The sequence below is a fragment of the Kosakonia sp. CFBP8986 genome, assembly GCF_034044935.1.
GTDB lineage: Bacteria > Pseudomonadota > Gammaproteobacteria > Enterobacterales > Enterobacteriaceae > Kosakonia > Kosakonia cowanii.
In genome coordinates, this window is sequence record NZ_JAXCXB010000008.1 from 1 (window position 1) to 56,616 (window position 56,616).

At 57.4% G+C, this 56,616-nt stretch carries 57 protein-coding genes, 5 tRNA genes and 1 riboswitch (1 of these 63 only partly in view); of the genes, 21 read left to right on the plus strand and 41 right to left on the minus strand.

The window, feature by feature from the left end:
* Positions 1–101 precede the first annotated feature (101 nt).
* From SOM48_RS17530 to moaA, 8 genes are all read right to left on the minus strand, one after another.
* Positions 102–260: a hypothetical protein gene (locus SOM48_RS17530; RefSeq protein ID WP_320512655.1), complete on the minus strand. Its 159-nt coding sequence runs from the start codon at positions 258–260 to the stop codon at positions 102–104.
* A 60-nt stretch (positions 261–320) separates the two neighbouring features.
* Positions 321–1,031: a Bax inhibitor-1 family protein gene (locus tag SOM48_RS17535; RefSeq protein WP_289746907.1), complete on the minus strand. Its 711-nt coding sequence runs from the start codon at positions 1,029–1,031 to the stop codon at positions 321–323.
* A gap of 61 nt (positions 1,032–1,092) precedes the next feature.
* Positions 1,093–1,800, minus strand: coding sequence for a Bax inhibitor-1/YccA family protein (locus tag SOM48_RS17540; RefSeq protein WP_023479511.1), 708 nt, complete (start codon positions 1,798–1,800; stop codon positions 1,093–1,095).
* A gap of 64 nt (positions 1,801–1,864) precedes the next feature.
* On the minus strand, positions 1,865–2,317 hold the full coding sequence (moaE, locus tag SOM48_RS17545) for a molybdopterin synthase catalytic subunit MoaE (protein WP_054803702.1): 453 nt from the start codon (positions 2,315–2,317) through the stop codon (positions 1,865–1,867).
* Between the two features lies 1 nt (position 2,318).
* The gene (gene moaD, locus SOM48_RS17550; RefSeq protein ID WP_054803703.1) at positions 2,319–2,564 is read right to left on the minus strand and encodes a molybdopterin synthase sulfur carrier subunit; all 246 of its coding nucleotides are present in this window, start codon (positions 2,562–2,564) and stop codon (positions 2,319–2,321) included.
* Positions 2,557–3,042, minus strand: coding sequence for a cyclic pyranopterin monophosphate synthase MoaC (gene moaC, locus SOM48_RS17555; protein WP_023479526.1), 486 nt, complete (start codon positions 3,040–3,042; stop codon positions 2,557–2,559). Before moaC ends, moaD begins: the two co-directional genes overlap by 8 nt.
* Before the next feature lie 3 nt (positions 3,043–3,045).
* Positions 3,046–3,558 carry a molybdenum cofactor biosynthesis protein B gene (gene moaB, locus SOM48_RS17560; RefSeq protein WP_023479509.1) on the minus strand — a complete coding sequence of 171 codons (513 nt, stop codon included), beginning with the start codon at positions 3,556–3,558 and terminating at the stop codon, positions 3,046–3,048.
* Between the two features lie 18 nt (positions 3,559–3,576).
* Complete coding sequence (gene moaA / locus SOM48_RS17565) at positions 3,577–4,566, minus strand: GTP 3',8-cyclase MoaA (RefSeq protein WP_023479507.1); 990 nt, start codon at positions 4,564–4,566, stop codon at positions 3,577–3,579.
* Positions 4,554–4,712, minus strand: a riboswitch (molybdenum cofactor riboswitch). (Overlaps the previous gene by 13 nt.)
* 292 nt (positions 4,713–5,004) lie before the next feature.
* Here moaA and yvcK point away from each other — a divergent pair.
* The 4 genes from yvcK (at position 5,005) to pmrB (ending at position 9,448) form a co-directional block, all read left to right on the plus strand.
* A complete protein-coding gene (yvcK, locus tag SOM48_RS17570; RefSeq protein WP_320512657.1) occupies positions 5,005–5,913 on the plus strand; it encodes a uridine diphosphate-N-acetylglucosamine-binding protein YvcK in 909 nt (302 codons plus the stop codon).
* Positions 5,914–6,021: 108 nt separating this feature from the next.
* The gene (gene eptA / locus SOM48_RS17575) at positions 6,022–7,665 is read left to right on the plus strand and encodes a phosphoethanolamine transferase EptA (RefSeq protein ID WP_320512658.1); all 1,644 of its coding nucleotides are present in this window, start codon (positions 6,022–6,024) and stop codon (positions 7,663–7,665) included.
* Positions 7,662–8,336, plus strand: a complete 675-nt coding sequence (pmrA, locus tag SOM48_RS17580) for a two-component system response regulator PmrA (protein WP_076769582.1) — start codon at positions 7,662–7,664, stop codon at positions 8,334–8,336. Before eptA ends, pmrA begins: the two co-directional genes overlap by 4 nt.
* A complete protein-coding gene (gene pmrB, locus SOM48_RS17585) occupies positions 8,336–9,448 on the plus strand; it encodes a two-component system sensor histidine kinase PmrB (RefSeq protein WP_076769581.1) in 1,113 nt (370 codons plus the stop codon). The genes pmrA and pmrB overlap by 1 nt, the downstream gene beginning before the upstream one ends.
* 120 nt (positions 9,449–9,568) lie before the next feature.
* Here the strand turns inward: pmrB and uvrB are convergent, their stop codons facing one another.
* Complete coding sequence (gene uvrB / locus SOM48_RS17590) at positions 9,569–11,590, minus strand: excinuclease ABC subunit UvrB (RefSeq protein ID WP_076769580.1); 2,022 nt, start codon at positions 11,588–11,590, stop codon at positions 9,569–9,571.
* A 757-nt stretch (positions 11,591–12,347) separates the two neighbouring features.
* Between uvrB and SOM48_RS17595 the strand changes: the two genes are divergently transcribed.
* Positions 12,348–13,070, plus strand: a complete 723-nt coding sequence (locus SOM48_RS17595) for an ABC transporter ATP-binding protein (protein WP_023479498.1) — start codon at positions 12,348–12,350, stop codon at positions 13,068–13,070.
* Here the strand turns inward: SOM48_RS17595 and bioD are convergent.
* From bioD to bioB, 4 genes are read right to left on the minus strand one after another with little or no spacing between them, the layout of a single operon-like run.
* Complete coding sequence (gene bioD, locus SOM48_RS17600; protein ID WP_312481469.1) at positions 13,012–13,734, minus strand: dethiobiotin synthase; 723 nt, start codon at positions 13,732–13,734, stop codon at positions 13,012–13,014. The genes SOM48_RS17595 and bioD overlap by 59 nt on opposite strands.
* Positions 13,727–14,476, minus strand: coding sequence for a malonyl-ACP O-methyltransferase BioC (gene bioC / locus SOM48_RS17605; protein WP_139965389.1), 750 nt, complete (start codon positions 14,474–14,476; stop codon positions 13,727–13,729). Before bioC ends, bioD begins: the two co-directional genes overlap by 8 nt.
* Positions 14,463–15,617, minus strand: coding sequence for an 8-amino-7-oxononanoate synthase (gene bioF, locus SOM48_RS17610; RefSeq protein WP_320512659.1), 1,155 nt, complete (start codon positions 15,615–15,617; stop codon positions 14,463–14,465). The genes bioC and bioF overlap by 14 nt, the downstream gene beginning before the upstream one ends.
* A complete protein-coding gene (bioB, locus tag SOM48_RS17615; protein WP_076769577.1) occupies positions 15,614–16,654 on the minus strand; it encodes a biotin synthase BioB in 1,041 nt (346 codons plus the stop codon). The genes bioF and bioB overlap by 4 nt, the downstream gene beginning before the upstream one ends.
* An 85-nt stretch (positions 16,655–16,739) precedes the next feature.
* On the opposite strand from bioB, the gene bioA reads away from it, so the two are divergent.
* The 4 genes from bioA to SOM48_RS17635 all read left to right on the plus strand — a co-directional run bounded on the left by bioA (position 16,740) and on the right by SOM48_RS17635 (position 20,649).
* Positions 16,740–18,035, plus strand: a complete 1,296-nt coding sequence (bioA, locus tag SOM48_RS17620; protein ID WP_320512660.1) for an adenosylmethionine--8-amino-7-oxononanoate transaminase — start codon at positions 16,740–16,742, stop codon at positions 18,033–18,035.
* A gap of 47 nt (positions 18,036–18,082) precedes the next feature.
* A complete protein-coding gene (locus tag SOM48_RS17625) occupies positions 18,083–18,763 on the plus strand; it encodes a type 1 glutamine amidotransferase domain-containing protein (RefSeq protein ID WP_023479510.1) in 681 nt (226 codons plus the stop codon).
* A gap of 13 nt (positions 18,764–18,776) precedes the next feature.
* A complete protein-coding gene (locus tag SOM48_RS17630; RefSeq protein ID WP_139569058.1) occupies positions 18,777–19,253 on the plus strand; it encodes a kinase inhibitor in 477 nt (158 codons plus the stop codon).
* 112 nt (positions 19,254–19,365) lie between these two features.
* On the plus strand, positions 19,366–20,649 hold the full coding sequence (locus tag SOM48_RS17635; protein ID WP_320512661.1) for a putative acyl-CoA thioester hydrolase: 1,284 nt from the start codon (positions 19,366–19,368) through the stop codon (positions 20,647–20,649).
* A gap of 69 nt (positions 20,650–20,718) precedes the next feature.
* Here the strand turns inward: SOM48_RS17635 and pgl are convergent, their stop codons facing one another.
* Complete coding sequence (gene pgl, locus SOM48_RS17640; protein ID WP_076769575.1) at positions 20,719–21,714, minus strand: 6-phosphogluconolactonase; 996 nt, start codon at positions 21,712–21,714, stop codon at positions 20,719–20,721.
* A 155-nt stretch (positions 21,715–21,869) separates the two neighbouring features.
* On the opposite strand from pgl, the gene SOM48_RS17645 reads away from it, so the two are divergent.
* Positions 21,870–22,688 carry a pyridoxal phosphatase gene (locus SOM48_RS17645; protein ID WP_313277438.1) on the plus strand — a complete coding sequence of 273 codons (819 nt, stop codon included), beginning with the start codon at positions 21,870–21,872 and terminating at the stop codon, positions 22,686–22,688.
* Here the strand turns inward: SOM48_RS17645 and modC are convergent, their stop codons facing one another.
* From modC to SOM48_RS17665, 4 genes are all read right to left on the minus strand, one after another.
* Positions 22,689–23,747 (minus strand): molybdenum ABC transporter ATP-binding protein ModC, encoded by a 1,059-nt coding sequence (gene modC / locus SOM48_RS17650; protein ID WP_054803712.1) that lies wholly within the window; start codon positions 23,745–23,747, stop codon positions 22,689–22,691.
* A 3-nt stretch (positions 23,748–23,750) separates the two neighbouring features.
* The gene (gene modB, locus SOM48_RS17655) at positions 23,751–24,440 is read right to left on the minus strand and encodes a molybdate ABC transporter permease subunit (protein ID WP_076769574.1); all 690 of its coding nucleotides are present in this window, start codon (positions 24,438–24,440) and stop codon (positions 23,751–23,753) included.
* Entirely contained in the window at positions 24,437–25,213 is a 777-nt protein-coding gene (modA, locus tag SOM48_RS17660) for a molybdate ABC transporter substrate-binding protein (RefSeq protein ID WP_320512662.1), read from the minus strand. The genes modB and modA overlap by 4 nt, the downstream gene beginning before the upstream one ends.
* 177 nt (positions 25,214–25,390) lie before the next feature.
* Positions 25,391–25,552: an AcrZ family multidrug efflux pump-associated protein gene (locus SOM48_RS17665; protein ID WP_083699391.1), complete on the minus strand. Its 162-nt coding sequence runs from the start codon at positions 25,550–25,552 to the stop codon at positions 25,391–25,393.
* A 136-nt stretch (positions 25,553–25,688) separates the two neighbouring features.
* Here SOM48_RS17665 and modE point away from each other — a divergent pair, with 136 nt between their 5' ends.
* The 9 genes from modE (at position 25,689) to gpmA (ending at position 35,266) form a co-directional block, all read left to right on the plus strand.
* Entirely contained in the window at positions 25,689–26,477 is a 789-nt protein-coding gene (gene modE, locus SOM48_RS17670) for a molybdenum-dependent transcriptional regulator (protein WP_320512663.1), read from the plus strand.
* A gap of 67 nt (positions 26,478–26,544) precedes the next feature.
* Complete coding sequence (modF, locus tag SOM48_RS17675) at positions 26,545–28,014, plus strand: molybdate ABC transporter ATP-binding protein ModF (protein ID WP_320512664.1); 1,470 nt, start codon at positions 26,545–26,547, stop codon at positions 28,012–28,014.
* A gap of 179 nt (positions 28,015–28,193) precedes the next feature.
* Positions 28,194–29,132, plus strand: a complete 939-nt coding sequence (locus SOM48_RS17680; protein ID WP_042712015.1) for a DUF2167 domain-containing protein — start codon at positions 28,194–28,196, stop codon at positions 29,130–29,132.
* Between the two features lie 2 nt (positions 29,133–29,134).
* Positions 29,135–29,830 carry a site-2 protease family protein gene (locus tag SOM48_RS17685; protein WP_042712013.1) on the plus strand — a complete coding sequence of 232 codons (696 nt, stop codon included), beginning with the start codon at positions 29,135–29,137 and terminating at the stop codon, positions 29,828–29,830.
* A 216-nt stretch (positions 29,831–30,046) separates the two neighbouring features.
* Entirely contained in the window at positions 30,047–31,063 is a 1,017-nt protein-coding gene (gene galE / locus SOM48_RS17690) for a UDP-glucose 4-epimerase GalE (protein ID WP_042712011.1), read from the plus strand.
* Between the two features lie 11 nt (positions 31,064–31,074).
* Positions 31,075–32,121, plus strand: a complete 1,047-nt coding sequence (gene galT / locus SOM48_RS17695; RefSeq protein ID WP_320512665.1) for a galactose-1-phosphate uridylyltransferase — start codon at positions 31,075–31,077, stop codon at positions 32,119–32,121.
* 2 nt (positions 32,122–32,123) lie between these two features.
* Positions 32,124–33,272 (plus strand): galactokinase, encoded by a 1,149-nt coding sequence (gene galK, locus SOM48_RS17700; RefSeq protein WP_315081707.1) that lies wholly within the window; start codon positions 32,124–32,126, stop codon positions 33,270–33,272.
* Complete coding sequence (galM, locus tag SOM48_RS17705) at positions 33,266–34,306, plus strand: galactose-1-epimerase (RefSeq protein ID WP_320512666.1); 1,041 nt, start codon at positions 33,266–33,268, stop codon at positions 34,304–34,306. Before galK ends, galM begins: the two co-directional genes overlap by 7 nt.
* 207 nt (positions 34,307–34,513) lie before the next feature.
* Entirely contained in the window at positions 34,514–35,266 is a 753-nt protein-coding gene (gene gpmA / locus SOM48_RS17710; RefSeq protein WP_023479514.1) for a 2,3-diphosphoglycerate-dependent phosphoglycerate mutase, read from the plus strand.
* A 192-nt stretch (positions 35,267–35,458) separates the two neighbouring features.
* Here gpmA and aroG read toward each other — a convergent pair whose 3' ends face one another.
* Positions 35,459–36,511: a 3-deoxy-7-phosphoheptulonate synthase AroG gene (gene aroG, locus SOM48_RS17715; RefSeq protein ID WP_320512667.1), complete on the minus strand. Its 1,053-nt coding sequence runs from the start codon at positions 36,509–36,511 to the stop codon at positions 35,459–35,461.
* A gap of 318 nt (positions 36,512–36,829) precedes the next feature.
* Between aroG and SOM48_RS17720 the strand changes: the two genes are divergently transcribed.
* Positions 36,830–37,213, plus strand: a complete 384-nt coding sequence (locus SOM48_RS17720) for a YbgS-like family protein (RefSeq protein WP_042714499.1) — start codon at positions 36,830–36,832, stop codon at positions 37,211–37,213.
* Positions 37,214–37,328: 115 nt separating this feature from the next.
* Positions 37,329–38,261: a CDF family zinc transporter ZitB gene (gene zitB / locus SOM48_RS17725; protein WP_289746969.1), complete on the plus strand. Its 933-nt coding sequence runs from the start codon at positions 37,329–37,331 to the stop codon at positions 38,259–38,261.
* Here the strand turns inward: zitB and pnuC are convergent.
* The 22 genes from pnuC to sucA form a co-directional block, all read right to left on the minus strand.
* Positions 38,258–38,977, minus strand: coding sequence for a nicotinamide riboside transporter PnuC (gene pnuC, locus SOM48_RS17730; RefSeq protein ID WP_076769566.1), 720 nt, complete (start codon positions 38,975–38,977; stop codon positions 38,258–38,260). The genes zitB and pnuC overlap by 4 nt on opposite strands.
* A 45-nt stretch (positions 38,978–39,022) precedes the next feature.
* Complete coding sequence (nadA, locus tag SOM48_RS17735; RefSeq protein ID WP_076769565.1) at positions 39,023–40,066, minus strand: quinolinate synthase NadA; 1,044 nt, start codon at positions 40,064–40,066, stop codon at positions 39,023–39,025.
* A gap of 535 nt (positions 40,067–40,601) precedes the next feature.
* Positions 40,602–40,677 (minus strand) — tRNA-Lys (locus tag SOM48_RS17740).
* A 122-nt stretch (positions 40,678–40,799) separates the two neighbouring features.
* Positions 40,800–40,875, minus strand: a tRNA-Lys gene (locus SOM48_RS17745).
* Between the two features lie 142 nt (positions 40,876–41,017).
* Positions 41,018–41,093 (minus strand) — tRNA-Lys (locus tag SOM48_RS17750).
* Positions 41,094–41,095: 2 nt separating this feature from the next.
* Positions 41,096–41,171 (minus strand) — tRNA-Val (locus tag SOM48_RS17755).
* A gap of 124 nt (positions 41,172–41,295) precedes the next feature.
* A tRNA-Lys gene (locus SOM48_RS17760) sits at positions 41,296–41,371 on the minus strand.
* A 164-nt stretch (positions 41,372–41,535) separates the two neighbouring features.
* Complete coding sequence (gene cpoB / locus SOM48_RS17765) at positions 41,536–42,342, minus strand: cell division protein CpoB (protein ID WP_094420453.1); 807 nt, start codon at positions 42,340–42,342, stop codon at positions 41,536–41,538.
* A 9-nt stretch (positions 42,343–42,351) separates the two neighbouring features.
* Positions 42,352–42,867, minus strand: coding sequence for a peptidoglycan-associated lipoprotein Pal (gene pal, locus SOM48_RS17770; RefSeq protein ID WP_007373922.1), 516 nt, complete (start codon positions 42,865–42,867; stop codon positions 42,352–42,354).
* A gap of 30 nt (positions 42,868–42,897) precedes the next feature.
* The gene (tolB, locus tag SOM48_RS17775; protein ID WP_023478234.1) at positions 42,898–44,190 is read right to left on the minus strand and encodes a Tol-Pal system beta propeller repeat protein TolB; all 1,293 of its coding nucleotides are present in this window, start codon (positions 44,188–44,190) and stop codon (positions 42,898–42,900) included.
* Between the two features lie 130 nt (positions 44,191–44,320).
* Positions 44,321–45,646 carry a cell envelope integrity protein TolA gene (tolA, locus tag SOM48_RS17780; protein ID WP_320512669.1) on the minus strand — a complete coding sequence of 442 codons (1,326 nt, stop codon included), beginning with the start codon at positions 45,644–45,646 and terminating at the stop codon, positions 44,321–44,323.
* Positions 45,647–45,685: 39 nt separating this feature from the next.
* Positions 45,686–46,114, minus strand: coding sequence for a colicin uptake protein TolR (tolR, locus tag SOM48_RS17785; RefSeq protein WP_320512670.1), 429 nt, complete (start codon positions 46,112–46,114; stop codon positions 45,686–45,688).
* Between the two features lie 3 nt (positions 46,115–46,117).
* Complete coding sequence (gene tolQ, locus SOM48_RS17790) at positions 46,118–46,810, minus strand: Tol-Pal system protein TolQ (protein WP_023478229.1); 693 nt, start codon at positions 46,808–46,810, stop codon at positions 46,118–46,120.
* Positions 46,807–47,211 carry a tol-pal system-associated acyl-CoA thioesterase gene (gene ybgC / locus SOM48_RS17795; RefSeq protein ID WP_034811764.1) on the minus strand — a complete coding sequence of 135 codons (405 nt, stop codon included), beginning with the start codon at positions 47,209–47,211 and terminating at the stop codon, positions 46,807–46,809. Before ybgC ends, tolQ begins: the two co-directional genes overlap by 4 nt.
* A 148-nt stretch (positions 47,212–47,359) precedes the next feature.
* Positions 47,360–47,653, minus strand: a complete 294-nt coding sequence (ybgE, locus tag SOM48_RS17800) for a cyd operon protein YbgE (protein WP_023478215.1) — start codon at positions 47,651–47,653, stop codon at positions 47,360–47,362.
* Positions 47,653–47,766 carry a cytochrome bd-I oxidase subunit CydX gene (gene cydX, locus SOM48_RS17805; RefSeq protein WP_071789428.1) on the minus strand — a complete coding sequence of 38 codons (114 nt, stop codon included), beginning with the start codon at positions 47,764–47,766 and terminating at the stop codon, positions 47,653–47,655. Before cydX ends, ybgE begins: the two co-directional genes overlap by 1 nt.
* 14 nt (positions 47,767–47,780) lie before the next feature.
* Positions 47,781–48,920: a cytochrome d ubiquinol oxidase subunit II gene (gene cydB, locus SOM48_RS17810; protein ID WP_128483377.1), complete on the minus strand. Its 1,140-nt coding sequence runs from the start codon at positions 48,918–48,920 to the stop codon at positions 47,781–47,783.
* Positions 48,921–48,935: 15 nt separating this feature from the next.
* Positions 48,936–50,504, minus strand: a complete 1,569-nt coding sequence (gene cydA, locus SOM48_RS17815) for a cytochrome ubiquinol oxidase subunit I (RefSeq protein WP_320512731.1) — start codon at positions 50,502–50,504, stop codon at positions 48,936–48,938.
* 810 nt (positions 50,505–51,314) lie between these two features.
* Positions 51,315–52,184: a succinate--CoA ligase subunit alpha gene (gene sucD / locus SOM48_RS17820; RefSeq protein ID WP_320512671.1), complete on the minus strand. Its 870-nt coding sequence runs from the start codon at positions 52,182–52,184 to the stop codon at positions 51,315–51,317.
* Complete coding sequence (sucC, locus tag SOM48_RS17825) at positions 52,184–53,350, minus strand: ADP-forming succinate--CoA ligase subunit beta (protein WP_139965409.1); 1,167 nt, start codon at positions 53,348–53,350, stop codon at positions 52,184–52,186. The genes sucD and sucC overlap by 1 nt, the downstream gene beginning before the upstream one ends.
* Positions 53,351–53,473: 123 nt before the next feature.
* A complete protein-coding gene (gene odhB / locus SOM48_RS17830) occupies positions 53,474–54,700 on the minus strand; it encodes a 2-oxoglutarate dehydrogenase complex dihydrolipoyllysine-residue succinyltransferase (protein ID WP_076769564.1) in 1,227 nt (408 codons plus the stop codon).
* Positions 54,701–54,714: 14 nt separating this feature from the next.
* Positions 54,715–56,616 carry the 3' portion of a 2-oxoglutarate dehydrogenase E1 component gene (gene sucA, locus SOM48_RS17835; RefSeq protein WP_042712261.1) on the minus strand. It continues 906 nt past the right edge of the window, so only the last 1,902 of its 2,808 coding nucleotides appear in the window; its start codon lies beyond the right edge, outside the window — the gene reads right to left on this strand; the stop codon is at positions 54,715–54,717.

Here is a 56,616-nt window from a genome sequence, read left to right on the forward strand (position 1 = left end):
CGTACCGTTATAACCTGTTACCCATGTGCCCGGTTTAAAGTGTTACCCATGTGCCCGGTTCATACACGGTCCCCCCCTTGTCCCGTTCACCGCATAAGAGATTAATGAAACTCCCCAATCTCTGGTGAACGGAACCATTCCACCAATCCCACATGAAAACCCATTGCTGCCGTATTGCAGATAAAAACCGCACCAGTGTCGCTGAAAGCACGTTTTTGTAGGCCGGATAAGGCAAAGCCGCCATCCGGCAATTGTGCCACGGAGAGAATGCCGGATGGCGCTGGCGCTTATCCGGCCTACGCGGTTTCAGCAGCCATGCTTTAGCGCGACGCGCTGGACGATCCTGATGAAACCAGAAACATCAGCGTTTGAAGTATGTCGAGAAAGGCGGTCGCCGCGCCTAGCCAGATGCTGAGCGCACCGCGGGTCGCGCAGTGCTGCACCGTGACAAACTGCTGGCGGTAAAGCCCGCGTGCGCTGTCGAGCATCTGCGGGCTTTTGCGCGCACTCGCAAGGCTAAACAGCACCACCAGAAACAGGCTGGCGCACCACTGCGCCACGCCGCCTGCCAGCGCCAGATTAATCACCACGGCAAGCGCGCCGCCTGATGCGGCCAAAAGCCAGTAAAAACGCCCGTTGCGCAGCCGCTCACCATAAAGATGTGCAACCAGCGCGCCGAGGGCAAACATCCCGCCGGTCACGCCATAGAGCACCAGACAGAACTGCAGCGGAAAGAGGCTCGCAGCCAGCAGACCGCCAATTACACTCAGTAGCGCCAGCGCGCCGATGGCGTGCAACGTCTGCATGCGCTCAAACAGCATAGTGAGGACAAAGAGGATGATAAACCAGAGGATCACCAGCAGCACGATGATCGCGCTGTGTTCAGTAAACTGCGGCAACGCCAGCAGATCGAGCACCAGCCAGCTGAGCGCCGCGCTGAGCGCCATCCCCGCCGCCAGCCACAAACAGGCCTTTACCAGTAACTCAACGGGCGTAACCTGCACCGGGGCTATCCAGCCAAATACTCTCACCGCTCCTCCGTGAAAAAGGCAAAAAAATCCCGGCCGCAGCCGGGATGAGGTATAGCGTCGCTTAACGGCGGTTGCCGAAGATACGCAGCAGCATCAGGAACAGGTTGATAAAGTCGAGGTAGAGCGTTAACGCGCCCAGAATCGAATATCTGCGCAGCTCGGCGCTGTTGCTGACATCAATCTGCTCACCGATCCCTTTCAGCTTCTGCGTGTCATAAGCAGTGAGGCCGACGAAGACAATCACACCGATATAGGTGATGACCCACATCAGCGCTTCGCTCTTCAGCCAGAAGTTGACCAGCGAGGCGAGCACAATCCCAATCAGCCCCATAAACAGCATATTACCGAAGCCGCTGAGATCGCGTTTGGTGGTGTAGCCGTAGAGGCTCATCACGCCAAACATCCCGGCGGTGACCACAAAGGTGGCGGCAATCGACTGCGAGGTATAGACCAGCAGAATGCTGGAGAGCGTCAGGCCGGTGAGCGCCGAATAGAGCATAAACAGGCCGGTCGCCAGCGCGGGGCTCAGTTTATGGATCATGCCGGAGATGACAAACACCAGCGCCAGCTGGGCGATAATCAGCCCGAAGAAGGTAATCTGGCTGGAGAAGACGAAGCTCATGATCGCTTCGCTGCGCGCGGCATACCATGCGACAAAAGCGGTTAACAGCAGACCGCAGGTCATCCAGCCATAGACCTGCGCCATATAAGTTTGCAGCCCGCTACGGCTGCCCTGCACGATAGAATCGGAACGGGGGAAACGGTCCATAATCACTCCTGATTGATGGGTTAACAATGCAGTAAGGTTAACACATCAATCAGCACCCTGCGTGCTACCAGCGTTTCGCTGCCTGCTGATCGCTGTCGCGCGCTTCCACCCAGCGCTCGCCTTCCGGCGTCGCTTCGCGCTTCCAGAACGGCGCGCGGGTTTTCAGGTAGTCCATAATAAACTGCCCGGCCTCAAAAGCGCTGCTGCGGTGCGCGCTCCCCACGCCGACAAAGACAATCTCGTCTCCCGGCCAGAGTTCGCCGATGCGGTGATAAACGCTTACCCGCCCGAGCGGCCAGCGGCTGCGCGCCTCGTCGACGATCGCGGCCAGCGATTTTTCCGTCATCCCCGGATAGTGCTCAAGGGTTAAGGCGCTGACGCTGTCGCCCAGATTGTGGTTGCGCACTTTGCCGGTAAAGGTCACCACCGCGCCATCTTCATCGCGCGCGGCCAGCCAGCTGTACTCTTCGCCGACGTTGAACGCCGCGCGGTCGACACAAATTCGCGTTTCGCTCATCTTAGCCTCCGGTCACCGGCGGGAAAAAGGCCACTTCATCGCCGCTTGCCAGCGGATGATCAAAACTGACCAGCGTCTGGTTCACCGCTGCCAGCAGCTTGCCCTCTTCCAGCGCCAGCGCCCAGCGGTCGCCCTGCGCGGCAAGATGCTGGCGCAGCGCTTCAACGGAGGGAAAAAGCGTCTCAACGTTGAGGGTGTCGCAGCCCACCAGCTCACGCACCTGCGCGAAAAACAGTACTTTAAGCATCGCTCTCTACCCTGAAATCACCCGATTTGCCGCCGCTTTTCGCCAGCAGGCGCAGCGGGCCAATCACCATATCTTTCTGCACCGCTTTGCACATATCGTAAATCGTCAGCGCAGCGACCGAGGCAGCAGTTAACGCCTCCATCTCAACGCCGGTTTTGCCGCTCAGGCGGCAGACGGATTCGATGCGCACGCGGTTATGCTCCGGCTGCGCCTGGAGCAGCACTTCTACTTTGCTCAGCAGCAGCGGATGGCAGAGCGGGATCAGCTCCCAGGTGCGTTTTGCCGCCTGAATACCGGCGATGCGCGCGGTGGCGAAGACATCGCCTTTGTGGTGGCTGCCGTCGACAATCATCGCCAGCGTCTCTGGCAGCATGGTAACAAAGGCTTCGGCGCGCGCTTCGCGCACGGTTTCCGCTTTGGCGGAGACATCCACCATATGCGCTTCGCCATCGGCGTTAATGTGGGTCAGTTGCGACATAACTTACTTCTTCAAATGGGAGTAAAAATTACACGGGCGCGTACGCGCATCGAGCTGCGGTTCAATGACATTTTCCCACGCGGTGCGGCACGCTTTGGTCGAGCCGGGCATGGCGAAAATCAGCGTCTGGTTGGCGACGCCCGCCAGCGCGCGGGATTGCAGCGTCGAGGTGCCGATCTCTTCAAAGGACAACATGCGAAACAGCTCGCCGAAGCCCTCAATTTCGCGGTCAAACAGCGGCAGCAGCGCTTCTGGCGTCTGATCACCTTCGGTGAAGCCCGTCCCGCCGTTGATTAGCACCGCCTGTACCTCATCGCTTGCGATCCACGCCGATACCTGGGCGCGAATGGCGTAGCGGTTCTCTTTAACGATCGCTTTATCAACCACCTGATGACCGGCATCGTGCGCGGCGTCGCGCAGATAGTGACCGGAAGTGTCATCCTCTTCGCCACGACGGCTGGAGACCGTCAAAATAGCAAGCCTGACCGGGATAAACTCAGCGCTGACCTGGCTCATCTCTCTCTCCTTGCGGCGTTACCCGCCGATATATGAAAGGTTTTGCGTAATGCCCGTATTGCCCTGATGCAGGAAGTGGGTCTGCTTTTTCTGGCTGAGCGCCGTGGCGATACGATCTTCAAGCCTGCCCTGCTCCTCGTCCGCCTGCAGCAGATCGCGCAGATCGACGCCGCCATCGCCAAACAGGCAGAGGTGCAGTTTGCCGGTGGAGGAGACACGCAGGCGGTTGCAGCTGGCGCAGAAATCTTTTTCGTAGGGCATGATAAGCCCGATTTCGCCTTCGTAATCCGGGTGGCAGAAGACCTGCGCCGGGCCGTCGCTGCGCTGGCGCAGCTGGTGGATCCAGCCGCGTTTAAGCAGCTCGTCGCGCAGCACCATGCCGGAGAGGTGATGTTTGCGGAACAGATCGCTCCCCTCGCCCGTCTCCATCAGTTCAATAAAGCGTAGCTGGATTGGCCGCGTCTGGATCCAGTCGAGGAAGGTATCAAGCTGGTGATGGTTCACGTCGCGCATTAGCACGGTATTGACCTTCACCTTCGAAAATCCGGCGCTAAAGGCGGCATCGATGCCCGCCATCACCTGGCGAAACTTATCCTGCCCGGTAATGGCGTGAAACTGGCGAGCGTCGAGGCTGTCGACGCTGACGTTGATCGCCGTCAGACCGGCGTCGCGCCATTGGGCAACGTCGCGAGCCATGCGGTAACCGTTGGTGGTGACGGCAATCTGGCGAATGGCGGCATTTTCCCGCACCGCGGCGATGATGTCGGTGAAATCGCGGCGCAGGGAGGGTTCGCCGCCCGTCAGGCGCACTTTTTCCGTGCCCATTGCGCTAAAGGCGCGGGTCACGCGGCGAATTTCATCGAGGCTGAGAAAGCCGTTGTTATTGACGCCGCCGGGCTTGTAGCCATCCGGCAGGCAGTAGGTGCAACGAAAATTGCACACGTCGGTAATCGACAAACGCAAGTAATAGAACTTGCGCGCGAACGCGTCAGTCAGTTGTGAGGCCATGTACACCTTTCCAGATTCGGGAGATGCAGTCATTTCTTCCTGCACCCTGGCAGCGAGAGCTATTGCTCTGCTACGGCCAAAGCACCATATCTTTAGTTAACGATCCTTAAGACACAGGTGCAGAGGCTTGAGTGTATCCTCATCGTCTTTCGGGCTGCATCGGTGTTGACACACTTCAACGCCACTCAAAATCCATTGAGGAGGGTTATGTTAGGCACGCTAACATGCTCTGGCGATAGTAGCGCGATCGCCCGGCTTTCGCCATTGTGAATATCGCTATATAAACCACTATATAGCGACATAATCGTGCACAATGGCTACAGAGTACGTGAAAATCGCTTTTTTGCTTTGATATGTGTCATTTTACGCGGTGCGCGGCATCGTCTTTTAGTGGTATTTACGCTAACGTAGCGCGATAAAAAATCATAAGGAACAATTATGCGTAATCGCACCCTCGCCGACCTGGATCGCGTTGTCGCGCTCGGCGGCGGGCATGGTCTTGGGCGGGTGATGTCTTCGCTCGCCTCACTGGGATCGCGCCTCACCGGCATTGTCACTACTACCGACAACGGCGGATCAACAGGACGTATTCGCCGCTCCGAAGGCGGCATAGCCTGGGGCGATATGCGCAACTGCCTCAATCAGTTGATTACCGAACCAAGCGTCGCCTCGGCGATGTTTGAGTACCGTTTTAGCGGCAATGGCGAACTTTCCGGTCATAACCTCGGAAACCTGATGTTAAAGGCGCTCGATCACCTCAGCGTGCGCCCGCTGGAAGCAATTAACATCATTCGCAATTTGTTGAAGGTGGACGCCTTTTTAATCCCGATGTCCGAGCAGCCGGTCGATCTGATGGCCACGGACAGCGAAGGCAACGTGGTGTACGGCGAGGTCAATATCGACCAACTGCACGCACCGGTGCAGGAGCTGATGCTGTCGCCGAAAGTCCACGCTACCCGCGAAGCGGTGCAGGCGATTGCCGAAGCGGATCTGATCCTGATTGGCCCCGGCAGTTTTTACACCAGCCTGTTGCCGCTGCTGCTGCTTGATGAGTTAGCCCAGGCGCTGCGCCGCACCCCTGCGCCGGTGGTCTATATCGGCAACCTCGGCAAAGAGCTCAGCCCCGCCGCCGCCCGCCTGACGCTGGCGGATAAGCTCTCGATCATGGAGCAGTACATCGGCAAGCGCATTATTGACGCCGCCGTGGTGGGGCCAAAAGTGGACGCCAGCACGGTCACAGACCGGCTGATTATTCAGGAAGAGCTGGAGGCGAGCGATATCCCCTATCGCCACGACCGTGTTCTGCTGCGCAACGCGCTGGAGAAAGCGGTGCAGCAGCTTGGCTGACGCGCAGGCGGGGCAGAATCAGCCCCGCCAAACTCTTTGCTTAATTTCTTAAGGTTGTCTTAAAAAACCCCTGTCAGCATAGCGCTATTCACATTATGGAATTTGGCTATGCGCACGCTTTCGCTCTATCGGCCCTCTTTAAGCCGCCTCTCTCTGCTTACCCTTGCGGCGCTCTATATCGCGCTGGTGCTCAATATTGTCTTTTACCGCCAGGCGTTTCATCTGCTTCCGGTCGACTCGCTGCATAATGCGCTGGTGTTCCTCACCATGCCGCTGGTGGCCTTTAGCGTAATCAACATTGTGCTGATGCTGGCGTCGTTTCTGTGCCTCGACCGGCTGCTGCTGAGCCTGTTTATTCTGCTCTGCGCCGCCGCACAGTACTTTATCTCCACCTTCGGCGTGATTATTGACCGCTCGATGATCACCAATATTCTTGATACCACCGCGGCGGAGAGCTTCGCCCTGATGTCGGGCAAAATGGTGATGACGCTGGTGCTGACCGCCCTGCTGCCGGTGATTATCGCCTGGTGGATCAAGATCAAACCCACCCGCCCCCTGCTGCGTAGCATTACGCTGCGCCTGCTTAGCGTGGCGATCTCCGCGTTGATTATCGTTGCCGTGGCGGTGCCGTTTTATAAAGATTACGCCTCGCTGTTTCGCAACAACAAAGAGCTGGTGAAAACCCTCGGCCCGTCGAACGCCATTGCCGCATCGCTCTCCTGGTATGTCCATAACCGCATGGATAACCTGCCGCTGGTGCGCATCGGTGAAGATGCTCACCAACTGCCGCAGATGAAGCGCGGCCCGCGTAAAAACCTCACCATTCTGGTGCTGGGCGAAACCTCGCGCGGGGATGACTTCTCGCTTGGGGGATACGATCGCGAGACCAACCCGCTGCTGAAGCAGGATAATGTTATCTACTTCCCCAACACCGCCTCGTGCGGCACCGCGACAGCGGTCTCCGTGCCCTGCATGTTCTCCGGCATGGGCCGCGCCCACTATGACGATCAGCTGGCCCATCACCAGGAGGGGCTGCTTGATGTAGTGCAGCGCGCCGGGATTCAGGTGCTGTGGAATGAGAATGACGGCGGCTGTAAAGGGGCGTGTGATCGCGTGCCGCACCAGGATATGACGCAGCTGAACCTGGCGGATTACTGCATCAAGGGCGAGTGCCAGGATGAGATCCTGTTTCGCGATCTGGCCCGCTATATCGATCAACTGCCGGGTGACGGGCTGATTGTGTTGCACACCATTGGCAGCCACGGGCCAACCTACTACAACCGCTATCCGGCGCAGATGCGCAAATTCACCCCTACCTGCGATACCAATGAGATCCAGACCTGCTCCCGCGAGCAGCTGGTGAACACCTATGACAACACCATCGTCTATGTCGACTATATTGTTGATAAAGCGATTAAATTACTGCAATCAAAACAGGATAGGTTTACCACCAGCCTGGTTTACCTCTCCGATCATGGCGAATCACTGGGTGAAAATGGCGTTTACCTGCACGGGCTGCCCTACTCCATCGCGCCCGCCACGCAGAAACATGTGCCGCTGCTGATCTGGCTGTCGCCGGATTACCAGACGCGTTACGGCATTAACAGTCAGTGTGTCGCGAAAAATGCGCGGGAGAAGGCCTACTCGCAGGACAACCTCTTCCCGACCATGTTGGGTATACTGGGCGTCAGCACCACGGTCTACCATCCTGAAGACGATATCCTTACGCCGTGCCGGGAGCAGGTGAAATGAAAATTCTGGTGATTGAAGATGATACGCTGCTGCAACAGGGGTTAATCCTCGCGATGCAGAGTGAAGGCTACGCCTGCGATGGCGTCTCGACCGCCCATGAAGCGGCGCTCTGCCTGGCGGGTGGCCACTACAGCCTGATTGTGCTCGATCTCGGCCTGCCTGATGAAGATGGCCTGCATCTGCTCAACCGGCTGCGCAAAGAGAAATATACCCTGCCGGTGCTGATCCTCACCGCCCGCGATACCCTCGACGATCGCGTGGCGGGGCTTGATACCGGCGCGGATGATTACCTGGTAAAACCCTTTGCCCTCGACGAGCTTAACGCCCGTATCCGCGCGCTGCTACGCCGTCACCACAATCAGGGCGATAACGAGATTATCCACGGCAACCTGACGCTGAATGTCACCCGCCGCCAGGCGTGGCTGGAGGGACAACTGCTGGAGCTGACGCCAAAAGAGTACGCGCTCTTATCGCGCCTGATGCTGAAAGCCGAAAGCCCGGTGCACCGCGAAATCCTCTACAACGATATCTACAACTGGGATAACGAGCCGTCGACCAACACGCTGGAAGTGCATATTCACAATCTGCGCGACAAGATTGGCAAGTCGCGCATCCGCACCGTGCGCGGCTTCGGCTATATGCTGGTGGCACCGCAAGAGCGGCCCGAGTGATGGCAATGTTCGACTTTCGTCACTGGAGCCTGCGCCGCCGGCTGCTGCTGACCATTGGCGGCATTCTGCTCTTCTGCCAGCTGGTCAGCGTCTTCTGGCTCTGGCATGAGAGCGAAGAGCAGATTCAATTGCTGGTGCAGACGGCGATCCACAACCACAACAACCGTAAACATATTGAGCATGAAGTGCGTGAAGCGGTGGCGAGCCTGCTGGTGCCCAGCCTGCTGATTATCGGCCTCGCGCTGCTGCTCTGCATGCAGGCGGTGAAAGCGATCACCCGCCCGCTCTCCGAACTTCAGCAGGAGCTGAATAAGCGCACGCCAAACAATTTGCAGCCTATTACCCTCGATCAGAGCGTCAGCGAAGTGGAGGCGGTCACCTCGGCGATTAACGAGCTGGTCTCGCGCCTGACGTTAACTCTCGATCGTGAACGGCTCTTTACCGCCGATGTCGCCCATGAGCTGCGCACACCGCTCGCCGGGCTGCGTCTGCACCTTGAACTGATGGCAAAAAGCAGCGGTATGCAGGTCGAACCGCTGGTGCAGCGCCTCGATCAGATGACGGAAAATATCGCCCAGCTGCTGCTGTTGGCGCGCGTGGGGCAATCTTTCTCCGCCGGTACCTATCAGCAAGTGACGTTATTAAGCGATGTGGTGCTGCCGATGGAAGAGGAGCTGCGCACCATGCTGGCGGCACGCGATCAGCGCCTGGTGATGCCGGTTGAGGGCGAAGGAATGGCGGTAGCGGGCGATGCGACGCTGCTACGGCTGCTGGTGCGTAACCTGGTGGAGAATGCCCATCGCTACAGCCCCGTCGGCAGCACGATTACTGTACGGCTGGAGCAGGCGGAAACGCCGGTGCTGGCGGTAGAGGATGAGGGGCAAGGGATTGATGAGAGCCGCAGCGGCGAGCTGAGCAAAGCATTTGTCAGAATGGACAGCCGTTACGGCGGTGCCGGTCTTGGCTTAAGTATCGTTACGCGTATCGCGCAACTGCATGACGCGCAGTTTTTCCTGCACAATCGGCTGACACAAAGTGGGGTGCGGGCGTGGGTCAAATTCAGCGCGCCCGACCGGGGGACGATCAGTAGCTCAGCAGCCAAAAATGGGTAAAACCGAGCACCACCGCCAGCGCGCAGGCGACGGCAAAACATTCACGAACGGTAATTTGTTGCATCACACTCTCCTCCACCAAAACTGAGGAGAGTGTGACAGGGCTATGTTAAGTCAACATTAAGAGGCAACAATAAACAGTTCGCGCAGTTGATGAAGCTGATCGCGCACCTTCGCCGCCTCTTCAAACTCCAGATTCTGCGCATGCTGCATCATCTGCCCTTCCAGTTCATGAATTTTCTGTTGCAGCGCTTTTGGCGTCAGGCCGAGATCGGATGCATCTGCTTCAACCGGCGAGCGGGACTTGCCGCGCCCTTTGGCTTTGGTTTTCGCCAGCCCCTGGCCCAGCGCCAGAATATCCACCACTTTCTTGTTGAGCCCCTGCGGCGTAATGCCGTGCTCTTCGTTGTAGCTCTGCTGTTTCTCGCGGCGGCGCTCCGTTTCACCAATCGCTTTCGCCATCGACGGCGTGATCTTATCGCCATAGAGAATCGCTTTGCCGTTAATGTTACGCGCCGCACGACCAATGGTCTGGATAAGGGATCGTTCGGAGCGCAGGAAGCCCTCTTTATCGGCATCGAGAATGGCGACCAGCGACACTTCCGGCATATCCAGACCCTCACGCAGCAAGTTGATGCCGACCAGCACATCGAACTCACCAAGACGCAGGTCGCGTATAATCTCCATACGCTCGACGGTGTCGATATCCGAGTGCAGATAGCGCACCTTCGCGCCGTGCTCGACCAGATATTCAGTCAAATCTTCTGCCATACGTTTGGTCAGGGTAGTTACCAGCACGCGCTCGTTGATCTCGACGCGCTTGCGGATCTCGGACAGCAGATCGTCGACCTGGGTGGCCACCGGGCGCACTTCGATAATCGGATCCAGCAGGCCGGTTGGGCGCACTACCTGATCGATCACCTCTTCGCCCGATTTCTCCAGCTCATAGTTACCCGGCGTCGCGGAGACGTAGATCGTCTGCGGTGCCAGTGCTTCGAACTCTTCGAACTTCATCGGGCGGTTATCGAGCGCCGACGGCAGACGGAAACCATACTCCACCAGCGTCTCTTTACGCGCCCGGTCGCCACGATACATGCCGCCGATTTGCGGAATGGTCACGTGGGATTCATCAACCACCAGCAGCCCATCGGCGGGTAGGTAGTCAAACAGCGTCGGCGGCGCTTCGCCCGGCCCGCGCCCGGAGAGGTAGCGCGAGTAGTTCTCGATGCCGGAGCAGTAGCCCAGCTCGTTCATCATCTCCAGATCGAACTGGGTGCGCTGGGTAATACGCTGCTCTTCCAGCAGCTTATTGTTCTCCAGCAGAAACTTCCGCCGCTCCGCCAGCTCAACTTTGATCTCTTCCATCGCCTGCACGATGCGCTCGCGCGGCGTGACGTAGTGCGTTTTCGGGTAGATGGTAAAACGCTGGATCACCGATTCGATATGGCCGGTCAGCGGATCGAAGAGCGACAGGCGCTCAACCTCTTCGTCGAACAGCTCAACGCGCAGCGCCAGATCGTCCGACTCCGCCGGGAAGATATCAATCACTTCGCCGCGCACGCGGAAGGTGCCGCGCTGGAACGCCTGGTCGTTACGGGTGTACTGCAGCTCCGCCAGACGGCGCAGGATCGCGCGCTGATCGATGATCATGCCATTGGTGAGGTGCAGCATCATCTTCAGGTAGAGGTCAGGATCGCCCAGACCGTAGATGGCGGAGACCGATGCCACCACGACCACATCTCGCCGCTCCAGCAGCGCTTTGGTGGCCGAGAGACGCATCTGCTCGATATGTTCGTTAACCGACGCATCCTTCTCGATAAAGGTGTCCGAGCTGGGTACATAGGCTTCCGGCTGATAGTAGTCGTAGTAGGAGACGAAATACTCTACCGCGTTATCCGGGAAGAACTCTTTCATCTCGCCATAGAGCTGCGCGGCCAGCGTCTTGTTGGGTGCCAGCACCATGGTTGGGCGCTGCAGATCGGCAATCACATTGGCCACGGTGAACGTCTTCCCTGAACCGGTTACCCCGAGCAACGTCTGGTGCGCGAGCCCGTCTTCCAGCCCTTCCTTGAGGCGACGGATTGCTTCAGGCTGATCGCCAGAGGGGCGAAAAGCGGAATTCAGTTTGAACGGTTTACTCATGAATGGCACCTGATGAGGAGTGGGGCAGGTAAGACAGTTTACTCACCATGCGCATTTTTGCCAACCGAAGATACTGGATGAAAAAACAGTAGCGTGCAAACCGATCTCATCTACCCCAGTGCAAAACATCGCATTGTGGCTACGATTGGGCAATCGGTAAGCGATTAAACCGCGCGTTAAAGGTTATCCCCAGAATTTTTGCCCTTTTAACATTTGTCAAGGTGATGTTTGACGCTTTTATGGCAGTCGGTGACACTTTTCTTACACCCATTGCTTTTATTTAAACGTTTGATTAAAAAAGAAAATATTAAAAAGACGGGTTTCGCACCAATTCATGCGCAAGCCGCGCCGCCTCTCGCTTGCCGCACGTTTTCTAACTCTAATACACAAGGTTATCCACAGGAATAGTGGATAACTGCCGCCAGCCCGTGCACCCCGCCCCTCGCCAAACTCCCCCTCAGCGTCGAAAAGGGGGAGGGAAAATTTTTTTATCGACTCTTTTCGGCAATTATCAGATAACGATGCGCAAGATCCGTATGGGATCCTTCTCACAATTCCACTATCCGTTGCACCACCACCCGCTGCGGTAAGCACTGGCAAAGTGCAGAATTTTTACCTGGGTTTGCGCGCCATCACGTTTTTTTCGCACGCTTTCTCAGCCGTCTCCGAAAAAAATGCCCTTTTCACGTTCTGGCAAGCCTTTTGCAGTTGACCGTAGTGAAAAGCAGTCATACCTGATGGGAACAAGGAGCGGATCATGTTGAGCTTACATGCGGTGAACCACTATTACGGCGACCAACATACGTTATGGGATATCGATCTGGAGTTAGCCCCCGGCCTCTGCACCTCGCTGGTCGGGTTGCCGGGTATGGGAAAAACCACGCTGGTGAACTGCATAACCGGCTACCTGCCGGTGGAGAGCGGCAGCATGATCTGGCAGGATGCGGGCGCGCCGCCGCGCGATCTGCTGACACTGCAGGCCGAGCACCGCAGCGCGGTCGGTATCGGCTATGTGCCGCAGGACAGACGCATCTTTTCGCAACTGACGGTGGAGGAGAACCTGCATGTGGCGATGCGTGCCGCCGGTGACGCAGGGCAGAACTTAAGCCGCGAGATCTTTGATCTCTTCCCGGAGTTGTATGGGCTACGCCAGCAGCGCGGTGCGACGTTGTCGGAGGATAACCAGCAGCAGCTGTCGATGGCGCGGGCGCTGGTAACGCGCCCACGGTTATTGATCCTCGATGAACCGACGCGCGGCCTCGGCCAGGCGTTTATCCATAAGCTGGGGAATTTGATCGTGCGGCTCAATCAGGAGTTTGGTATGTCGATCTTACTGGCGGAGCAGCAGCTGTCGCTGATCCGCCGCGTAGCGGATCGTTTCTGCCTGCTGCACCGCGGGCGGCGCGTGGCCGGGGGCGATATCAGGCAGTTAGATGATCCGCTGCTGGCGCACTGGATGTCGCCGGAGTCAGTACGCTGAGATCGAGATAGTGGCCGGTTGCGGCGGCTTCCGGCGCATCCGCCAGCCACGGGATCTCGCCGATCAGCGGCGCGGGCAGCACGCGTTGCAGCGTCGCCATATACTCCTGGTGGCGTTTACCCGGCTTGACCACGTCATTAGCGATCCAGCCTGCCAGCCTTAGCCCTGCCTGCTGTACCGCCTGGGCGGTTAACATCGCATGGTTGATGCAGCCAAGCTTGACGCCAACCACCAGAATCACCGGCAGGCGCTCTGCGGTGGCCCAGTCGGCAAAGGTCAGCGTCGGCGAGAGCGGCGTAAACCAGCCCCCTGCCCCTTCCACCAGCAGCCAGTCAGCCTGCTGCTCCAGCTGGCGTAAACCGGCCGACATCACTTCTGCCTCTATCGGCTGATTCAGGTCAGCGCTGACAATGTGCGGCGAGGTCGGCTCGGCAAAGGTGTACGGATTAACCGCCTGATAGGTGAGCAGCAAACTGCTGTGGCGCTGCAACGCCAGCGCATCGCTGTTGCGCAGCCCATCGGGCGTCATCTCACTGCCGGAGGCGACCGGTTTATAGCCCGCACTGCGCAGCCCGCGCAGATTCGCCGCCTGCAACAGTGCGCAGCTCGCCACGGTTTTACCCACTTCGGTATCAGTACCGGTCACAAAATAGCGTTCAGTCACGGGTTATCACTCCCCAAAAAAGTTGATAGGTCAGCGGGAATTTCCCCTGCTGTTGCGGCCAGGCTTCCTGTAAGCGCTGCAATTTGCCGCGCGTCAGCCCCTGCTGGCGACCAGCATGCAGATGGGTCGCACCAATCCCTTTAAGGGATCGCAGGGCGCTGGCAGCATCGGCAAACCACAGGGTGACGGTGTCAATGCCGCAGCGCAGCGGCCAGCCGTTCAGCGCCTGCTCAATCTCCGTTGCGGGCAAAAAGCGGTTGGCGTGGGGAAGGCTGTCCAGCGCACGCCAGGCCTGGTTCAGCTCCGGTAACGAGCCATCTGCCAGCGTGGTAAAAGCAATATGCCCGCCCGGTTCGGTGACGCGGCGCAGTTCGCCAACCGCCTGGCGCAGATCGTCGCACCACTGCACCGCGAGGTTGCTCCACGCCAGTGAAAAGGTCGCGTCAGCCAGCGGCAGTGCTTCGATATCGCCAGTGACATAACGCGCGGCGCTCTGCTGCTGGCGGGCTTCTGCCAGCATAGCGGGCGAGAGATCGAGCGCCGTGACATCGCAGCCTTGCGCGCGCCAGTAGCGGCTCATCGCGCCTGGCCCGCAGCCGGCGTCAATCACCCGCGCAGGATTAATGCCGCCCAGCTGCGCCAGCAAACAGTCGGCGCTGAGCCGCTGTAACTCATCATGTCGCGCGTAGCTCTGGGCAGCGCGACCAAAGGCGGCGGCCACCGCCTGTTTATTCACCGCCATGCAGCGCCTCCAGCAACCTGTCGATATCCTCCGGCTGATGCGCGGCGGTTAAGGTGAGGCGCAAACGCGCCGTGCCCGGCGGCACCGTTGGCGGGCGGATGGCGGTCGCAAATAGCCCCTGCTGGCGCAGAGTGTGGGCGAGACGCAGCGCACGGCTGTTGTCGCCAACAATCAGCGGCTGAATGGCACTGTGCGACTCCGTCACCGCCAGATCCAGCCCGCGCACGCCGTCACGAAAACGGCCAATCAACGCTGCCAGCTGCGCGCGGCGCGCGTCGCCTTCAGCAGAGCGGATAATATCGAGCGCGGCGCTGAGCGCCACCGCCTGCGCGGGGGGCATCGCGGTGCTGTAGATAAGATGGCGGGCGAACTGCACGAGGTAATCGGCAACCGCTTCGCTGCACAGTACTGCCGCGCCGCTGACGCCGAAACCTTTGCCGAAGGTGACCACCAGAATGTCGGGCTTCACCCCCTGCGAATGGCAACTGCCGCGCCCCTGCTCGCCGAGCACACCGATGCCGTGGGCATCATCCACCATCAGCCATGCCTGCGCCTCACGCGCGGCATCGGCAATCTCCGCCAGCGGCGCGCTGTCGCCATCCATGCTAAAAATGCCTTCGGTGACCACCAGCTGCTGCCCGTTGAGCGGTTTGCTCAACAGGCTCGCCAACTGGGCGACATCATTATGGGCAAAACGGCGCAATTGCGCCGGGCTGAGGGCAGCCGCTTCCAGCAGCGAGGCGTGGCTCAGCTTGTCGGCGACGATGCGATCCTCTTTGCCGGTGAGGGCCGCAATGGTGGCCTGATTGGCGGCAAAACCGGAGATAAAGAGCAGCGCGCGGTCGTAACCGAGCCACTGCGCCAGATCGCGCTCAAGTTGATGATGCGCAGCCGTATGGCCAACAACATGGCCCGAACCGCCGCTGCCGACGCCATACTGCGCTGCGCCCTGCTGCCAGGCGGCAATCACCTGCGGATGCTGACTTAAACCGAGGTAGTCATTACTGGCGAAGTTGCAAAAACGCTCGCCCTCAAGGGTTAACCAGCGTCCGGCACCCTGCTCAACGGTGATACGGCGGCGCAGGGCATCTGCCGCGCGGCGTTCGCTGAGCGCGGCTTCGATTCGCTGCTGCCAGCTCATAGGGTCGCCGCGTTGTAATAGTGCTCCGTGTCGGCGTGAAGCAGCTGCTGCTCAATCTCCTGCTGCTGTTCGTTATCGCCATTCAGCACCTGGGTCTGCTGCGGGTTTAGCCCCAGTTTCTGGAACAGGAGCAGGTCTTTATCCTCTTCCGGGTTTGGCGTAGTCAGCAGTTTGCAGCCGTAGAAGATGGAGTTGGCCCCCGCCATAAAGCACATCGCCTGGGTCTGCTCGTTCATCTGCTCGCGCCCGGCCGAAAGGCGAACGTAGGAGGTGGGCATCATGATGCGCGCCACGGCGATAGTGCGAATAAAATCAAAGGCGTCGACATCGTCGTTATCCGCCAGCGGCGTGCCTTTCACCTTCACCAGCATGTTGATCGGCACGCTTTCTGGCGGCGTTGGCAGATTGGCGAGCTGCATCAGCAGCCCGGCGCGATCGGTGACGGTTTCGCCCAGCCCGACAATACCGCCGGAGCAGACTTTGATCCCGGCATCGCGCACTTTATCCAGCGTGTCGAGACGCTCCTGATAGGTGCGGGTGGTGATGATGTTGCCGTAGAACTCCGGCGAGGTGTCGAGGTTGTGGTTGTAGTAATCAAGCCCGGCGTGGGCCAGACGCTGCGCCTGGCTCTCATTGAGGGTGCCAAGGGTCATGCAGGCTTCCAGCCCCATCGCTTTCACCCCTTCCACCATCTGCTCCAGGTAGGGCATATCGCGATCGTTCGGGTTTTTCCACGCCGCGCCCATGCAGAAGCGCGTTGAACCGGCGAGCTTCGCTTTGCGCGCCGACTCCAGCACCTGCTCCACCTCCATCAGCCGCTCCGACTCGAGGCCCGTTTTGTAGCGCGCGCTTTGCGGGCAATATTTGCAATCTTCCGGGCAGGCGCCGGTTTTGATCGACAGCAGCGTGCTGACCTGCACCTGGCGCGGGTCAAAATGCTGGCGATGGATTTGCTGCGCTTCGAAAAGCAGATCCAGCAGTGGTTTTTCAAATAAAGCAGTAACTTGCGACAGTGTCCAGCGTGTGTGGTGAGCCATCTGGCCTCTCCAAAAGTGTGATTAAATCGTTATTCGGTGTAGACTCGTAAACCTAAAACTTTTTAATTTGGTTTACAAGTCGATTATGACCCAGGACGATTTAGCTTTTGATCGCAGCCATATCTGGCATCCCTACACCTCTATGACCGCCCCCCTCCCCGTCTACCCGGTCGCCTCCGCGCAGGGCTGCGAGTTGCATCTCGCCAGCGGCGAACGGCTGGTGGACGGCATGTCATCCTGGTGGGCGGCGATCCACGGTTACGGCCATCCGGCGCTGAACGCGGCGATGAAAACGCAGATCGATGCCGTCTCTCACGTGATGTTCGGCGGCATTACCCATGCGCCCGCCGTGGCGCTGTGCCGCAAACTGGTGGCGATGACGCCCGAGGCGCTGGAGTGTGTGTTTCTCGCCGACTCCGGTTCGGTGGCGGTGGAAGTGGCGATGAAGATGGCGCTGCAATACTGGCAGGCGAAGGGCGAGTCGCGGCAGCGCTTCCTCACCTTCCGTAACGGCTACCATGGCGACACGTTTGGTGCGATGTCGGTGTGCGATCCCGATAACTCGATGCACAGTTTGTGGAAGGGTTACCTGCCGGAAAACCTCTTCGCACCTGCGCCGCAGAGCCGTTTCGATGGGGAGTGGGATGAGCACGATATGGTGGCATTTGCCCGCACGCTGGCGGCCCATCGCCATGAGATCGCCGCCGTTATTCTGGAGCCGATTGTGCAGGGCGCGGGCGGCATGCGCATTTATCATCCTGAGTGGCTGAAGCGCATCCGTAAGATGTGCGATCGCGAAGGGATCCTGCTGATCGCCGATGAGATCGCCACCGGCTTTGGCCGCACCGGTAAACTCTTCGCCTGTGAGCATGCGGATATCACGCCGGATATTCTCTGCCTTGGCAAAGCGCTGACCGGCGGGACTATGACCCTCTCCGCCACGCTGACCACCCGCGCGGTGGCAGAGACCATCAGCAACGGCGAGGCGGGCTGCTTTATGCATGGCCCAACCTTTATGGGCAACCCGCTGGCCTGCGCGGCGGCAAGCGCCAGCCTGGAGATTTTGCAGCGCGGCGAGTGGCAGGCGCAGGTCGCCGCCATCGAAGCGCAGCTGAAGGCGGAGCTGGCTCCCGCCGCGCAGGCCGCAAGCGTCGCGGATGTGCGCGTACTCGGGGCGATTGGCGTGGTGGAAACGCGCTCGCCGGTGAATATGGCGGCGTTGCAGCGCTTCTTTGTTGAGCAGGGCGTCTGGATCCGCCCGTTTGGCCGCCTGATCTATCTGATGCCGCCCTATATCATCACCCCGGAGCAGCTGTCGCGCCTGACCCAGGCAGTGAATGCCGCCGTGCTGCGTGCGGACCTCTTCGCCGCCGAGGCGTAAAAGATGCACTACACTTTTGGGTTACTGACCTGAAAAATGGAGGATATATGGCAATTCTGATGGTTCTGACCTCACATGACACCCTGGGCGACACCGGCAAGAAAACCGGTTTCTGGCTCGAAGAGTTTGCCGCACCCTGGTATATCTTTCAGGATGCAGGCGTAGAGGTGGTGCTCGCCTCTCCGGCGGGCGGACAGCCACCGCTCGACCCAACCAGCGATGCGCCGGATGCGCAGACGCAGGACACCGAGCGTTTCCGTAAAGATGAAAAAGCGCAGCAGGCGCTGGCAAATACCCTGCCCCTGAGCAGCATCAACATCAGCGATTATGACGCGGTCTTTTTCCCGGGCGGCCACGGCCCGCTGTGGGATCTGGCTGAGCACCCCGCCTCTATCGATCTGATTGAAAAATATTGGGCCGAGGGGAAACCGGTCGCGGCGGTCTGCCACGCACCGGGCGTGCTGCGCCATGCGAAAAAACCGGACGGCACGCCGCTGGTGCAGGGTAAACGCGTCACCGGTTTTACCAACAGCGAAGAAGAGGCGGTTGGCCTGACGAAAGTGGTGCCGTTCTTAGTGGAAGATTCACTGAAACAGGCAGGCGGGCAGTTCGAGCGCACCGATGACTGGGGCGTCTATGTGGTCACCGACGGCCATCTGGTCACCGGTCAGAACCCGGCCTCCTCTGCGGCAACCGCCGAAGAGTTGCTGAAACTGCTGCACCGCTAAGCAAGGAGGCCACATGAAGTTACTCAGCCATAATTTTCGTGATGGTGAGAAGCTGCCGCTGCGTCACGTGTTTAACGGCATGGGCTATGAGGGCGATAATATTTCGCCCCATCTGACATGGGATGAGGTGCCTGCGGGCACCAAAAGCTTTGTCGTCACCTGCTTTGATCCTGACGCGCCCACCGGCTCCGGCTGGTGGCACTGGATTGTGGCGAACCTGCCGGCGGATACCCGTGTGCTGCCGCAGGGTGCAGGATCCGGCAGTGCCGCATTGCCGGAAGGGAGCGTGCAGACGCGCACCGACTTTGGCAGCGCCGGATATGGTGGCGCGGCACCGCCGAAGGGCGAAACCCACCGCTATATCTTCACCGTTCACGCGCTGGACGTAGAGAAACTGGATGTCGACGAGAACGCTAGCGGGGCAATGGTCGGCTTTAATGTCCATTTTCACACCCTCGGCAGCGCCACTCTCACCGCCCTTTTCAGCTAAAAGCCAGGGATTTACAGCCGATTTAACAAATCGGCTTCCCGTTTCGCTCAACTTAGTATAAAAAAGCAGGCATTACGCTATCCCCTTTAACTTGCATAGTCTGGAGCACCCCTTGAACACATCATCGGTATCCCGTCTGGCGCTGGCGCTCGCTTTTGGCGTGACACTGACCGCCTGTAGCTCGACGCCGCCCTCTGAGCGTCCGTCTGAACAAACTGCGCCGGGCACCTCCTCGCGCCCTATTCTGAGCGTTGATGAAGCGAAAAACTTCACCGCCGATCGCTACTTCACCCCGCTGGCCGCCAACAGCGCCGCGTGGAAACCTTATGCTATCCGTGTGCCGGAAAAAGCAGATTTCGTGGTTGGGCCGGCCGGTACGGCGGGTGTGACTCACACCACCATTCAGGCTGCGGTTGACGCTGCTATCAATAAACACGCCAGCGACCGCCAGTACATTGCGGTGATGCCGGGTGAATATGAAGGCACCGTCTATGTGCCTGCGGCTTCGGGCAGCGTGACCATTTACGGTACCGGTGAGAAAGCGGCGGATGTGAAGATCGGTCAGGCGATCGATTCTGAAATGGATCCGACCAGCTGGCGTCGCCTGGTCAACCCATCGGGCAAATATATGCCGGGTAAACCAGCATGGTATATGTTTGATGCCTGCCAGCGCAGCCGCGCGGCGACCGTGGGCGTGATGTGCTCCGCCGTTGTCTGGTCGCAGAACAACGGGCTGCAACTGCAGAACCTGACCATTCAGAACACGCTCGGCGACAGCGTCGATGCCGGCAACCACCAGGCGGTGGCACTGCGCAGCGATGGCGATAAAGTGCAGATCAACAACGTTAATATCCTCGGTCGCCAGAACACCTTCTTTGTGACCAACAGCGGCGTAGATAACACCCTGCGCAGCGATCGCCAGACCCGCACGCTGGTGACCAACAGCTACCTCGAAGGCGATGTGGATATCGTTTCCGGGCGTGGCGCGGTGGTGTTTGATAACACCGACTTCCGCGTGGTCAACTCGCGTACTCAGCAGGCAGGCTATGTCTTCGCACCATCGACCCTGTCGAACCTCTATTACGGTTTCCTCGCCGTCAACAGCCGCTTTACCGCCGCCGGAAACGGTGTCGCGCAGTTGGGCCGCTCGCTGGATGTCGACAGCAGCACCAACGGCCAGGCGGTGATCCGCGATAGCGTGATTAACGAAGGCTTTAACGTGGCGAAACCGTGGGGCGATGCCGCCGTATCAGGCCGCGCCTATGCGGGCAACACCGGCACTGCGGATGATAAAGGCAACATCCAGCGCGATTTGAACGATGCCAAGTTCAACCGCTTCTGGGAGTTCAACAACCGCGGCCTCGGCAGCAAAGTGGTTGCCGAGCCGAAGAAGTAATTAGCATCTGAAAACTAAAAACCTCGCCGCGGCGAGGTTTTTTTATGCCCGGAAATGGGATCCCGGTTATTACATGGCGTTAATCACTACCCACATCGGGCCCTGGCCCACGGCGTAACGCGCTTTTTCCGCCAGCAGACCCTGCGCGCCGCTAATCTCATACAGCGCGATATGATGGGATTTCTGCCCGGCGGCAATCAGGTATTTGCCACTGTTATCGATATTGAAGCCGCGCGGCTGGGTTTCGGTCGGCTGGAAACCTTCAACGGCGATGACGCTGCCATCTTCCGACACGCTGAAGATGGTCAGGGTGCTGGAGGTACGATCGCAGGCATAGAGATGACGGCCATCCGGCGTGATATGGATATCCGCCGCCCAGCGGGTATCACTGAACTCCGGCGGCATCATATCCACGGTCTGCACGCATTCGGTTTTGCCATGCGGATCGCTAAGCTGCCAGACATCGACGCTGCTGTTGAGTTCGTTAACGCAATAGGCGAAACGTTTATTCGGGTGGAAGGCCATATGGCGCGGGCCGGCGCCCTCAACGGTGGTCACTTCCGACGGCTCCTGCGCGGTCAGCGCGCCCGTTTCACCGAGGGTAAAGAGACAGATGCGATCCTGCTTCAGAGCAGGGACGAACAGCGTGCGGTTGTCCGGGGAAATATTGGCCGAGTGGCACCCTTCCAGCCCCTCTTCAAGATGGACGGTCTCGCCCGGAATGCCATCATTCAGGCGCACCACGCTGACGCTGCCCGCATTATAGGAGGCGCTAAACAGGAAACGACCGCTGTGATCGGTGGAGATATGGGTCGGGCTACCGGAGAGCGGCGCTTCTGCGGCGTAGCTCAGGGCGCCATCCTCAGGGGAGATACGGTACGCGAGAACGCGAAATTCAGGGCGAACGCCAACGTAGAGGTAACGTTTATCCGGGCTGACAACCATCGGCTGCACCTGGCCTGGCACATCGACAACCTGCACCAGCGTCAGGCTGCCTTCGGAATTCAAACGCCAGACGTGGATCTGCTGACTTTCGGGGCTGGCGGTATAAACGGTCTGTTTCATGAACACTCCTTTCCTCAAATTCTTCTCTGCGTTAAGTAACCAGGATAGCCGTTTTTGCGGCGTGATGCTGAATTTCGCCCTCAGATTTTGCGCATGCGACGACGGGGTGTACCATCCCCGGACACGAATTTTCACCTTCAACCACGGGAAACGATATGACCTCGCGCGTAATAGCACTCGATTTAGACGGTACGCTTTTAACCCCGAAGAAGACGCTTCTGCCCTCTTCCCTTGAAGCGTTAGCACGCGCAAAAGCCGCCGGGCATCTGCCCATTATCGTGACCGGTCGGCACCATGTCGCTATCCACCCTTTTTATCAGGCACTGGCGCTGGATACACCTGCAATTTGTTGTAATGGCACCTATTTGTATGATTATCATGCAAAAAAGGTGCTCGCCGCCGATCCGCTGCCGGTCAACCAGGCGCAACAACTGATCGCCCTACTGGAGGAGTATCAGGTGCATGGCCTGATGTATGTCGATAACGCCATGCTGTATGAAAAGCCGACCGGCCATGTGCTGCGCACCACGGCGTGGGCCGAAGCGCTGCCGCCCGAGCAGCGCCCGGTGTTTCAGCAGGTGGACTCCCTGCGCGCCGCGGCCGCAGAGGTGGAGGCTATCTGGAAATTCGCCCTCACCGATGAAGATACCGGCAAGCTGAAGAACTTTGCTCACCATGTTGAGCAGACGCTAGGGCTGGAGTGCGAGTGGTCATGGCACGATCAGGTGGATATCGCCCGCGCCGGTAACAGCAAAGGCAAACGGCTGGCCGAATGGGTCGCCGCGCAGGGCTTATCGATGCAGCATGTCGTGGCCTTTGGCGATAACTATAACGATATCAGCATGCTACAGGCCGCAGGTACCGGTGTGGCGATGGGCAACGCCGACGACGCGGTGAAAGCCCATGCCAATGTGGTGATTGGCGATAACACCGTCGATAGTATCGCCCAATTTATTGATAAAGAGCTGCTCTAATCAGGCGGTAATCGACACGCTTTTGATTTGCGCATAGAGCCACTGGCCGGGTTTGATACTGAGTTCATCCCGCGCCCAGGGGCTGATGCGCGCCCACAGGGTTCTTCCACCGACATCCAGCTGCACCTCCACCTGCCCGTCGACATCGAAACACTGCACGATTTTGGCACGCAGAATATTGCGGATGCTGGTATTCATCGGCGGCTGGAGCACCAGTGACACATCGGTGGCCTGAATGCGGATACGCAGCGCGCTTTTCAGCGGCCGATCGATCTTATTGACCCAGATATGCTGATCGCCCAGCGCCAGCGCGGTCATCGCATAGTGCGGATGGTGTTCCAGCACCAGCACTCTCAGCACGCTGCTCTGCTGCTCCGGCGGCAGCCACGGGTTCATTACGCTGCTGCCCCACACATCTTCGAGGCTGCCAAAGGCTTTCACTTCGCCCGCTTCCAGCACCATCACTTTATCTGCCAGATGCAGGATCTCATCCAGCGAGTGGCTGACGTAGAGCATCGGGATATTGATCTCCTGCGCCAGCCGTTGCAGGTAGGGCAGCAGTTCGCGCTTGCGCGGAATATCCAGCGACGCCAACGGTTCATCCAGCAGCATCAGTTCTGGCGCGGTCAATAACGCGCGGCCAATTGCCACCCGCTGCTTTTCACCGCCGGAGAGACCGCCGGGCAGCCGGTCGAGCAGCGGCTCGATGCCGAGCAGCGTTACCAGCTTGTCAAACTGCGCGGCCATCGATTTCGCCATGCCGTAGCGTAGGTTGCCGCGCACGCTATAGTGCGGAAAGAGGCGCGCATCCTGAAAAACATAGCCGACGCGGCGCTTTTCGGGCGGCAGACACACTTTGCGTTCGGTATCGAACAGCACGCGGTCGTTAAGCACGATGCGCCCTTCTTGCGGCTGCGTCAGGCCGCCGATGGCGTTAATGAGTGAGGTTTTCCCCGCGCCCGAGACGCCAAAAATCGCGGTGATGCCACTGGCTGGTAGCGTTTCGGCGATATGTAACCGATGGCTGCCCAGCGTCTGGGTGAAATTAAGCTCCAGCATCGGTTATCTCCCCGTCCGTTCGCGGCTCACGCGCGCCAGCCACTCTGAAATCAGCAGTGAGATCAGCGCCAGAATAATGGAAATAATGCACAGCCGCGCGGCGGCGCTCTCGCCCCCCGGCGTCTGAATTAAGGTGTACATGGCAGAGGGAATGGTGCGGGTTTCGCCCGGAATATTGGAGACGAAGGTAATGGTGGCACCAAACTCGCCGAGAGAGCGGGCAAAGGCCAGCACCGTACCGACAATAATCCCCGGCAGAGTGAGCGGTAAGGTAATGGTGAAAAAGACGCGCCAGCGACCGGCCCCCAGTGTGCGGGCGGCCTGTTCCAGTTTGGTATCGACACTCTCCAGCGCGAGGCGAATGGCGCGCACCATCAACGGGAATGACATTACCGCGGCGGCTAATACCGCGCCGCGCCAGCTGAAGGCGAAAGTGATGCCAAACCAGTCATAGAGCCACTGACCGACGACGCCACGGCGGCCCATGGCGATCAGCAGCAGGTAACCGACAACCACCGGCGGCAGCACCAGCGGCAGATGCAGCACGCTGTCGAGCAGCGCTTTGCCCGGGAAAGTGCGGCGCACCAGCAGCCAGGCAAAGAAGATCCCAAAGGGCAAACTGAGTAATACCGCCAGGGAAGAGACTTTAAGGCTCAGCAGAACAGCCTGCCATTCAGGATCGGTCAATATCATTCGTGCGTTGTAAATCCGTAACGTTTAAAGATTTCAGAAGCCTGCGGGCCTTTCAGATAGTCATAAAACGCGCTCACCGTTGCGTTTTTATGGCCATCGATAATCGCCAGCGGGTATTCCACTTTTTTATGCGACGCTTCCGGGAAGGTGCCCACCACTTTCACCCCTTTGCTGGCCACGGCGTCAGAGCCGTAGACAATGCCTAACGGCGCTTCGCTGCGCTCCACCAGCGCCAGCGCGCCGCGAACATCCTCCGCAGGTGCCAGTTTTGGCGAGAGGGTTTCCCAGGCGCCCAGTTTTTGCAACGCCTCTTTGGCGTAGATACCGGCCGGAACATGATCCGGATCGCCCACCGCCAGACGGCCGCCTTTCAGCAGGCTGTTCCAGTCGGTTTTCGCATCAATCTTAATCTCGCCCTGCGCGCTGCTCTTCGGCGCAACGACCACCAGGCTATTGCCGAGCAGAGTTTCACGGCTCGCGCTATCCACCGCTTTTCTCTCAACCGCGTAATCCATCCACTTCTGGTCGGCCGAGATAAAGAGATCCGCCGGCGCGCCCGCTTCAATCTGGCGGGCAAGCGTGGAAGAAGAGGCGAATGAGGAGACCACCTCAACCTGCTTCTCTTTTTTATACGCGGCGGCAATATCCTGCATCGCATTGGTCAGCGAGGCGGCGGCAAAGACGGTAATTTTACCCTCTTGCGCCACGGCCTGCCCTGCTACGACAAGTGTTAATGCTGCGCCAACCAGCAGACGTCGCCCTGTGTGTGCCATTTTTTACTCCTCTCATTTTCGTTATATAAAAAAAAACATAACGATAGTATCAGAGAATGGCAGCGGGCCGGAAATACCCATCAATAATTAAAACCTACCTAACTATATCGGCAGAAAGGGAAAAGATCTTGAATGGCAGAGAGCGAAACGCCCACAAAGTGGGCGTTTGGGAAGGGATTAGCGCGACGGGGTGGTGGTATTGCGGCGCTTTTCGCGATGTCCAACGGCGGAAAAGACGTTGAACACTTCACCCAGGCCATAAATCAGACCGAGGATAATCGCCATAACCACCGGCACCATAATCACGGCAAAAACCAGGCTTTTCAACAGCTCTAACATGGTCGTCTCCAGAAAGTGAGAATGCGGCATTCTAGCCTGAACATTATGTAAAACACTCGCCTTTTGTGCGATTGCCCGGCACTAGGCGCGTCGGCGCTTTTCCTTCACAATAGCCCTTTTGCGAGGGAAGTGCGTCATGCAGGCTGAAATTCTCCTTACTCTTAAACTCCAGCAACGCCTCTTCGCCGACCCGAGGCGCATCGCTCTGCTCAAACAGATTGAGCAAACCGGCTCCATCAGCCAGGGCGCGAAGAACGCCGGGATCAGCTACAAAAGCGCGTGGGACGCCATCAATGAGATGAACCAGCTCAGCGAGAAGACGCTGGTTGAGCGCGCCACCGGCGGTAAAGGCGGCGGCGGTGCGGTAGTCACCCGCTACGGGCAGCGTCTGATTCAGCTCTACGATCTGCTGGGGCAGATCCAGCAAAAAGCCTTTGATGTGCTGAGCGATGATGACGCCCTGCCGCTCGACAGCCTGCTGGCGGCCATCTCGCGCTTCTCCCTGCAAACCAGCGCCCGCAACCAGTGGTTTGGCACTATCACCGCCCGTGAACACCAGCAGGTGCAGCAGCATGTCGAGGTGTTGCTGGCAGATGGACAAACCCGCCTTAACGCGGCGGTCACGGCGCAAAGCGCTGAACGCTTAGGGCTGGAGGCGGGCAAAGAGGTGCTGGTACTGCTAAAAGCGCCGTGGGTCAGCCTGACCTGCGATGCGCAGCTGGCAGCGCAGGCGGATAACCAGATAACCGGCGCGATTGCCCATATTGAGCAGGGCGAGGTGCAGAGTGAAGTGCTGATCGCCCTGCCCGATGGCCAGACGCTCTGCGCTACGGTGCCAAATGCGCAGGTGGAGGATATGCAGGAACAGCAGCAGGTGACGGCATATTTTAATGCCGATCGGGTGATTCTCGCCACGTTGTGCTGAGGGCATTGACAAGCCAGGCCATTGCACGTATCCCTGAGTTTCTGTGCTGCAAAACTTGGGATACATCATGTCGTCATTGCAAATTTCGCAAGGTACGTTTCGTCTTAGCGATACCCGCACGCTGCATCTTGAAGATCTCCGCCTGCAGGCCGGAGAGAGCTGGGCCTTTGTCGGTGCCAATGGCAGCGGCAAATCGGCGCTGGCTCGCGCGCTGGCGGGTGAGCTGACGCTGCTTAACGGCGAGCGCCAGTGCCACTTCACCCGCCTTACCCGCCTCTCCTTTGAACAGCTGCAAAAGCTGGTCAGCGAAGAGTGGCAGCGTAATAACACCGATATGCTCTCACCGGGCGAAGAGGATACCGGGCGCACCACCGCCGATATTATTCAGGATGAGGTTAAAGACCCGTCGCGCTGCGCGGCGCTGGCGGCGCAGTTTGGCATTACCCATCTGCTTGAGCGGCGCTTTAAATACCTCTCCACCGGCGAGACCCGCAAAACCCTGCTCTGCCAGGCGCTGATGGCGCAGCCGGAGTTGCTTATTCTTGATGAACCCTTTGATGGGCTGGATGTGGACTCCCGTCAGCAGCTTGCCGAGTTGCTCGCCCGTCTGAATGCCGATGGCTACACGCTGGTGCTGGTGCTCAACCGCTTCGATGAGATCCCGGCCTTTGTTCAGCATGCGGGCGTGCTGGTGGATTGCGCCCTGACGGAAACCGGTGAGAAAGAGGCCCTGCTTCAGCAGGCGCTGATTGCCCAGCTGGCGCACAGTGAACAGTTGAGCGGCATGGCGCTGCCGGAGCCGGACGCGGTACCCGCCCGTGCCACGCTCGATCCCAGCGCAGCGCTAATTGTGCTTAACGACGGCGTGGTCTCCTATGATGACCGCCCAATCATTAATCAACTCAGCTGGCAGGTGAATCCGGGCGAGCACTGGCAGATTACCGGCCCGAACGGCGCGGGGAAATCGACGCTGCTAAGCCTGATTACCGGCGATCATCCGCAGGGCTACAGCAACGATTTAACCCTGTTTGGCCGCCGTCGCGGCAGCGGTGAGACCATCTGGGATATCAAAAAACATATTGGCTATGTCAGCAGTAGCCTGCACCTCGATTACCGCGTCAGCACCACGGTGCGCAATGTGATCCTCTCGGGCTATTTCGACTCGATTGGGATTTACCAGGCGGTCTCCGATAAGCAGCATAAGCTGGCGCAGCAGTGGCTCGATATTCTCGGCTTCGATGCCCGTACCGCCGACGCGCCGTTTCACAGCCTCTCCTGGGGGCAGCAGCGGCTGGCGCTGATTGTCCGCGCGCTGGTTAAACACCCGACGCTGCTGATCCTTGATGAGCCATTGCAGGGGCTGGATCCGCTCAACCGCCAGCTGGTGCGCCGCTTTATCGATGTGCTGATCGGCGAAGGGGAAACCCAGTTGCTGTTTGTCTCCCACCACGCTTCCGACGCGCCCGGCTGCATTACCCATCAGCTGGCGTTTATTGCCGACGGCGAAGGCTACCGCTACGCCTTAACACCACAATAATTGGGGGGCTGCTTCGCCTCCTGGCGGTGTGGTGTAATAGCGCCCGCGCGTTTTCGCGTAAAAAAATAATGATCGTTTACTGGCTTGCTGATGACGCCCCCCGTTATCCGCGGCCAGTTTTTGTTATGGCAAGAAAAAAACCCGCCGATGGACGACGGGTCAATATAAACGGGACCTTTATGACTCAATATCTCTCCCTTCCCCGCGTCCTTACGCTGGTCGCGGCGCTCTGCTTTGGTTTCAGCACGCTGAGTTTTGCCGAAGAGACAACACCGGACGCTGCTTCCGCGAACGAAGCAAAAATTAACCAGGCCGTAGAAAACATGCAGCGCGTCAGCGTGTCGGGCCCGCATAAAGTCACGCTGGGTAACCAGGCGGTGCTTAATCTCCCGGAAGGTTTTACCTATATCCCTCCGCGGCAGGCAGCGGAATTTATGCGCGAACTGGGTAACCACGTCGATGAGAGCGCCTTTTACGGGCTGGTGTTCAATGATGCCATCTCCGGGTTCGTCTCCATTGAGTATGACGATGCGGGTTACATCAAAGATGACGATGCCAAAGACTGGGACGCGGCCGAGTTGCTGAGCAACCTGCAGGAGGGGACCAAAGAAGGCAACAAGATGCGCAGCGAGAAAGGCATCCCTCCTATCGAAGTGGTCGGCTGGGTAGAGAAGCCGAGCTATGACGCAGCAACGCATCGCCTGATCTGGTCTGCTGCCATTCGCGATATCGGCAGTAACGTACCGCTGAAAGAGCAAGGCGTGAACTACAACACCTACCTGCTCGGCCGTGAAGGGTATCTCTCGCTGAACCTGGTGACCGATCGCGGCACCGTGGAGCAAGAGAAGCCGCTGGCGAAAAACCTGCTTAACGCCGTGACCTTTAACGACGGTAAAAAGTACAGCGACTTCAACGCCTCGACTGACAAGATCGCCGAGTATGGCCTGGCGGCGCTGATTGGCGGCCTGGCGGCGAAAAAACTTGGTCTGCTGGCAATTATCGGCGTGACGCTGCTGAAGTTCTGGAAACTGGCGCTGATTGCGCTGGCGGGTGCAGGTATGGGCATCAAGAAGCTGCTGTTCCGTAAAAAAGACGACAAATCTAAGATTGTCGAATAAGCATGAAGCTGCTGTTTCTGCTGTTTAAAGGCGCAACCCTCGGCAAGCTGCTGCTTTCCGGGGGGACAATGCTGCTGTCGGTGGCGACCTATGCGCTGGCCTTCGGCTGGCCCTACGCCACCGGCTTCGTGGTGCTGCTCTTTTGTCATGAACTGGGCCACTATCTTGCGGCGCGTCAGCGTAACTTGCCGGTGGGTCTGCCGATGTTTATCCCTTTCGTCGGTGCCTGGGTGGCGCTAAAAGAGGAGTTTCCGGATGCGGAAACGGAGGCGTGGGTCGGTATCGCCGGCCCCCTGCTCGGCTCGCTTGCCGCGCTGGGCTGCTACTATCTGGCGGAGTACTTCGACAGTTCGATGTTGATGGCGGTGGCTTACGCTGGCTTTTTCCTCAACCTCTTTAACCTGATCCCGGTTCCCCCCCTTGATGGCGGGCGCATTACCGTCGCCATTTCGCGCAAGATTTGGTATCTCGGCATTCCGCTGCTGCTCGGTTTCTTTTACCTGCACCCCAGCCCGCTGTTGCTGATTGTCTGCCTGCTGGCGGCTTCGCAAATCTGGACCCGGCGCAAAGAAACGCCCAATTTAACCGCACTTAACCCTGGCAAACGTCTGGAATATACCCTTTTGTACTTTGGGCTGATTGCCTGGCTCTCCCTGATGACCTATAACCTCCACGGGGCGCTGGCCAGCTTTCGCTGACCTTCCCTGCGTCGCTGCAGCGCAGTGACGTCATTTTCAGACTAATCACACTCGTCGGCGCAGCCCGGTAAATACGCGGCTGTCCCGGCGTTGATGCGGCATTGCGGGCGGTTGAAAAATCAGTGTAAACGATTCCACTATTTTATCCCATGTCACACTTTTTACCGCTCTGTTATGCTAAGGTTAATTCATATCAAATGCTTGACGGAGTCAAATATGCGAGTTCTGGTTACTGGTGGTAGCGGTTACATAGGAAGCCACACCTGCGTGCAACTGCTGCAAAACGGTCATGACGTTATCATCCTCGACAACCTCTGCAACAGTAAGCGCAGCGTGCTTAACCAGATTGAGCGCTTTGGCGGTAAACGGGCGCTCTTCGTTGAGGGCGATATTCGCGATGAAGCGCTGCTGGCCGAGATCCTGCACGATCACGCTATCGAAGCAGTGATCCACTTCGCCGGGCTGAAAGCCGTCGGCGAATCCGTTGCTAAACCGCTGGAGTATTACGACAACAACGTCAACGGCACGCTGCGCCTGATTAACGCCATGCGCGCCGCCAACGTGAAGAACTTTATCTTTAGCTCCTCGGCAACCGTCTATGGCGACCAGCCGAAAATTCCTTATGCCGAAAGCTTCCCGACCGGCACCCCGCAAAGCCCGTATGGCAAAAGCAAACTGATGGTTGAGCAGATCCTAACCGACCTGCAAAAAGCGCAGCCGGAGTGGAGCATTGCGCTGCTGCGCTACTTCAACCCGGTAGGCGCGCATCCGTCAGGTGAGATGGGTGAAGATCCGCAGGGGATTCCGAACAACCTGATGCCCTATATCGCGCAAGTGGCGGTGGGCCGCCGCGAATCGCTGGCGGTGTTCGGCAATGACTACCCGACAGAAGATGGCACCGGCGTGCGCGACTATATCCACGTGATGGATCTGGCTGACGGTCACGTTGCCGCCATGCAGCAGCTGGCAGGCAAACCGGGCGTCCATATTTATAACCTCGGCGCCGGCGTCGGCAGCAGCGTGCTTGATGTGATTAACGCCTTCAGCAAAGCCTGCGGCAAACCGATTGCCTGGCACTTCGCGCCGCGCCGCGACGGCGATCTCCCGGCCTACTGGGCGGACGCCACCAAAGCCGACAAAGAGCTGAACTGGCGCGTAACACGCACCCTTGATGAAATGGCAGAAGATACCTGGCGCTGGCAGTCACGCCATCCGCAGGGCTATCCCGATTAACAGGAGTGGTAATGTCGCAATTTAACCCGGTCGATCACCCGCATCGCCGCTACAATCCGCTGACGGATCAGTGGATTCTGGTCTCTCCGCACCGTGCGAAACGCCCCTGGCAAGGGGCGCAGGAGACGCCGTCTAAACAGACGCTGCCTGCGCACGATCCGGACTGTTTCCTCTGTCCGGGCAATACCCGTGTCACCGGGGATAAAAACCCCGACTACACCAGCACCTATGTCTTTACCAATGACTTTGCGGCGCTGATGACCGACACGCCGGATGCACCAGAGAGTAACGACCCGCTGATGCGCAGCCAGAGCGCGCGCGGCACCAGCCGGGTTATCTGCTTCTCGCCGGATCACAGCAAAACGCTGCCGGAGCTGAGCGTGGCGGCACTGGAAGAGGTGGTAAAAACCTGGCAGCAGCAGACCGCTGAGCTGGGTAAAATCTACCCGTGGATCCAGGTGTTTGAGAACAAAGGCGCGGCGATGGGCTGCTCCAACCCGCATCCGCACGGGCAAGTTTGGGCCAACAGCTTCCTGCCGAATGAAGCCGAGCGCGAAGATCGCCTGCAAAAAGCCTACTTTGCCGAACACCACTCGTCGATGCTGATCGATTATGTGCAGCGCGAGCTGAAAGATGGCAGCCGCACGGTGGTTGAAACCGAGCACTGGCTGGCGGTGGTTCCCTACTGGGCCGCCTGGCCGTTTGAAACGCTGCTGCTGCCAAAAGCCGCCATTCAGCGCATTACCGAGTTAACCGACGCGCAGCGCAGCGATCTCGCGCTGGCACTGAAAAAACTGACCAGCCGCTACGACAACCTGTTCCAGTGCTCATTCCCCTACTCAATGGGCTGGCACGGCGCGCCGTTTAATGGCGAGGATAACGCCCACTGGCAGCTGCATGCGCACTTCTACCCGCCGCTGCTGCGCTCCGCCACGGTGCGTAAATTTATGGTCGGCTACGAGATGCTCGGCGAAACCCAGCGCGATCTCACGGCAGAACAAGCGGCCGAACGCCTGCGCGCGGTCAGTGATATCCATTTTCGCGAATCCGGAGAATAACAATGAGCCTGAAAGAGACAACAGACGCTCTGTTTGCTGAGACATTCGGCTACCCTGCCACCCACACCATCCAGGCCCCGGGCCGCGTCAACCTGATTGGCGAACATACCGATTACAACGACGGTTTTGTGCTGCCCTGCGCCATTGATTACCAGACGGTGATCAGTTGCAAAGCACGCGACGACCGCACCGTGCGCGTGGTAGCGGCCGATTACGACAACCAGCGCGATGAGTTTTCGCTGGATGCGCCGATTGTGGCGCACGACAGCCAGCAGTGGTCCAACTATGTGCGCGGCGTGGTGAAACATCTGCAACAGCGCGATGCCAGCTTTGGCGGTGCGGATCTGGTGATCAGCGGCAATGTGCCGCAGGGCGCGGGCTTAAGCTCGTCGGCCTCGCTGGAAGTGGCGGTCGGTACCGTCTTCCAGCAGCTTTACCATCTGCAGCTGGATGGGGCGCAGATAGCGCTCAACGGCCAGGAAGCGGAGAACCAGTTTGTCGGCTGTAACTGCGGCATTATGGATCAGCTGATCTCTGCGCTTGGCAAGAAAGGCAGCGCGCTACTGATCGACTGCCGCTCGCTCGGCACCAAAGCGGTTTCCATGCCGGAAGGCGTGGCGATTGTCATCATTAACAGCAACTTCAAACGTACGCTGGTGGGCAGCGAATACAACACCCGCCGCCAGCAGTGCGAAACCGGCGCGCGCTTCTTCCAGCAAAAAGCGCTGCGTGATGTCAGCCTCGATCAGTTCAACACTGTGGCGAATGAGCTGGATCCGCTGGTCGCGAAACGTGTGCGCCATGTGCTGACCGAAAACGCCCGCACCGTGGAAGCGGCCGCTGCGCTGGAGAAAGGCGACCTGCAACGCATGGGCGAGCTGATGGCGGAGTCCCACGCCTCTATGCGCGACGATTTCGAAATCACCGTGCCGCAAATCGATACGCTGGTGGAGATCGTCAAAGCGACCATCGGTGATAAAGGCGGCGTGCGCATGACCGGCGGCGGCTTTGGCGGCTGCGTCGTTGCGCTGGTGCCGGAAGCGCTGGTGCCGGAAGTGAAACAGGCGGTTGAGAGCCAGTACGAAGCGAAAACCGGCATCAAAGAGACCTTCTACGTGTGTAAACCTTCTCAGGGGGCAGGACAGTGCTAAATGAAACGCCTGCGGTAGCACCCGATGGGCTGCCGGTACGACTGATCACCCTGCGCAACGGCGCGGGGATGGTGGTGAGCTTAATGGACTGGGGCGCGACGCTGCTCTCTGCGCGCGTACCGATGAAAGATGGCAGCGTGCGCGAAGCCCTGCTCGGCTGCGCGACGCCGGAGCACTACTGGGAGCAGACCGCCTATCTCGGTGCGTCTATTGGCCGGTATGCGAACCGCATTGCGAAGAGCCGCTTTACTCTTGATGGCGAGACCTGGTCCCTGACCCCAAGCCAGGGCGAAAACCAGCTGCATGGCGGCCCGGAAGGGTTTGATAAACGCCGCTGGCGCATTGAGCGCCAGAACGACAGCGAAGTGCTCTTCTCCCTCACCTCGCCGGATGGCGATCAGGGCTATCCGGGTACGGTCAACGCCACGGCGCACTTCCGTCTTGGTGATGATAACCGCATTACCATTGAGTACCGTGCGACCACCGACAAGCCCTGCCCGGTCAACCTGACCAATCACGCCTATTTCAACCTTGATGGCGCGCAGGGCGATGTCCGCAATCATACGCTGCAACTGCTGGCCGATGCCTATCTGCCGGTGGATGAGATGGGCATTCCGACCGGCGATCTGAAAAAGGTGGCGTTGACCAGTTTTGATTTCCGTACGCCAAAAACCGTGGCGGAAGAGTTCCTCAGCGATGAGGATCAGCGCGTGGTGAAGGGGTACGATCACGCCTTTTTACTGCAGGCGCAGGGGGATGTGAACAGGCCTGCGGCGCACCTGTGGTCGACGGATAAGCAGTTGCAGATGTCGGTCTACACCAGCGCGCCTGCGCTGCAGTTCTATTCCGGTAACTACCTGGAAGGGACGCCTGCGCGCGGCGGGAAAACCTACAGCGCATGGCAGGGCCTGGCGCTGGAGAGCGAGTTTTTACCCGACAGCCCGAACCGCCCGGACTTCCCGCAGCCGGGTTGTACGCTGCAACCTGGCGACGAATATGTCAGCCGGACGGAGTATCACTTTATTCCGCTCTGAGCATGAGCCCTCCTGCGGGAGGGCTTTTTTTTGCCCTTTTTGCTGAAATATGCGCCACTTATCCTCAAAACAATAACCCTCGATTCACAAGCAGCTTACACTCTGCGCCTATTTTCGCTATGGTTAAGGGTAATCGTTGCCGGGCAGTACGCTTCGGCAATACAATGAGAATCGTTATCATTAAATCAGGCTCACAGGAGTAAGTGTATGGCTGTTACTAAGCTGGTTCTGGTTCGTCATGGCGAAAGCCAGTGGAACAACGAAAACCGCTTCACCGGTTGGTACGATGTTGATCTGTCAGAGAAAGGCGTTGGCGAAGCGAAAGCGGCAGGCAAACTGCTGAAAGCTGAAGGCTACGCGTTTGATTTTGCTTATACCTCTGTGCTGAAACGTGCCATCCACACGCTGTGGAACGTTCTGGACGAACTGGATCAGGCATGGTTGCCGGTTGAGAAGAGCTGGAAACTGAACGAACGTCACTACGGTGCGCTGCAGGGTCTGAACAAAGCAGAAACCGCTGAGAAATATGGCGACGATCAGGTTAAACAGTGGCGTCGCGGCTTCGCCGTTACCCCGCCGGCACTGACCAAAGATGATGAGCGTTTCCCGGGCCACGATCCGCGCTACGCGAAACTGACTGAGCAAGAGCTGCCGCTGACCGAAAGCCTGGCGCTGACCATCGATCGCGTTATTCCTTACTGGAATGAAACCATTCTGCCGCGTCTGAAAAGCGGTGAGCGCGTGATCATTGCCGCACACGGTAACTCCCTGCGTGCGCTGGTGAAATACCTCGACAACATGAGCGAAGAAGCGATCCTCGAACTGAACATTCCGACCGGCGTACCGCTGGTGTATGAGTTCGACGAAAACTTCAAACCGATTAAGCACTACTATCTGGGTAACGCGGATGAGATCGCCGCGAAAGCTGCTGCAGTAGCAAACCAGGGTAAAGCGAAGTAATAAAAAAGCCGGACACGTTGATGCCCGGCTTTTGATTCTCAGGCCCGGTATGCTTCGCGCTGCCGGGCTTTTTGCTGCGTAAAATTCCGGATGGCGCGTAAACGCTTATCCGGCCTACGCGGTTTCAGCGGCTTCGTTACCGTAGGCCGGATAAGGCGTAGCCGCCATCCGGCATACAAAATAGAGGGCCCGTTAACCGCGGCGTGATTTAACGGCTTGCGCTAACTGGCGCAGCACCGCGTCGGTATCTTCCCAGCCGATACAGGCATCGGTCACGCTTTTGCCGTAAACCAGCGCATCGCCGCTCTCAAGACTCTGGTTGCCTTCCACCAGGTGGCTCTCAATCATCACGCCCATGATCGCCTTGTCACCGCCGGCGATCTGCTGGCAAACATCGACGCTCACGTCCATCTGCTTTTTAAACTGCTTACTGGAGTTCGCATGGCTGAAATCAATCATCACCTGCGCCGGTAAGCCCGCTTTTTCCAGCCCTGCTTTCACTTCGGCGACATGCTTCGCGCTGTAGTTCGGCTCTTTGCCGCCGCGCAGAATAATGTGGCAATCGCCGTTGCCCGCCGTGTTGACGATGGCCGAGTGACCCCATTTGGTCACGGAGAGGAAGCAGTGCGGTGCGCCTGCGGCATTGATAGCGTCAATCGCCACTTTAATGGTGCCATCGGTGCCGTTTTTAAAACCAACCGGGCAAGAGAGGCCGGAGGCAAGCTCACGGTGTACCTGAGATTCGGTCGTGCGCGCGCCAATCGCGCCCCAGCTCATCAAATCCGCCATATATTGCGGGGTGATCATATCGAGGAACTCACCTGCCGCCGGCAGCCCGCTGTCGTTAATCTCCAGCAGCAGTTTGCGCGCAATACGCAGGCCGTCATTGATGCGGAAGCTGTTATCCATATGCGGATCGTTAATCAACCCCTTCCAGCCAACGGTGGTGCGCGGTTTTTCAAAATAGACGCGCATCACGATTTCCAGTTCGCCCTTCAGTTCGTCACGCAGTGCCAGCAGGCGCGAAGCATACTCTTTTGCCGCCACGGGATCGTGAATGGAACAGGGGCCGATGACCACTAACAGGCGATCGTCGTTGCCGCGCAGGATTTGATGAATTGCCCGGCGCGCCTGGGAGACCGTTCTGGCAGCGGTTTCGGTAGCGGGGAATTTTTCAAGCAGCGCGACAGGAGGGAGTAACTCATTGATCTCTTTGATGCGTAAATCGTCGTTCTGATAAGTCATGATCTTTCCAGTGTGAACATGTTTTTTAGAAGAAAAGCAATCTGACCAATCTATCTCGCTCGCGCCGTAGTGTAAACGCGATTTTACACTTCGCCCGGATAATTCCTGGAATCCACGTAATGTGGTGGGAAAAGTAGCAAGTCGCCACATCCCGACTACACTTTTTAACTGTAAATACCTTTGTTTTACATTTTTTCGTTATTCCATGCTGCTACTTATGGCACGTATGGCATCTTTCACCACTGAGCGTGCGATGGGTTCGCGCATATTCTGCCGACGTCCCGCGCGGCATTAGACGACCAGCACAGGAGCATCATGATGAAAATGAATAAATTAGCGACGCTTTTACTGACCACCACACTGACTCTGGCAGGCGGCGCGGCGTATGCAGCTGACGCATCCTCTTCTAGCTCCAGCAACGGTGATGCTAACGCAGCAGCGAAGGCTGGCCAGGTTGCACCTGACGCGAAAGAAAACATTGCGCCAGGCAATGTTGATAACAGCAATATCAATACCAGCAACACTAATACCAACTCCACCTCTACGCAGAAGCACCACAAATCTGGTCATATGAGCAAAGAGGAAGTGCACAAAAACACCATGTGTAAAGATGGTCGTTGCCCGGACGTGAATAAAAAAGTTGAAACTGGTAGCGGTGATAACAGCAAAGTGAACACCAAAACTGATGGCACCACCCAGTAAGGCGTGATGCTGAAGTGAAGAAGGAGAGCTGAGGCTCTCCTTTTTTTATTCCTTAAAACTCAAAATCTGCAATGATGTAGGCGTTTTCTCAACGGTCAAAAGGATAGATCCCATCATGGCGCACGATCACTCGCATGGCTCATCGGATGCCAATGCCCGCCGTCTGCTACTGGCCTTTATGGTCACCGCTGTTTTTATGGTTATTGAGGTGGTGGGCGGGATTATTTCCGGCTCGCTGGCGCTGCTGGCCGACGCCGGACATATGCTCACGGATGCCGCCGCCCTGCTCTTTGCTCTGCTGGCGGTGTGGTTTGCCCGCCAGCCGCCGAGCGCCAAACGCACCTTCGGCTGGCTACGTCTGACGACGCTTGCCGCCTTTATCAACGCCCTTGCGCTGGTGCTGATAACAATCTGGATTGTCTGGGAAGCGATCCTGCGCTTTAGCCACCCCCAGCCGATTGCCGGGATGACGATGATGGCGATTGCTATCGCTGGCCTTGTAGCCAACCTGCTCTCCTTCTGGCTGCTGCATCGCGGTAGCGAAGAGAAAAACCTTAACGTGCGCGCTGCTGCGCTGCATGTGCTGGGCGATCTGCTTGGCTCCGTTGGCGCGATTGTCGCGGCAGTGGTGATCATGGTGACCAACTGGACGCCCATCGACCCGATTCTGTCGGTGCTGGTTTCTGCGCTGGTGCTGAAGAGCGCGTGGCGCTTGATGAAGGAGAGCGTCAATGAACTGCTGGAGGGGGTGCCCGCTTCGCTGGATATCGGTGCGTTGCAGCGCCACTTGCGCCGCGCCATTCCAGAAATTCGCGATGTGCACCATGTGCACGTCTGGCAGGTGGGTGAAAAACCGCTGATGACGCTGCATGTGCAGGTGATCCCGCCGCGCGATCACGATAAGTTGCTCGGCGAGATCCACCACTTCCTGGCGCACCATTATGAGATTGCTCATGCGACGGTGCAGATGGAGTACCAGCCCTGTAGCGGCTCAGACTGCCGTCTGGGCGACGTTACGGCCGATCCCCACCACGGACATCATCATTAATGTGAAAGCGCGCGAGAGCCACGCTCACGCGCGCTGTTAATCCACATCCGGCTGCCGTTCAGGGCGATAAAGGTGAGGATCATATACTCCAGCGACATCGCCCACACGCCCTGGCGCGCAAAAATCACCACGCTAATCACGTTGATAATTACCCACAGCAGCCAGTTTTCGACATATTTGCGCGTCATCAGGATCATCGCCACGATAGAGAGCACCATCATGCAGGAGTCCCAGAACGGGAAAGCATCAGGCTGCAGCGTTGGCATCGCCACGTTCAGCCCGACTGCCTGCATGATATTGACGGCGATACGCGTCAGGAACGCAAAGACCGGGTTGATAAACAGCGTCATCAGACCAATCGCCACCACACAGGCGGCAAGCCAGCCGAGGGCTTTGCTACGCGGCAACCAGCGGATTTGCAGCTCGGCCTCATTTTGCGAGGTCTGGCGCGACCAGGCATACCAGCCATAGATATTGGCGGCGAAGAAGAAGAGTTGCAGCAGCAGGCTGGCATAGAGCTGGATCTGAAAGAAGATGATGGCGAAGAGCGTGACGTTAATCAGACCAAAAGCGTAGTTGCTGATTTTCTCAAGGCTGGCGAGCCAGATACAGAGTAAACCCGCCAGCGTGCCTGCGGCTTCAATCCATGAAAGGTCATATCCCCCGGCACCGATCGGAATGTGCACGAGGATGTTTTGCGTACTAAAAAAGTCCATTCTTTCCCCAGAGCGTAGTGTTACGCATTGATGTCTATGAAAATATTAAGGTCGAAGTGTAGCCGCAAAATCGAGCATGCGGTTAAGCGGCAGCAGCGCGCGTTCGCGCAGGCTGGCCTCCACTTCTATCTCATGCGCCGTTCCGCCCTGCTCCAGCCCGTCGGCAATGGCTTTCAGACCGTTCATCGCCATCCACGGGCAGTGGGCGCAGCTGCGGCACGTCGCCCCTTCGCCAGCCGTTGGCGCCTCGATCAGCGCTTTATGCGGCACGGCCTGCTGCATTTTATAGAAGATCCCACGGTCGGTGGCGACAATCAGTTGCGAGTGAGGCAGCGTTTTTGCGGCCTGGATCAACTGGCTGGTCGAACCGACCGCATCGGCTAACTCTACCACCGCTTGTGGCGATTCAGGATGCACCAGTATTGCGGCGTCCGGATAGAGCGCCTTCATGCGCCGCAGCGCCTGGGTTTTGAACTCATCATGGACGATGCACGCCCCCTGCCAGCAAAGTACGTCCGCGCCCGTTTGTTTCTGGACGTAATTGCCGAGATGGCGATCCGGTGCCCAGATAATTTTTTCGCCGAGGCTATCGAGGTGCTCAATCAACTCGACCGCAATGCTCGAGGTGACCACCCAGTCGGCGCGGGCTTTTACCGCCGCCGAGGTGTTGGCATAAACCACCACGGTGCGATCCGGGTGCGCATCGCAGAAGGCGTTGAATGGCTCAATGGGGCAACCGAGATCGAGCGAGCATTCGGCCTCAAGCGTCGGCATCAGGATCGTTTTTTCCGGGCTGAGGATTTTCGCCGTTTCCCCCATAAAACGCACGCCGGCTACCAGTAGCATTGAGGCGGAATGTCGCGCCCCAAAGCGCGCCATCTCCAGCGAGTCGGAGATGCAGCCGCCGGTCTCTTCCGCCAGCTGCTGGATTTCCGGGTCGGTATAGTAGTGGGCGACCATTACCGCATTACGCTCTTTAAGCAAGCGTTTGATTTTATCGCGATAAAAGGCTTTTTCCGCAGGGTTCAGCGGCGCGGGTTTGGCAGGAAAGGGATAGATTGCGGCTTCAGGATCAAACATTACGCTCATGATGCTCACTCGTTTTGCGTGCTTAACATGATAACCCCAACAGCGGCCAGATATAGATTATTAAGTAGCCGATGTTTTATATACTAAACAAGATACCCGATCGCTGAGATATTGTCGCGGTGAATTTATTCGCAGTGGGAAATGGATAGTGTGGATAATTGCCTGCTGTCGCTGCGCTTAGCAGGCCTACGAAAGCCAGGCGCGGAGAGGTGTTGTAGGCCGGATAAGGTGTAGCCGCCATCCGGCAGTGCGTTCAGGTCCAAAACAGATTGCCTGCTGGCGCTGCGCTTAGCAGGCCTACGAAAACCGGGTGCAGAGAGGTGTTGTAGGCCGGATAAGGCGTAGCCGCCATCCGGCAGTGCGTTCAGGTCCAAAACAGATTGCCTGCTGGCGCGGCGCTTAGCAGGCCTACCAAAACCGGGTGCGGAGAGGTGTTGTAGGCCGGATAAGGCGTAGCCGCCATCCGGCAAGAAGCGCGCACGGATTTTTCAAATCGCAGATAGCAAAAAAGCGCCTTTAGGGCGCTTTTTTACATTGGTGGGTCGTGCAGGATTCGAACCTGCGACCAATTGATTAAAAGTCAACTGCTCTACCAACTGAGCTAACGACCCTTTGCAGGGATTCTTCGAAGTGGTGGGTCGTGCAGGATGACTCGGCTTTTGCCTCGCCCTTACGGGCCGTTGCTGATGCAACGTTATCCTTCACGTCTGACACCTTCACCAATTATCAAAATTGGTGGGTCGTGCAGGATTCGAACCTGCGACCAATTGATTAAAAGTCAACTGCTCTACCAACTGAGCTAACGACCCATATAGGGTAGCGACTTCGAAGATAAATCTTTGGAACCACGTAATGCGTGGCAATTGTTTAGGATGAGTCGGCTTTCACCGGCGGGCGGTTGCTGACGCAACGCTATCCTTCACGTTTGACACCTTCACCAATTATCAAAATTGGTGGGTCGTGCAGGATTCGAACCTGCGACCAATTGATTAAAAGTCAACTGCTCTACCAACTGAGCTAACGACCCGGTGGTGGGTGATGACGGGATCGAACCGCCGACCCCCTCCTTGTAAGGGAGGTGCTCTCCCAGCTGAGCTAATCACCCGATACTGCGCTGGATACTGCTAAGTGGTGGGTCGTGCAGGATGACTCGGCTTTCGCCTCGCCCTACGGGCCGTTGCTGTCGCAACGTTATCCTTCACGTTAAAACGCTTCACCAGACTTAATAGTGGTGGGTCGTGCAGGATTCGAACCTGCGACCAATTGATTAAAAGTCAACTGCTCTACCAACTGAGCTAACGACCCACTTTTGTGATGCTTCCGGGTTAAGAGATATCCCGTGGCAACGGCGGCATATATTACTGATTTAAGAACTCAGCGCAACAACAATTTCGACGCGCACTGTTTAACTGCTTATGATTCATGCGACAAGACCAGAAAAACCGCGTTTTCTGGTCATGCGCTATGCATTACATCGAAGCAAGGCGTTTTTGCGCCTGTTTCGCACCATCGGTACCAGGGTATTTGCTGACCACCTGCTGGTAAACCGCTTTGGCTTTCGCAGTATCGCCCTTGTCTTGCATAATCACGCCGACTTTAAACATCGCGTCTGGCGCTTTCGGCGACTTCGGGAAGTTCTTCACTACCGATGCGAAGTAGTACGCCGCATCGTCTTTCTTACCCTTGTTGTAATTCAACTGACCGAGCCAGTAATTAGCGTTCGGTACATAGGTTGAATCCGGGTACTTTTTAACGAAGTTCTGAAACGCAGCCAGCGCATCATCCTGGCGGGATTTATCCTGCACCAGGGCGATAGCCGCGTTGTAATCGGTATTGGCATCGCCGCTTTGTACCGGTGCGCCTGAAGCCGCCGCACCGTTATTTGCGCCCGCATCCGCTGCCGGAGCCTGCGCTGCCGCACCGCTCTGATCGCCGGAAGCCTGCTGCGTCTGCCCTGCTGCTGCACCGCTGCTCAGATTGCCGATCTGCTGCAGAATTTGCTGCTGGCGTTCAACGACCTGATTGAGCTGATACTGGCTTTCCTGGATCTGCCCGCGCAGGGAATCAATATCGGCCTGATTATCAGAGAGCTGCTGCTGAAGTTGGGTTAAAAGCTGGCTGTGAGCATTGGAAATACGCTCAAGTTGAGTGACGCGGTCTTCGACCGAGCCTGAGCCGACACTACTGATTGGCGCCTGAGCATTAGCGGCCCAGGGGGCCGCTATGCCAACCAGTAACGACAGACTCAACAGATGATGTCTGAAGTTACTGCTCATGCAATTCTCTTAGTAAACCAGTACGGCGCGACGGTTTTTAGCGTAAGCCGCTTCGTCGTGACCCAGTACTGCAGGTTTTTCTTTACCGTAAGAAACGATGGAGATCTGGTCAGCGGAAACGCCTTTACCCTGCAGGTACATTTTAACGGCGTTAGCACGACGTTCGCCCAGGGAGATGTTGTACTCCGGGGTACCGCGTTCGTCAGCATGACCTTCTACGGTTACTTTGTAGGACGGGTTGCTACGCAGGAAGTTAGCGTGAGCGTCCAGCATCGCTGCAAAGTCAGAACGGATGTCGTACTTGTCCAGATCGAAGTAAACGATGTTGTTCTGCTGCAGCTGCTGCATCTGCAGACGCGCTTGCTCTTCAGAGGACATGTTACCGCTACCGTTCATGCCAGTGCCGGCACCCATCATGCCTTCGCCGCTCTGGTCGCTGGTGTTGTTCTTGTGAGAAGAACATGCAGCGATTGCCATAACAGGCAGAGCCAGCATCAGGCCTTTCAGCACTTTGTTCAGTTGCATTTCTTTGATTCCTTTAATATTTATTTATTATCACAGATACGGAGACCAGGCAGGGAATTTAACCTGTCCATCAGTCGCCGGAATACGCGCTTTGAAACGCCCATCTGTAGAAACCAGGTTCAGCACGGAGCCCATCCCCTGAGAAGAGCTGTAGATGACCATAGTGCCGTTAGGTGCCAGACTTGGCGTTTCATCCAGGAACGTTGACGACAAAACTTGCACGCCACCCGCTTCCAGATCTTGTTTAGCAATGTGCTGCTGACCACCGTCAGAGCTAACCATCACCATAAACTTACCGTCGCTGCTGACATCCGCATCCTGGTTCTGAGAACCCTGCCAGGAGATACGCTGCGCTGCGCCGCCGTTGATATTGATTTTGTAAACCTGCGGACGACCGGCCTGGTCAGAGGTAAAGGCCAGGTTCTGGCTGTCCGGGAACCAGGTTGGTTCGGTGTTGTTGCTGCGACCGTCGGTAACCTGACGGATCTGGCCGGAACCGATGTCCATCACGTAGATGTTCAGGCTGCCGGTTTTTGACAGGGCAAACGCCAGCTTGGTGCCATCCGGCGAGAAGGCCGGTGCGCCGTTGTGGCGCGGGAACGACGCTACCTGACGAATGCTGGCGTTAGCCAGAGTCTGAATAACCAGCGCGGAACGACCGCTCTCAAACGTCACATACGCGACTTTTGAACCGTCCGGGGACCAGGCCGGGGACATCAGCGGCTGCGGCGATTTGTGGACGAGGAACTGGTTATAGCCATCGTAATCAGAGACGCGCAGTTCATACGGGAACTGAGTGTTCGCTGTCTGCACGACATAGGCGATACGGGTACGGAACGCGCCTTTAATACCGGTCAGCTTTTCGAATACTTCGTCGCTGGCGGCATGGGCAGCATAACGCAGCCACTGCTTGTTCACTTTAAAGGAGTTTTGCGCCAGCACGGTACCCGGCGCGCCGCCGGTGTCGACCAGCTGGTAAGCGACGTTGTAGCTGCCATCAGGATTCGGTGTCACCTGACCTACGATGACCGCATCAATACCGAGCGCGGACCATGCAGCGGGCTGCACTTCCTGCGCGGTACCCGGCTGCTGCGGTAAACGGGAGCGATCCAGCGGGTTGAATTTACCGCTGTTGCGCAGATCCGCTGCAACGATACCGCCAGCATCCTCAGGCGCAGCACCTGGGCCTGCCCACTGGAACGGCACAACGCCAATCGGGCGTGCCGAGTCCACCCCCTGGGTGATCTCGATACGTACTTCTGCATGCAGCACCGCTGCCCACAGCATCAAAAAACCAAATGCAACACGTAATGCCTGCTTCATCATATCTCCCTTATCCGGGCAAAAAACCCGCGATAATTTAGCAGAATTTTAACAAACCAATAAGACAAAACTACCCGCGTTGGAACCGCCTTCGCATACTTTCCTCACGGGATCGCGAGGAAAGTGTACCTCAAGGTTTGAAGTCCAGCGGCGCATTTTTGAACACTTCATACACAGCCTGACTTGGTGGCTTCGGCATTTTCGCCTGTCGTGCCGCGGCCAGCGCGGCCTGACAGAGCGCCGAATCGCCCCCTTCAGACTGAATATCTAACAGCGTCCCATCAGGAGCCAGTTTGATACGTAACGTACAGGTCTTCCCGGTGTATGAGGACGCATCATAGAAGCGGCTCTCAATCGCCGTTTTAATCTGCCCTGCGTAGTTACTGATATCGGCTCCGGATGCACCGTTGTTCTTAGTGTTACCCGAACCCGCCGGCGCTGCATTGTTGCCTTTCGCTCCGCCGCCCGTTTTCGGTGCATTCTTACCGGAGCTGAGATCGCCAAACAGATCGTCAACGCCTTCAGCGGCGGCGGCTTTCTCTGCTGCGGCTTTTTTGGCAGCCGCTTTCTTATCGGCGGCAGCCTTCTCGGCAGCAGCTTTCTTCTCAGCGGCGGCTTTTTCCGCAGCCGCTTTCTTCTCGGCTGCGGCTTTTTCCGCTGCAGCGGCTTTCTTATCCGCTGCGGCTTTCTCTGCGGCAGCAGCCTTCTCAGCGGCAGCTTTTTCAGCTGCGGCGGCCTTCTCGGCTGCGGCTTTTTCAGCAGCAGCCTGTTTAGCCGCTTCCGCCTGCGCTTTCTTCTTCGCATCGGCTGCCGCTTTCGCAGCTTCTGCTTCCGCTTTCTTCTGTGCGTCGGCGGCGGCTTTCGCGGCCTCCGCTTCGGCTTTCTTCTGTGCATCGGCGGCGGCTTTGGCTGCATCCGCCTGCGCTTTCTTCTGCGCGTCTGCTGCGGCTTTCTTCGCCGCCTCTTCCGCCGCTTTCGCCTGCGCATCCGCTTTGGCTTTCGCGTCAGCGGCGGCTTTCGCTGCCGCTTCTTCAGCCTGTTTCTGCTGCTGTTGCGCCTGCTTTGCCGCCTCTTCTGCCTGCTTCTGCTGTTCGGCCTGCTCGCGCGCGGCTTCCTGCGCCTGCAGACGCTCTTTCTCTACCTGCTTCAGACGCTCCTGCTCGGCGGCCTGCTTTTCACGCATCTCCTCCGCCTGCTGCTGCGCCTGTTTTTCACGCTGCTCTTCCGCGCGTTTAGCGCTCGATTGCTGGTGCTGTTGGCGGTTGTAGTTCTCCACTACCGCGCCGGGATCGACCATTACGGCGTCGATCGACGAGCCGCCACCGCCGCCCGCTGACGCTTCAATATGCTCATCGAACGAACTCCAGATCAGCAGCGCCACCAGAATTACGTGCAGCACGGCTGAAATGAGTATCGCTCGCTTAAGCTTGTCGTTTTGTACGGTTGCCTTTGACACTCTCGGTTCCCAAAAACTGTCCGCCTGTTAAGCCGGTGATCAGATAGGCTGCGTCATCAAGCCAACCGATTTCACACCCGCGCTATGTAACAGGTTCAGCGCTTTAATGATTTCGTCGTACGGCACGTTCTTCGCCCCGCCGATTAAGAACACGGTTTTCGGATTGGATTGCAGGCGACGCTGCGCCTCCGCAATAACCTGCTCCGGCGGTAGCTGATCCATACGATCTTTCTCTACCACCACGCTGTATTGCCCGACACCGGAAACTTCAATAATCACCGGAGGATCGTCATTGGTGCTGACGGTCTGAGAATCCGTCGCATCCGGCAGATCGACCTCGACGCTCTGGGTGATGATGGGCGCCGTTGCCATAAAGATCAGCAGCAGCACCAGCAGCACGTCGAGCAGCGGCACAATATTGATTTCGGACTTCAGGGCACGCTTGCTCCGCCCACGGGATCTGGCCATGGCTTACTCCTTATTGCTGTCGCTGCTGGCAAACGCCTGGCGATGCAGAATAGCCGTGAACTCTTCCATAAAGTTGTCGTAATTCTGTTCCAGTTTATTGACGCGCTGGTTCAGACGGTTGTAGGCCATCACCGCCGGAATTGCCGCGAACAGGCCGATAGCGGTGGCGATCAGCGCTTCAGCGATACCCGGTGCAACCATTTGCAGCGTCGCCTGTTTCACCGCGCCCAGCGCGATAAAGGCGTGCATGATCCCCCAGACGGTACCAAACAGACCAATATAGGGGCTGATGGAACCAACGGTACCGAGGAAAGGAATGTGGTTTTCGAGGCTTTCCAGTTCGCGATTCATCGAGATACGCATCGCCCTGGAGGCACCTTCAACAATCGCTTCCGGCGCGTGGCTGTTAGCGCGATGCAGACGGGCAAACTCTTTAAAACCGCTATAGAAAATCTGTTCAGAGCCGCTCAGATTATCGCGACGGCCCTGGCTTTCCTGATAGAGACGAGAGAGTTCAATGCCGGACCAGAACTTATCTTCGAACGCTTCCGCTTCACGCCCTGCGGCGTTGAGGATGCGGGTTCTCTGGATAATGATTGCCCAGGATGCGATTGAAAAACCAATCAAAATCAACATGATAAGTTTGACCAGAAGGCTCGCCTTCAGGAACAAATCAAGGATGTTCATGTCAGTCACTGCTTAAACTCCGCGACAATAGACTTGGGAAGCGCACGAGGCTTCATTAAGAGTGGATCAACACAGACAACCAGCACTTCAGCTTCGTTCAGCACTTTGTTCTCTGCGTTGACGATCCGCTGCGAGAACACCATAGACGTTCCACGCATTGATGTTATTTCCGTTTGGACGTCGAGCATGTCGTCGAGTCGGGCGGGTGCAAAATACTCCAGCGTAATTTTGCGCACCACGAACGCGACCTGCTCTGCCAGCAGAGCCTGTTGGCTAAAGTGATGGTGGCGCAGCATCTCGGTGCGGGCTCTTTCATAAAAAGCAACGTAGCTGGCGTGGTAAACCACACCACCGGCATCAGTATCTTCGTAATAGACACGAACCGGCCATCGAAACAGCGTTGTATTCACTTTACATCCCGGTAATGCAAAAAAGGTTAGAGCTTTTAAACTTCGCTACTATACGCGCGGGCAAGGTGCTTTGGAATGGGTTGTGGTAAACGGAGAGTAAAAATTTATGGGCTTTTGCAAGCCCATCGGGATAGCGGATATTTCTTATTCAAAAGAAGAAGAAAAGCAGACCTGCAAGCAGCACAACATCAGCAATCAGCGGGCAAAACAGCCCCTGCCAGTGCAGCGCGCGAGGACGAAAACCGACGCCGTGGATCACACCGGCGCAAACGGCCCACATCAACAGCAGACCATGCCAGATCTCAAGCTCACTGGTTTTCGCCGCAAAGCGCGACGGGTCCCAGAAAATGCACCCTGCCAGCAGCAGCGCCATTATTAAGGAAAGGGCCCGTAACGGGCCCTTGTCCATTACCGCATAGAGCTTTGCGATAACCTTATCCATCAATGTTCTTCTTGACCGGCTTTGGTTGCTTCAACATGTTCCAGCGCCAGCGCGGTGATCACACCAAAAGCACAGGCAAGAAGCGTTCCTAAAATCCAGGCGAAATACCACATATTCAGCTCCTTACTTAGTACATAGAGTGGGTGTTGCTTTCGATCTGCTCTTTGGTAATACGACCGAACATTTTCCAGTAACACCAACTGGTGTAGAGCAGAATGATAGGTACGAATACCGCAGCAACCCAGGTCATCAGGTTCAGCGTGCGCTGCGTCGAGGTCGCATCCCACATTGTCAGGCTGGCGTTCAGCATGGTGCTGGACGGCATGACGAACGGGAACATCGCGATACCTGCGGTCAGAATGATGCACGCCAGCGTCAGGGACGAGAAGACAAAGGCGAAGGCTGATTTATCCAGACGCGCGGTCAGAATAGTCAGCAGCGGCAGCGCCACGCCCAGCGCCGGGATCGCCCACAATACCGGAGTATTGTTGAAGTTAGTCAGCCAGGCACCCGCCTGTACCGCAACTTCTTTGGTCAGCGGGTTCGAGGCAGCATGGTGATTCATCGCAGAGGTGATCACATACCCGTCAATACCGTACACCACCCAAACACCGGCCAGCGCGAAGCAGACCAGGGTAACCAGCGCTGCAATCTGTACCGTGGCGCGTGCGCGCAGGTGCAGTTCGCCGACGGTACGCATTTGCAGGTAGGTCGCGCCCTGGGTCAGGATCATCGCCACACTCACTACACCGGCCAGCAGACCAAACGGGTTCAGCAGCTGGAAGAAGTTACCGGTATAGAAGAGGCGCATGTCGCCATCCAGGTGGAACGGTACGCCCTGCAACAGGTTACCGAACGCCACGCCAATCACCAGCGGCGGCACGAAGCTACCGATGAAGATGCCCCAGTCCCACATGCCGCGCCAGCGCACGTCTTCAATCTTCGAACGGTAATCAAAGCCAACCGGACGGAAGAAGAGTGAGGCCAGCACGAGGATCATCGCCACATAGAAGCCGGAGAAGGCTGCCGCGTAGACCATCGGCCAGGCGGCGAACAGCGCGCCACCGGCAGTGATAAGCCAGACCTGGTTGCCGTCCCAGTGCGGCGCGATGGAGTTAATCATCACGCGGCGCTCGGTGTCGCTACGCCCCAACACGCGGGTCAGCATGCCAACGCCCATGTCGAAACCATCGGTGACGGCAAAACCGATCAGCAGAATGCCCACCAGCAGCCACCAGATAAAACGTAATACTTCATAATCGATCATTTCACGACTCCTGTCTTAGCGTGCCGGCTGAGTAGTCACGGTGGACTGCTCGTAGTGATAGCGACCTGTTTTCAGGCTGCTCGGCCCAAGGCGAGCAAATTTGAACATCAGGAACACTTCGGCCACCATAAACAGCGTATAAAGGCCGCAAATCAGAATCATTGAGAACAGCAGATCGCCGACGGTCAATGAGGAGTTGGCAACGGCAGTCGGCAGCACTTCACCAATCGCCCACGGTTGACGACCGTATTCCGCCACAAACCAGCCTGCTTCAATCGCAATCCACGGTAGCGGAATGCCATACAGCGCAGCGCGCAGCAGCCATTTCTTCTCACCGATACGGTTACGGATCACCGTCCAGAAGGAGATGCCGATAATCAGCAGCATCAGCACGCCACTGGCAACCATCAGGCGGAAGGCGAAGTAGAGCGGCGCAACGCGTGGAATAGAGTCCTGGGTCGCTTTCTGGATCTGCGCTTCCGTCGCGTCGGTGACGTTCGGGGTATAGCGTTTCAGCAGTAGGCCGTAACCGAGATCTTTCTTCACATTATTGAACTGCTCACGTACTGCCGGATCCGCAGAGCCGGAGCGCAGCTGTTCAAGCAGCTGGTACGCTTTCATGCCGTTACGAATACGCTCTTCGTGCTGCACCATCAGGTCTTTCAGGCCAATAACCGGCGTGTCGACAGAGCGGGTAGCGATAATGCCGAGCGCAAACGGGATCTGGATAGCGAATTTGTTCTCTTGTTTATCCTGATCCGGAATACCAAACAGGGTAAACGCTGCCGGAGCCGGTTGGGTTTCCCATTCCGCTTCAATGGCGGCCAGTTTGGTTTTCTGCACGTCACCCATTTCGTAACCGGACTCATCGCCCAGCACGATAACGGAGAGGATTGCCGCCATACCGAAGCTGGCTGCGATAGCAAAGGAGCGTTTCGCAAAAGCAATGTCGCGACCGCGCAGCAGGTAGTAGGAGCTGATACCAAGAATGAAGATAGCGCCGCAGGTGTAGCCGGAAGCCACGGTGTGCACAAATTTGACCTGCGCAACCGGGTTAAGCACCAGTTCAGAGAAGCTCACCATCTCCATACGCATGGTTTCGAAGTTGAAATCAGAGGCGATAGGGTTCTGCATCCAGCCGTTGGCGACGAGGATCCAGAGTGCGGACAAGTTGGAGCCCAGAGCAACGAGCCAGGTTACCGCCATGTGCTGAACTTTGCCCAGACGATCCCAACCGAAGAAGAACAGACCCACGAATGTGGATTCGAGGAAGAAGGCCATCAGACCTTCAATGGCCAGCGGCGCACCGAAAATATCCCCAACGTAGTGAGAATAGTAAGACCAGTTAGTCCCGAACTGGAACTCCATGGTCAGACCGGTCGCCACGCCCAGCGCGAAGTTGATCCCAAACAACTTGCCCCAGAACTTGGTCATATCTTTGTAGATCTGTTTGCCGGAGAGGACGTAGACCGTTTCCATAATGGCCAGCAGGAACGCCATACCAAGCGTCAGCGGCACAAACAGAAAGTGGTACATCGCGGTCAAGGCAAACTGTAAGCGTGACAGTTCGACTATATCTAACATCATGACTCCTTGCTCATCGCATGAAGACTCCGAGAGTAAACCCCCGTTAGCGAAGGTTCACACGCATGCCCCAATACAAATTTGCTGCACTGTTTTATTCACTCTCCCAATGTCGGGACAATGAATAAAAAAAGTTACAACCAGGTTAATAAAAAATTCGAATTGATCTCGCGAATATATTACTCCGCAAAACCGTAACAATAAAAAGCATTTATTGATTATGTTTTACGTTTTACGACGGCGATCAATTAATCCCCAACTTTGCACTTCGCGGTCAATTTGATCCGCGACAATTTAGCGAGTTTTGACTGCTTTTCCAAGCTTTTAAATATTGATTTAAATCATTTACCATTGACGGTGTTAATTTTGTATTTAAGGTGTCCGCCGGGTAAAAGCAGTGTTAATAATATGTTTACTGTAACGCAATTTATGGTTATCAATTGCCGAATAAAGCGGAGAAAGGTAAGTTACTTTACCCGGTAAGTTAAAAAGGGGAAAAGTGAGTAAGTCTTAAGTGAAATGGCTCAACTATTTCCAGATTGATTTTACAAATATTTCACTTATCCAATTAATATAATTAACACCGCTTCGTTATTATAAAAATAAGCATCTTTAAAAGGCGATACTTAGCGCTATTATTCATAACTTTTATGACCTGCTGTCAGGTCGCAGGATAATGCTGCAAGCGCCCTCCCCTGCCTGCCTCCCTTTTTTTACCACGCATAGATTCGGGCAATAAAAAAGGCCGCTCCAGGAGCGGCCAACCATGTCGAATTGCGCTGCTCCCCTGCGTGGGGGAGCGATGGTTTTTTATTTAATTACTGTTTTCAGCGCGTCGCCGATATCGGCCAGGCTGCGCACGGTTTTCACGCCAGCTGCTTCCAGCGCCGCGAACTTCTCGTCCGCCGTACCTTTACCGCCTGCGATAATGGCGCCTGCGTGGCCCATACGCTTGCCTTTCGGCGCGGTAACACCGGCGATGTAGCCAACAACCGGTTTGGTGACGTGCTCTTTGATGTAGGCTGCGGCTTCTTCTTCCGCGCTACCGCCGATCTCACCGATCATGACGATCGCTTCGGTCTGCGGATCTTCCTGGAACAGTTTCAGGATATCGATAAAGTTAGAGCCCGGGATCGGGTCGCCGCCGATGCCCACACAGGTGGACTGACCGAAACCGTAATCCGTGGTCTGTTTAACCGCTTCATAGGTCAGGGTGCCGGAGCGCGAAACGATGCCGACTCTACCCGGCTGATGGATGTGGCCCGGCATAATGCCGATTTTGCACTCGCCTGGGGTGATCACGCCCGGGCAGTTTGGCCCGATCATGCGCACGCCGGCTTCATCCAGCTTCACTTTCACCGTCAGCATATCCAGCGTCGGGATACCTTCAGTGATGGTGATAATCAGTTTGATGCCTGCGTCGATCGCTTCCAGGATGGAGTCTTTGCAGAACGGAGCCGGAACGTAGATAACCGTTGCGGTCGCGCCGGTCGCGTCTACCGCTTCACGCACGGTGTTGAACACCGGCAGGCCGAGGTGCGTGGTGCCGCCTTTGCCTGGCGTTACGCCGCCAACCATCTGCGTACCGTAGGCAATCGCCTGTTCGGAGTGGAATGTACCCTGGCTTCCGGTGAAGCCCTGGCAGATAACTTTGGTGTTCTTATCGATCAAAACAGACATTATTTCCCCTCCACTGCGGCAACAACCTGCTGTGCTGCATCCGTCAGACTTTTCGCTGCGATAATATTTAGGCCGCTGTCAGCCAGGCGCTTGGCACCCAGTTCAGCGTTGTTACCTTCCAGGCGTACGACTACCGGCACGTTCACGCCAACTTCTTCTACTGCACCGATGATGCCGTCTGCAATCAGGTCGCAGCGCACGATGCCGCCGAAGATGTTAACCAGAACGGCTTTCACGTTCTCATCGGAGAGAATGATTTTGAAAGCTTCGGTTACGCGCTCTTTGGTCGCGCCGCCGCCAACGTCGAGGAAGTTAGCCGGTTCGCCGCCGTGCAGTTTAACGATGTCCATGGTGCCCATCGCCAGGCCTGCGCCGTTAACCATGCAGCCGATGTTGCCGTCGAGAGCAACGTAGTTCAGCTCCCACTGCGCAGCCTGTGCTTCGCGCGGGTCTTCCTGAGACTGGTCGCGCATTTCGCGCAGATCCGGCTGGCGGAAGAGTGCGTTGCCGTCCGCGCCCAGTTTGCCGTCGAGGCAGATCAGGTCGCCCTGCCTGGTGATCACCAGCGGGTTGATTTCGATCAGCGCCAGGTCGCGCTCAAGGAAAATGGTCGCCAGACCCATAAAGATTTTAGTGAACTGCTGAACCTGCTTACCTTCCAGACCCAGTTTGAACGCCAGGTCACGACCCTGATACGGCATCGGGCCGGTCAGCGGATCGATAGTGGTTTTGTGGATCAGGTGCGGGGTCTCTTCCGCCACTTTCTCAATCTCAACACCGCCTTCGGTGGAGGCCATGAACACCACGCGACGTGAGCTACGGTCAACCACCGCGCCCAGGTAAAGCTCTTTGTCGATATCGGTCGCCGCTTCAACCAGAATCTGGTTAACCGGCTGGCCGTTAGCGTCTGTTTGGTAGGTTACCAGGCGTTTACCCAGCCAGTGCTCCGCGAATGCGCGGATCTCTTCTTTGCTGTTCACCACTTTTACGCCGCCCGCTTTACCGCGGCCGCCTGCGTGAACCTGGCATTTTACAACCCACGGGCCTGCGCCAATTTTTGATGCCGCTTCTTCGGCTTCACGCGGGGTAGTACAGGCGTATCCAACCGGAGTCGGCAGACCTGACCGGGCAAAAAGCTGTTTCGCCTGATACTCATGTAAGTTCATCTGTTCTATCCATCCTTCAGGTAATCATTATCAGGGTGTCTGCGGGTCGGGGTGCCCTGTTTGCCGGATCCGCCCACAGTCAGGTGATGACTTCAGGCCCGGCATCCGCCGGGCCCTGACCGACTACACGTCCAGCAGCAGACGGGTCGGATCTTCCAGCAGCTCTTTGATGGCGACCAGATAGCCCACAGACTCACGGCCGTCGATCAGACGGTGATCGTAAGAGAGCGCCAGGTACATCATCGGCAGGATCTCAACCTTGCCATTAACCGCCATCGGGCGATCTTTAATGGCATGCATGCCGAGGATCGCACTCTGCGGCGGGTTGATGATCGGGGTGGACATCAGCGAACCAAAGACACCGCCGTTGGTAATGGTGAAGTTACCGCCGGTCAGATCTTCCACGGTCAGCTTGCCGTCGCGCCCTTTCAGCGCCAGCTCTTTAATTTTCTTCTCGATATCTGCCATGCCGAGGGTATCGACATCGCGCAGCACCGGGGTCACCAGGCCACGCGGCGTGGAAACAGCCATACTGACATCGAAATAGTTGTGGTAAACCACATCATCGCCATCGATAGAAGCGTTCACTTCCGGGTAGCGTTTCAGCGCTTCCACCACCGCTTTCACATAGAAGGACATAAAGCCCAGACGGATGCCGTGACGCTTCTCGAACGCGTCGCCGTACTGCTTACGCAGATCCATAATCGGCTTCATGTTGACTTCGTTGAAGGTCGTCAGCATGGCGGTGGAGTTTTTCGCTTCCAGCAGACGCTCGGCTACGCGTTTGCGCAGGCGGGTCATCGGTACGCGTTTTTCCGTGCGGCCAGCCGGGGCCGGAGCCGGGGTGCTGGCAGCAGCCGGAGCTGCCGCTGGTGCAGCGCTCTGCGCCGGGCCTTTCGCCAGATGCTTCTCAACATCTTCACGGGTCAGACGACCACCAACACCGGTACCTTTGATGTCGCTGGCTTCCAGGTTGTGCTCGGCCAGCAGGCGACGGATCGCCGGGCTCAGGGCATCATTGTTCTGCTCTTCCAGCGAGGCCTGCTGGCGCTGCGCCGGTGTAGACTCTTTCTCTTCAGATTTAGCACTGCTCTCTTTGCCTGCGCTGTTGCCCTCTTTCAGACGGCCCAGAATCTGGCGGGAGGTAACGGTTGTGCCTTCCTCTTCCAGCACGGCATCAAGGATGCCGTCCGCTGACGCCGGCACTTCCAGTACCACTTTGTCAGTTTCGATTTCTACCAGCACTTCATCACGTTTAACGCTATCGCCTGGTTTTTTGTGCCAGGTTGCAACGGTCGCGTCAGCAACGGACTCAGGCAGATCGGGAACAAGAATATCTACGCTACTCATTATTTATCCTTTAATTAATTGACGTTCAGCGCGTCATTTACCAGATCTTGTTGCTGTTTCTGGTGAACGGAGAGGTATCCCACCGCCGGAGAGGCGGAGGCCGGGCGACCTGCGTAACGCAGACCTGCCCCAAACGGAATCACATCACGGAAGTGATGCTGGCTGCAGTACCATGCGCCCTGGTTCAGCGGCTCTTCCTGGCACCAGACAAAATCATGTACATGCGCGTACGGCTTCAGCGCTTCCTGTACCGCCTGGTGCGGGAACGGATAGAGCTGCTCGATGCGGACAATCGCGACATCTTTCTGGTCGTTCTTACGACGCTGTTCCAGCAAATCGTAATAAACCTTACCGGAACAGAGGATAACGCGTTTCACGCCCTGCGGATCGAGATCGTCCACTTCGCCAATTGCCGGCATAAAGGTGCCGTTCGCCAGCTCATCAAGCGTTGAAACAGCCTGCGGATGACGCAGCAGCGATTTCGGTGACATCACAATCAGCGGACGGCGCATACCGCGCAGCGCCTGACGACGCAGCATGTGGTAAACCTGCGCCGGGGTCGACGGCACGCAAACCTGCATATTCTGCTCGGCGCAGAGTTGCAGATAGCGCTCCAGACGCGCGGAGGAGTGCTCCGGGCCCTGCCCTTCATAGCCATGCGGCAGCAGCATTACCAGGCCACACATACGGCCCCATTTCTGCTCGCCGGAGCTGATGAACTGGTCGATAACCACCTGCGCACCGTTGGCGAAGTCGCCGAACTGCGCTTCCCAGATGGTGAGCGTGCGCGGCTCAGCGGTGGCGTAACCATACTCAAACGCCAGCACCGCTTCTTCCGACAGCACGGAGTCCCAGACGCGGAACGCGCCCTGGCTGTTATGCACGTGTGCCAGCGGGGTGTAAGTCGAACCGTTAGTCTGGTTATGCACCACAGCATGACGGTGGAAGAAGGTGCCGCGACCGGAGTCTTCACCGGAGAGACGCACCGGAATGCCCTCATCCACCAGCGTAGCGTAAGCCAGGGTTTCCGCGCCGCCCCAGTCAAACAGCTTGTCGCCGTTCGCCATCAGCTGACGGTCAGCGTAGATTTTCGCTACGCGGGACTGCATCTCAATCGCGTCCGGTACGGTGCTGATGCGCTTCGCCAGCTCTTGCAGGCGCTTCATCTCCACCTTGTTCGGGTAGCTCTCATCCCACTCGTGGTTGAGGTACGGCGACCAGGTGAAGGAGTGCATATTCATCGGACGCCATTCAGCGACCACGCACTCACCGGCGTCGAGCGCATCGCGGTAGACGTTAGCCATTTCGGTGGCGTCTTCCGCGGCGATGGTGGTTTCCTGCTCCAGACGGCTGGCGTAAATCTGACGCGGCGTCGGGTGCTTTTTGATTTTCTGGTACATCAGCGGCTGGGTTGCACTCGGCTCATCGGCTTCGTTATGGCCGTGACGGCGGTAGCAGACCAGGTCGATAAAGACATCGCGTTTGAAGGTATTACGGAAATCGAGCGCCAGGCGGGTGACAAAAGCCACGGCTTCCGGATCGTCCGCGTTAACGTGGAAAATCGGTGCCTGCACCATTTTACCGATATCGGTACAGTACGGCGTTGAGCGCGCATCCAGCGGGTTCGACGTGGTGAAGCCCACCTGGTTGTTGATAACGATACGCACGGTGCCGCCCACTTCGTAGCCGCGGGCTTTGGACATGTTGAGGGTTTCCTGCACCACGCCCTGGCCTGCGACCGCCGCGTCACCGTGAATGGTGATCGGCAACACTTTGTTGCTGCTCGGTTCGTCAAGGCGATCGAGACGCGCACGCACGGAACCGATAACCACCGGGCTTACGATCTCAAGGTGCGACGGGTTAAACGCCAGCGCCAGGTGAACCAGGCCGCCTTCGGTTTCAACGTCGGACGAGAA

Excerpts from the sequence above, each read along its gene's own strand:
- SOM48_RS17540 (WP_023479511.1), bottom strand. The coding sequence starts at position 1,800 with ATGGACCGTTTCCCCCGTTCCGATTCTATCGTGCAGGGCAGCCGTAGC.
- moaE (WP_054803702.1), bottom strand. The coding sequence starts at position 2,317 with ATGAGCGAAACGCGAATTTGTGTCGACCGCGCGGCGTTCAACGTCGGC.
- moaD (WP_054803703.1), bottom strand. The coding sequence starts at position 2,564 with ATGCTTAAAGTACTGTTTTTCGCGCAGGTGCGTGAGCTGGTGGGCTGC.
- moaC (WP_023479526.1), bottom strand. The coding sequence starts at position 3,042 with ATGTCGCAACTGACCCACATTAACGCCGATGGCGAAGCGCATATGGTG.
- moaB (WP_023479509.1), bottom strand. The coding sequence starts at position 3,558 with ATGAGCCAGGTCAGCGCTGAGTTTATCCCGGTCAGGCTTGCTATTTTG.
- moaA (WP_023479507.1), bottom strand. The coding sequence starts at position 4,566 with ATGGCCTCACAACTGACTGACGCGTTCGCGCGCAAGTTCTATTACTTG.
- yvcK (WP_320512657.1), top strand. The coding sequence starts at position 5,005 with ATGCGTAATCGCACCCTCGCCGACCTGGATCGCGTTGTCGCGCTCGGC.
- eptA (WP_320512658.1), top strand. The coding sequence starts at position 6,022 with ATGCGCACGCTTTCGCTCTATCGGCCCTCTTTAAGCCGCCTCTCTCTG.
- pmrA (WP_076769582.1), top strand. The coding sequence starts at position 7,662 with ATGAAAATTCTGGTGATTGAAGATGATACGCTGCTGCAACAGGGGTTA.
- pmrB (WP_076769581.1), top strand. The coding sequence starts at position 8,336 with ATGGCAATGTTCGACTTTCGTCACTGGAGCCTGCGCCGCCGGCTGCTG.
- uvrB (WP_076769580.1), bottom strand. The coding sequence starts at position 11,590 with ATGAGTAAACCGTTCAAACTGAATTCCGCTTTTCGCCCCTCTGGCGAT.
- SOM48_RS17595 (WP_023479498.1), top strand. The coding sequence starts at position 12,348 with ATGTTGAGCTTACATGCGGTGAACCACTATTACGGCGACCAACATACG.
- bioC (WP_139965389.1), bottom strand. The coding sequence starts at position 14,476 with ATGGCGGTGAATAAACAGGCGGTGGCCGCCGCCTTTGGTCGCGCTGCC.
- bioF (WP_320512659.1), bottom strand. The coding sequence starts at position 15,617 with ATGAGCTGGCAGCAGCGAATCGAAGCCGCGCTCAGCGAACGCCGCGCG.
- bioB (WP_076769577.1), bottom strand. The coding sequence starts at position 16,654 with ATGGCTCACCACACACGCTGGACACTGTCGCAAGTTACTGCTTTATTT.
- bioA (WP_320512660.1), top strand. The coding sequence starts at position 16,740 with ATGACCCAGGACGATTTAGCTTTTGATCGCAGCCATATCTGGCATCCC.
- SOM48_RS17625 (WP_023479510.1), top strand. The coding sequence starts at position 18,083 with ATGGCAATTCTGATGGTTCTGACCTCACATGACACCCTGGGCGACACC.
- SOM48_RS17630 (WP_139569058.1), top strand. The coding sequence starts at position 18,777 with ATGAAGTTACTCAGCCATAATTTTCGTGATGGTGAGAAGCTGCCGCTG.
- pgl (WP_076769575.1), bottom strand. The coding sequence starts at position 21,714 with ATGAAACAGACCGTTTATACCGCCAGCCCCGAAAGTCAGCAGATCCAC.
- SOM48_RS17645 (WP_313277438.1), top strand. The coding sequence starts at position 21,870 with ATGACCTCGCGCGTAATAGCACTCGATTTAGACGGTACGCTTTTAACC.
- modC (WP_054803712.1), bottom strand. The coding sequence starts at position 23,747 with ATGCTGGAGCTTAATTTCACCCAGACGCTGGGCAGCCATCGGTTACAT.
- modB (WP_076769574.1), bottom strand. The coding sequence starts at position 24,440 with ATGATATTGACCGATCCTGAATGGCAGGCTGTTCTGCTGAGCCTTAAA.
- modA (WP_320512662.1), bottom strand. The coding sequence starts at position 25,213 with ATGGCACACACAGGGCGACGTCTGCTGGTTGGCGCAGCATTAACACTT.
- SOM48_RS17665 (WP_083699391.1), bottom strand. The coding sequence starts at position 25,552 with ATGTTAGAGCTGTTGAAAAGCCTGGTTTTTGCCGTGATTATGGTGCCG.
- modE (WP_320512663.1), top strand. The coding sequence starts at position 25,689 with ATGCAGGCTGAAATTCTCCTTACTCTTAAACTCCAGCAACGCCTCTTC.
- modF (WP_320512664.1), top strand. The coding sequence starts at position 26,545 with ATGTCGTCATTGCAAATTTCGCAAGGTACGTTTCGTCTTAGCGATACC.
- SOM48_RS17680 (WP_042712015.1), top strand. The coding sequence starts at position 28,194 with ATGACTCAATATCTCTCCCTTCCCCGCGTCCTTACGCTGGTCGCGGCG.
- SOM48_RS17685 (WP_042712013.1), top strand. The coding sequence starts at position 29,135 with ATGAAGCTGCTGTTTCTGCTGTTTAAAGGCGCAACCCTCGGCAAGCTG.
- galE (WP_042712011.1), top strand. The coding sequence starts at position 30,047 with ATGCGAGTTCTGGTTACTGGTGGTAGCGGTTACATAGGAAGCCACACC.
- galT (WP_320512665.1), top strand. The coding sequence starts at position 31,075 with ATGTCGCAATTTAACCCGGTCGATCACCCGCATCGCCGCTACAATCCG.
- galK (WP_315081707.1), top strand. The coding sequence starts at position 32,124 with ATGAGCCTGAAAGAGACAACAGACGCTCTGTTTGCTGAGACATTCGGC.
- gpmA (WP_023479514.1), top strand. The coding sequence starts at position 34,514 with ATGGCTGTTACTAAGCTGGTTCTGGTTCGTCATGGCGAAAGCCAGTGG.
- aroG (WP_320512667.1), bottom strand. The coding sequence starts at position 36,511 with ATGACTTATCAGAACGACGATTTACGCATCAAAGAGATCAATGAGTTA.
- SOM48_RS17720 (WP_042714499.1), top strand. The coding sequence starts at position 36,830 with ATGAAAATGAATAAATTAGCGACGCTTTTACTGACCACCACACTGACT.
- zitB (WP_289746969.1), top strand. The coding sequence starts at position 37,329 with ATGGCGCACGATCACTCGCATGGCTCATCGGATGCCAATGCCCGCCGT.
- pnuC (WP_076769566.1), bottom strand. The coding sequence starts at position 38,977 with ATGGACTTTTTTAGTACGCAAAACATCCTCGTGCACATTCCGATCGGT.
- nadA (WP_076769565.1), bottom strand. The coding sequence starts at position 40,066 with ATGAGCGTAATGTTTGATCCTGAAGCCGCAATCTATCCCTTTCCTGCC.
- cpoB (WP_094420453.1), bottom strand. The coding sequence starts at position 42,342 with ATGAGCAGTAACTTCAGACATCATCTGTTGAGTCTGTCGTTACTGGTT.
- pal (WP_007373922.1), bottom strand. The coding sequence starts at position 42,867 with ATGCAACTGAACAAAGTGCTGAAAGGCCTGATGCTGGCTCTGCCTGTT.
- tolB (WP_023478234.1), bottom strand. The coding sequence starts at position 44,190 with ATGAAGCAGGCATTACGTGTTGCATTTGGTTTTTTGATGCTGTGGGCA.
- tolR (WP_320512670.1), bottom strand. The coding sequence starts at position 46,114 with ATGGCCAGATCCCGTGGGCGGAGCAAGCGTGCCCTGAAGTCCGAAATC.
- ybgE (WP_023478215.1), bottom strand. The coding sequence starts at position 47,653 with ATGGATAAGGTTATCGCAAAGCTCTATGCGGTAATGGACAAGGGCCCG.
- cydX (WP_071789428.1), bottom strand. The coding sequence starts at position 47,766 with ATGTGGTATTTCGCCTGGATTTTAGGAACGCTTCTTGCCTGTGCTTTT.
- cydB (WP_128483377.1), bottom strand. The coding sequence starts at position 48,920 with ATGATCGATTATGAAGTATTACGTTTTATCTGGTGGCTGCTGGTGGGC.
- cydA (WP_320512731.1), bottom strand. The coding sequence starts at position 50,504 with ATGTTAGATATAGTCGAACTGTCACGCTTACAGTTTGCCTTGACCGCG.
- sucD (WP_320512671.1), bottom strand. The coding sequence starts at position 52,184 with ATGTCTGTTTTGATCGATAAGAACACCAAAGTTATCTGCCAGGGCTTC.
- sucC (WP_139965409.1), bottom strand. The coding sequence starts at position 53,350 with ATGAACTTACATGAGTATCAGGCGAAACAGCTTTTTGCCCGGTCAGGT.
- odhB (WP_076769564.1), bottom strand. The coding sequence starts at position 54,700 with ATGAGTAGCGTAGATATTCTTGTTCCCGATCTGCCTGAGTCCGTTGCT.